Annotated in this window: 53 protein-coding genes and 1 riboswitch (2 of these 54 running past the window's edge); of the genes, 38 read left to right on the top strand and 15 right to left on the bottom strand. The window is 39.8% G+C overall.

Features of this window, described 5'->3' with window-relative positions; translation table 11 throughout:
* The 6 genes in view from J2S74_RS07080 to J2S74_RS07055 are tightly spaced (at most 57 nt apart) and all read left to right on the top strand, a layout consistent with a single transcriptional unit that may run on beyond the window.
* Nucleotides 1-466: the 3' portion of an NCS2 family permease gene (locus J2S74_RS07080; RefSeq protein WP_307323539.1), read on the top strand. Its footprint begins 845 nt before the window's first position; only the last 466 of its 1,311 coding nucleotides appear in the window; its start codon lies beyond the left edge, outside the window; it ends in the stop codon at nucleotides 464-466.
* Between the two features lie 26 nt (nucleotides 467-492).
* Nucleotides 493-1,671 carry a type III polyketide synthase gene (locus tag J2S74_RS07075; protein WP_307323742.1) on the top strand — a complete coding sequence of 393 codons (1,179 nt, stop codon included), beginning with the start codon at nucleotides 493-495 and terminating at the stop codon, nucleotides 1,669-1,671.
* Entirely contained in the window at nucleotides 1,668-2,183 is a 516-nt protein-coding gene (locus tag J2S74_RS07070; protein ID WP_307323536.1) for an isoprenylcysteine carboxyl methyltransferase family protein, read from the top strand. The genes J2S74_RS07075 and J2S74_RS07070 overlap by 4 nt, the downstream gene beginning before the upstream one ends.
* Nucleotides 2,184-2,240: 57 nt before the next feature.
* Nucleotides 2,241-2,780: a DUF2179 domain-containing protein gene (locus tag J2S74_RS07065; RefSeq protein ID WP_307323533.1), complete on the top strand. Its 540-nt coding sequence runs from the start codon at nucleotides 2,241-2,243 to the stop codon at nucleotides 2,778-2,780.
* A 6-nt stretch (nucleotides 2,781-2,786) separates the two neighbouring features.
* Complete coding sequence (locus J2S74_RS07060; RefSeq protein WP_307323530.1) at nucleotides 2,787-2,993, top strand: NETI motif-containing protein; 207 nt, start codon at nucleotides 2,787-2,789, stop codon at nucleotides 2,991-2,993.
* Between the two features lie 2 nt (nucleotides 2,994-2,995).
* The gene (locus J2S74_RS07055; protein ID WP_307323528.1) at nucleotides 2,996-3,562 is read left to right on the top strand and encodes a nucleotidyltransferase family protein; all 567 of its coding nucleotides are present in this window, start codon (nucleotides 2,996-2,998) and stop codon (nucleotides 3,560-3,562) included.
* 59 nt (nucleotides 3,563-3,621) lie between these two features.
* Here J2S74_RS07055 and J2S74_RS07050 read toward each other — a convergent pair whose 3' ends face one another.
* The 3 genes from J2S74_RS07050 to J2S74_RS07040 form a co-directional block, all read right to left on the bottom strand.
* Nucleotides 3,622-4,284, bottom strand: coding sequence for a spore coat protein (locus J2S74_RS07050; protein ID WP_307323525.1), 663 nt, complete (start codon nucleotides 4,282-4,284; stop codon nucleotides 3,622-3,624).
* A 15-nt stretch (nucleotides 4,285-4,299) separates the two neighbouring features.
* Nucleotides 4,300-4,494 (bottom strand): spore coat protein, encoded by a 195-nt coding sequence (locus tag J2S74_RS07045; RefSeq protein WP_307323522.1) that lies wholly within the window; start codon nucleotides 4,492-4,494, stop codon nucleotides 4,300-4,302.
* Between the two features lie 285 nt (nucleotides 4,495-4,779).
* Nucleotides 4,780-6,249, bottom strand: coding sequence for an amidase family protein (locus tag J2S74_RS07040; protein ID WP_307323519.1), 1,470 nt, complete (start codon nucleotides 6,247-6,249; stop codon nucleotides 4,780-4,782).
* 259 nt (nucleotides 6,250-6,508) lie between these two features.
* Nucleotides 6,509-6,611, top strand: a riboswitch (purine riboswitch).
* Nucleotides 6,612-6,760: 149 nt separating this feature from the next.
* On the opposite strand from J2S74_RS07040, the gene purE reads away from it, so the two are divergent.
* The 12 genes from purE to purD all read left to right on the top strand — a co-directional run bounded on the left by purE (nucleotide 6,761) and on the right by purD (nucleotide 19,905).
* Nucleotides 6,761-7,246: a 5-(carboxyamino)imidazole ribonucleotide mutase gene (gene purE, locus J2S74_RS07035; RefSeq protein WP_307323517.1), complete on the top strand. Its 486-nt coding sequence runs from the start codon at nucleotides 6,761-6,763 to the stop codon at nucleotides 7,244-7,246.
* Complete coding sequence (purK, locus tag J2S74_RS07030; protein ID WP_307323515.1) at nucleotides 7,243-8,373, top strand: 5-(carboxyamino)imidazole ribonucleotide synthase; 1,131 nt, start codon at nucleotides 7,243-7,245, stop codon at nucleotides 8,371-8,373. Before purE ends, purK begins: the two co-directional genes overlap by 4 nt.
* Before the next feature lie 110 nt (nucleotides 8,374-8,483).
* Nucleotides 8,484-9,782 (top strand): adenylosuccinate lyase, encoded by a 1,299-nt coding sequence (gene purB / locus J2S74_RS07025; RefSeq protein ID WP_307323513.1) that lies wholly within the window; start codon nucleotides 8,484-8,486, stop codon nucleotides 9,780-9,782.
* Between the two features lie 99 nt (nucleotides 9,783-9,881).
* Entirely contained in the window at nucleotides 9,882-10,595 is a 714-nt protein-coding gene (gene purC / locus J2S74_RS07020; protein ID WP_307323511.1) for a phosphoribosylaminoimidazolesuccinocarboxamide synthase, read from the top strand.
* Complete coding sequence (purS, locus tag J2S74_RS07015; protein WP_307323507.1) at nucleotides 10,595-10,852, top strand: phosphoribosylformylglycinamidine synthase subunit PurS; 258 nt, start codon at nucleotides 10,595-10,597, stop codon at nucleotides 10,850-10,852. The genes purC and purS overlap by 1 nt, the downstream gene beginning before the upstream one ends.
* Nucleotides 10,849-11,532 (top strand): phosphoribosylformylglycinamidine synthase subunit PurQ, encoded by a 684-nt coding sequence (gene purQ / locus J2S74_RS07010; RefSeq protein WP_307323503.1) that lies wholly within the window; start codon nucleotides 10,849-10,851, stop codon nucleotides 11,530-11,532. Before purS ends, purQ begins: the two co-directional genes overlap by 4 nt.
* Complete coding sequence (gene purL / locus J2S74_RS07005; protein ID WP_307323500.1) at nucleotides 11,516-13,738, top strand: phosphoribosylformylglycinamidine synthase subunit PurL; 2,223 nt, start codon at nucleotides 11,516-11,518, stop codon at nucleotides 13,736-13,738. Before purQ ends, purL begins: the two co-directional genes overlap by 17 nt.
* Entirely contained in the window at nucleotides 13,723-15,135 is a 1,413-nt protein-coding gene (gene purF / locus J2S74_RS07000; RefSeq protein ID WP_307323497.1) for an amidophosphoribosyltransferase, read from the top strand. The genes purL and purF overlap by 16 nt, the downstream gene beginning before the upstream one ends.
* A 15-nt stretch (nucleotides 15,136-15,150) precedes the next feature.
* A complete protein-coding gene (gene purM / locus J2S74_RS06995; protein WP_307323494.1) occupies nucleotides 15,151-16,185 on the top strand; it encodes a phosphoribosylformylglycinamidine cyclo-ligase in 1,035 nt (344 codons plus the stop codon).
* Entirely contained in the window at nucleotides 16,182-16,766 is a 585-nt protein-coding gene (gene purN / locus J2S74_RS06990; protein ID WP_307323738.1) for a phosphoribosylglycinamide formyltransferase, read from the top strand. Before purM ends, purN begins: the two co-directional genes overlap by 4 nt.
* A 266-nt stretch (nucleotides 16,767-17,032) precedes the next feature.
* A complete protein-coding gene (gene purH / locus J2S74_RS06985) occupies nucleotides 17,033-18,568 on the top strand; it encodes a bifunctional phosphoribosylaminoimidazolecarboxamide formyltransferase/IMP cyclohydrolase (protein ID WP_307323491.1) in 1,536 nt (511 codons plus the stop codon).
* Between the two features lie 62 nt (nucleotides 18,569-18,630).
* Nucleotides 18,631-19,905 (top strand): phosphoribosylamine--glycine ligase, encoded by a 1,275-nt coding sequence (gene purD / locus J2S74_RS06980; RefSeq protein WP_307323489.1) that lies wholly within the window; start codon nucleotides 18,631-18,633, stop codon nucleotides 19,903-19,905.
* Between the two features lie 41 nt (nucleotides 19,906-19,946).
* On the opposite strand, the gene J2S74_RS06975 is transcribed toward purD, so the two are convergent.
* On the bottom strand, nucleotides 19,947-20,234 hold the full coding sequence (locus tag J2S74_RS06975; protein WP_307323487.1) for a YgaP family membrane protein: 288 nt from the start codon (nucleotides 20,232-20,234) through the stop codon (nucleotides 19,947-19,949).
* 105 nt (nucleotides 20,235-20,339) lie between these two features.
* Between J2S74_RS06975 and J2S74_RS06970 the strand changes: the two genes are divergently transcribed.
* The 11 genes from J2S74_RS06970 to J2S74_RS06920 all read left to right on the top strand — a co-directional run bounded on the left by J2S74_RS06970 (nucleotide 20,340) and on the right by J2S74_RS06920 (nucleotide 34,237).
* Entirely contained in the window at nucleotides 20,340-22,088 is a 1,749-nt protein-coding gene (locus tag J2S74_RS06970) for an adenine deaminase C-terminal domain-containing protein (protein ID WP_307323484.1), read from the top strand.
* A 39-nt stretch (nucleotides 22,089-22,127) separates the two neighbouring features.
* The gene (locus J2S74_RS06965) at nucleotides 22,128-23,225 is read left to right on the top strand and encodes a DUF3048 domain-containing protein (protein ID WP_307323481.1); all 1,098 of its coding nucleotides are present in this window, start codon (nucleotides 22,128-22,130) and stop codon (nucleotides 23,223-23,225) included.
* A gap of 70 nt (nucleotides 23,226-23,295) precedes the next feature.
* A complete protein-coding gene (locus J2S74_RS06960) occupies nucleotides 23,296-23,604 on the top strand; it encodes a YerC/YecD family TrpR-related protein (RefSeq protein ID WP_307323478.1) in 309 nt (102 codons plus the stop codon).
* Between the two features lie 210 nt (nucleotides 23,605-23,814).
* The gene (gene pcrB / locus J2S74_RS06955; protein ID WP_307323476.1) at nucleotides 23,815-24,501 is read left to right on the top strand and encodes a heptaprenylglyceryl phosphate synthase; all 687 of its coding nucleotides are present in this window, start codon (nucleotides 23,815-23,817) and stop codon (nucleotides 24,499-24,501) included.
* 71 nt (nucleotides 24,502-24,572) lie between these two features.
* Nucleotides 24,573-26,831 (top strand): DNA helicase PcrA, encoded by a 2,259-nt coding sequence (gene pcrA, locus J2S74_RS06950; protein WP_307323474.1) that lies wholly within the window; start codon nucleotides 24,573-24,575, stop codon nucleotides 26,829-26,831.
* 8 nt (nucleotides 26,832-26,839) lie between these two features.
* On the top strand, nucleotides 26,840-28,846 hold the full coding sequence (gene ligA / locus J2S74_RS06945) for an NAD-dependent DNA ligase LigA (protein WP_307323471.1): 2,007 nt from the start codon (nucleotides 26,840-26,842) through the stop codon (nucleotides 28,844-28,846).
* Between the two features lie 44 nt (nucleotides 28,847-28,890).
* Nucleotides 28,891-30,075: a CamS family sex pheromone protein gene (locus J2S74_RS06940; protein ID WP_307323469.1), complete on the top strand. Its 1,185-nt coding sequence runs from the start codon at nucleotides 28,891-28,893 to the stop codon at nucleotides 30,073-30,075.
* A gap of 166 nt (nucleotides 30,076-30,241) precedes the next feature.
* On the top strand, nucleotides 30,242-30,544 hold the full coding sequence (gene gatC, locus J2S74_RS06935) for an Asp-tRNA(Asn)/Glu-tRNA(Gln) amidotransferase subunit GatC (RefSeq protein WP_307323466.1): 303 nt from the start codon (nucleotides 30,242-30,244) through the stop codon (nucleotides 30,542-30,544).
* Nucleotides 30,545-30,546: 2 nt separating this feature from the next.
* Entirely contained in the window at nucleotides 30,547-32,004 is a 1,458-nt protein-coding gene (gene gatA / locus J2S74_RS06930; protein ID WP_307323463.1) for an Asp-tRNA(Asn)/Glu-tRNA(Gln) amidotransferase subunit GatA, read from the top strand.
* A 13-nt stretch (nucleotides 32,005-32,017) separates the two neighbouring features.
* Complete coding sequence (gene gatB / locus J2S74_RS06925) at nucleotides 32,018-33,451, top strand: Asp-tRNA(Asn)/Glu-tRNA(Gln) amidotransferase subunit GatB (RefSeq protein ID WP_307323460.1); 1,434 nt, start codon at nucleotides 32,018-32,020, stop codon at nucleotides 33,449-33,451.
* A 333-nt stretch (nucleotides 33,452-33,784) separates the two neighbouring features.
* Nucleotides 33,785-34,237 (top strand): hypothetical protein, encoded by a 453-nt coding sequence (locus J2S74_RS06920; protein ID WP_307323458.1) that lies wholly within the window; start codon nucleotides 33,785-33,787, stop codon nucleotides 34,235-34,237.
* Between the two features lie 141 nt (nucleotides 34,238-34,378).
* Here the strand turns inward: J2S74_RS06920 and J2S74_RS06915 are convergent, their stop codons facing one another.
* The 3 genes from J2S74_RS06915 to J2S74_RS06905 all read right to left on the bottom strand — a co-directional run bounded on the left by J2S74_RS06915 (nucleotide 34,379) and on the right by J2S74_RS06905 (nucleotide 37,217).
* A complete protein-coding gene (locus tag J2S74_RS06915) occupies nucleotides 34,379-35,521 on the bottom strand; it encodes an amidohydrolase (protein WP_307323455.1) in 1,143 nt (380 codons plus the stop codon).
* Between the two features lie 11 nt (nucleotides 35,522-35,532).
* Entirely contained in the window at nucleotides 35,533-36,393 is an 861-nt protein-coding gene (locus tag J2S74_RS06910; RefSeq protein ID WP_307323452.1) for a dimethylarginine dimethylaminohydrolase family protein, read from the bottom strand.
* Nucleotides 36,394-36,740: 347 nt separating this feature from the next.
* Nucleotides 36,741-37,217, bottom strand: a complete 477-nt coding sequence (locus J2S74_RS06905) for a hypothetical protein (protein ID WP_307323449.1) — start codon at nucleotides 37,215-37,217, stop codon at nucleotides 36,741-36,743.
* A 235-nt stretch (nucleotides 37,218-37,452) separates the two neighbouring features.
* Here J2S74_RS06905 and J2S74_RS06900 point away from each other — a divergent pair, with 235 nt between their 5' ends.
* On the top strand, nucleotides 37,453-38,370 hold the full coding sequence (locus J2S74_RS06900; RefSeq protein WP_307323735.1) for a diacylglycerol kinase: 918 nt from the start codon (nucleotides 37,453-37,455) through the stop codon (nucleotides 38,368-38,370).
* A gap of 57 nt (nucleotides 38,371-38,427) precedes the next feature.
* Here the strand turns inward: J2S74_RS06900 and J2S74_RS06895 are convergent, their stop codons facing one another.
* The 7 genes from J2S74_RS06895 to J2S74_RS06865 form a co-directional block, all read right to left on the bottom strand.
* Nucleotides 38,428-39,342, bottom strand: coding sequence for a hypothetical protein (locus J2S74_RS06895; protein WP_307323446.1), 915 nt, complete (start codon nucleotides 39,340-39,342; stop codon nucleotides 38,428-38,430).
* A gap of 389 nt (nucleotides 39,343-39,731) precedes the next feature.
* Nucleotides 39,732-40,976 (bottom strand): DUF418 domain-containing protein, encoded by a 1,245-nt coding sequence (locus J2S74_RS06890; RefSeq protein WP_307323444.1) that lies wholly within the window; start codon nucleotides 40,974-40,976, stop codon nucleotides 39,732-39,734.
* A 141-nt stretch (nucleotides 40,977-41,117) separates the two neighbouring features.
* Nucleotides 41,118-41,531, bottom strand: coding sequence for a DUF948 domain-containing protein (locus J2S74_RS06885; protein WP_307323441.1), 414 nt, complete (start codon nucleotides 41,529-41,531; stop codon nucleotides 41,118-41,120).
* A gap of 283 nt (nucleotides 41,532-41,814) precedes the next feature.
* Nucleotides 41,815-42,447, bottom strand: a complete 633-nt coding sequence (locus tag J2S74_RS06880; RefSeq protein WP_307323438.1) for a pyridoxamine 5'-phosphate oxidase family protein — start codon at nucleotides 42,445-42,447, stop codon at nucleotides 41,815-41,817.
* A 24-nt stretch (nucleotides 42,448-42,471) separates the two neighbouring features.
* Nucleotides 42,472-43,419, bottom strand: coding sequence for an ArsA family ATPase (locus J2S74_RS06875; RefSeq protein WP_307323435.1), 948 nt, complete (start codon nucleotides 43,417-43,419; stop codon nucleotides 42,472-42,474).
* Nucleotides 43,420-43,443: 24 nt separating this feature from the next.
* Nucleotides 43,444-43,707: a cory-CC-star protein gene (locus J2S74_RS06870; RefSeq protein WP_307323432.1), complete on the bottom strand. Its 264-nt coding sequence runs from the start codon at nucleotides 43,705-43,707 to the stop codon at nucleotides 43,444-43,446.
* A 253-nt stretch (nucleotides 43,708-43,960) separates the two neighbouring features.
* Nucleotides 43,961-45,706, bottom strand: coding sequence for a carbon starvation CstA family protein (locus tag J2S74_RS06865; RefSeq protein ID WP_307323429.1), 1,746 nt, complete (start codon nucleotides 45,704-45,706; stop codon nucleotides 43,961-43,963).
* Nucleotides 45,707-45,998: 292 nt separating this feature from the next.
* Between J2S74_RS06865 and rlmD the strand changes: the two genes are divergently transcribed.
* The 5 genes from rlmD to J2S74_RS06840 all read left to right on the top strand — a co-directional run bounded on the left by rlmD (nucleotide 45,999) and on the right by J2S74_RS06840 (nucleotide 51,585).
* A complete protein-coding gene (gene rlmD, locus J2S74_RS06860) occupies nucleotides 45,999-47,369 on the top strand; it encodes a 23S rRNA (uracil(1939)-C(5))-methyltransferase RlmD (protein ID WP_370875981.1) in 1,371 nt (456 codons plus the stop codon).
* A gap of 18 nt (nucleotides 47,370-47,387) precedes the next feature.
* Nucleotides 47,388-47,834, top strand: a complete 447-nt coding sequence (locus J2S74_RS06855) for a hypothetical protein (RefSeq protein ID WP_307323420.1) — start codon at nucleotides 47,388-47,390, stop codon at nucleotides 47,832-47,834.
* Nucleotides 47,835-48,034: 200 nt separating this feature from the next.
* Complete coding sequence (locus J2S74_RS06850) at nucleotides 48,035-49,084, top strand: serine hydrolase domain-containing protein (RefSeq protein WP_307323417.1); 1,050 nt, start codon at nucleotides 48,035-48,037, stop codon at nucleotides 49,082-49,084.
* Between the two features lie 349 nt (nucleotides 49,085-49,433).
* A complete protein-coding gene (locus tag J2S74_RS06845) occupies nucleotides 49,434-50,861 on the top strand; it encodes an amidohydrolase family protein (protein ID WP_307323414.1) in 1,428 nt (475 codons plus the stop codon).
* A gap of 172 nt (nucleotides 50,862-51,033) precedes the next feature.
* Complete coding sequence (locus tag J2S74_RS06840; RefSeq protein ID WP_307323411.1) at nucleotides 51,034-51,585, top strand: DUF3231 family protein; 552 nt, start codon at nucleotides 51,034-51,036, stop codon at nucleotides 51,583-51,585.
* Between the two features lie 154 nt (nucleotides 51,586-51,739).
* Here J2S74_RS06840 and J2S74_RS06835 read toward each other — a convergent pair whose 3' ends face one another.
* Nucleotides 51,740-53,419, bottom strand: a complete 1,680-nt coding sequence (locus J2S74_RS06835; RefSeq protein ID WP_307323408.1) for a methyl-accepting chemotaxis protein — start codon at nucleotides 53,417-53,419, stop codon at nucleotides 51,740-51,742.
* Nucleotides 53,420-53,935: 516 nt separating this feature from the next.
* Here J2S74_RS06835 and J2S74_RS06830 point away from each other — a divergent pair.
* The 3 genes from J2S74_RS06830 to cax all read left to right on the top strand — a co-directional run.
* Entirely contained in the window at nucleotides 53,936-55,666 is a 1,731-nt protein-coding gene (locus J2S74_RS06830; protein WP_307323405.1) for an ABC transporter ATP-binding protein, read from the top strand.
* Nucleotides 55,659-57,512 (top strand): ABC transporter ATP-binding protein, encoded by a 1,854-nt coding sequence (locus tag J2S74_RS06825; protein WP_307323402.1) that lies wholly within the window; start codon nucleotides 55,659-55,661, stop codon nucleotides 57,510-57,512. Before J2S74_RS06830 ends, J2S74_RS06825 begins: the two co-directional genes overlap by 8 nt.
* A gap of 133 nt (nucleotides 57,513-57,645) precedes the next feature.
* A protein-coding gene (gene cax / locus J2S74_RS06820; RefSeq protein WP_307323397.1) for a calcium/proton exchanger crosses the window boundary here: on the top strand, nucleotides 57,646-57,671 show its 5' end (the start). It continues 1,024 nt past the right edge of the window; only the first 26 of its 1,050 coding nucleotides appear in the window; the start codon lies at nucleotides 57,646-57,648; the stop codon falls past the right edge of the window.

The raw sequence follows: 57,671 nt of genomic DNA, 5'->3' as shown, positions 1-57,671 counted from the left end.
ACGTGCACAAAAGGCATTATTAGCCGATTCATCTGCATCAGTCGTTGGTGCTGTTCTTGGTACATCAACAACAACAGCATACATTGAATCGTCTTCTGGTATTGCCGCAGGTGCTAGAACGGGGTTTGCGTCGATTGTAACAGGAGTTCTTTTCTTAATTGCACTATGGTTCTCTCCATTGTTAGCAGTAGTTACATCCGCTGTTACTGCACCAGCTCTAATCGTAGTTGGTATTTTAATGGCTGGAGCTTTAGGGAATATTGATTGGAAAAAGTTTGAAATTGCAGTTCCGGCATTTTTAACAGTAATTGCAATGCCGTTAACCTATAGCATTGCAACAGGTATTGCACTTGGGTTTGTAATGTATCCTATTACCATGCTTGCTAAAGGAAGAGGAAAAGAAGTACATCCAATAATGTACGGACTATTCTTTGTATTTATCCTTTACTTCGTTTTTCATGATTAGAAAAGAGACTCCCATCATCATAATTGATGATGGGGGTTTTTGTTTTGGATGAAATAAACTATATTTGGCAAAATAATGTAAAAAGAAATGCAAGGAGGGCGAATTTTATGCCAAGTATTGTTTCTGTAAGTACTGCCATCCCGCCTTATAAAATAAGCAACTCGGAAACGGAGGAGGTAGTAAAGGAGTTGTTCAAAGATTCCTTTGCTGATATTGAACGATTATTAACCATTTTCAATAATGGACAAATCCATAAACGGCATTTTGTAGTACCAAAAGAATGGTTTAAAGACTCCCACTCTTTTGAGGAAAAAAATAATTTATACATACAACATTCAGTTGAGTTAGGGGTAGAGGCAATCGAAAGTTGTTTAAGTGATAAAAAGTTTCTTAACAAAATAATATATGTGGATGATATTGATGCAATTTTTTTCGTTTCAAGCTCGGGGATAGCAACTCCAACGATTGACGCATGGATTATGAATGAACTCTCTTTCTCCCAACATACAAAACGTATCCCTTTGTGGGGGCTTGGCTGTGCTGGTGGAGGAGCGGGAATGAGCAGGGCCTATGAATACTGTTTAGCATACCCAAATGCAAAGGTTCTTTTATTGTGTGTGGAGCTTTGTAGTCTGACGTTTCAGAAGGACGATACGAGAAAAAGCAATTTAGTGGGTACATCATTATTTGCTGATGGTGTTTCCTGTGCCCTTATCGTTGGTGATGAGGTGGTGAAAGGGGAAAAGTTAAGTAAAAAACCTGTACCTAGCATATTAGGGACTCAGTCTACTTTAATGAAGAACTCATTGGATGTGATGGGGTGGCACGTAAATGATCATGGACTTCAAGTGATTTTCTCTAAGGATATCCCTACCATTGTTCAGCAATGGTTAAAGCCTAATATAGAAACCTTTTTGTTAGAAAAAAATATAGAGCTGCAACAGATTGGTCATTTTGTGGCACACCCAGGTGGTAAAAAGGTGTTAGATAGCTATGAAAAAGCATTAGGATACGATAGGGGAATGACAGAAACTGCTAGGACAATCCTTAAAAATTTTGGAAATATGTCATCAGCGACGATACTTTATGTATTAAAGGAATTTATGACCCAAGGACCTGAACAAGGAGACTTAGGGTTAATGACCGCATTAGGGCCGGGGTTTAGCTCTGAATTATTACTACTCGAATGGAGGGATAGTGAATGACGATATATTGGATAGTACTTGCTGTTGTTATGTTTCAGCGGGGAATGGAGCTGTTTATTGCACGGAGGAATGAAATATGGATGAAAGGTCGAGGAGCCAAGGAATTCGGTGAGGAACATTATCTTTTGGTAGTTTTGTTACACGGGAGTTTTTTTGTTTTCTTAACAGCAGAAGTTTGGTATCGTGAAGCTGAGCTTATACCATGGTGGCTCGTGCTAGGTATTGCTTTTTTCACTGTCCAAATTATTCGATTCTGGGTTTTAGTTTCCTTAGGAAGGTATTGGAATACGAAAATAATTGTTTTACCAGGTGAAAAAATAGTGAAAAAAGGACCTTACAAATGGGTTAGTCACCCTAATTATTGGGTGGTAGCAATGGAGTTATTGATCCTTCCCCTATTGTTTGGTGCTTATATGACAGCAATACTTTTCACATTATTAAATGCTGCATTTTTGTTATTAATAAGAATTCCTCAAGAGGACGAGGCATTAAGACTTTTAAATCAAGAGTAATCATGGGATTATGGGAGTTGGAGAAAAACGAGAGTTTAAAATAGGGGGATTGGTTTTATGCTCAATACTATTCTTGAAAATGCTGTGGGTATGATCGTTATTATCTTAGTGATCAATATCATTTATGTTACTTTGTTTACTATTAGAATGATCTTCACTCTTAAGGGACAGCGTTATTTTGCTGCAACCGTAAGTATTATAGAGGTAATTATTTATATTGTGGGATTAGGGTTAGTGTTGGACAATCTTGGACAAATACATAATTTAATTGCCTATGCTATCGGCTACGCTATTGGTGTTCTAGTAGGTATGAAGCTAGAGGAGAAATTAGCTTTAGGTTATATTACAGTTAATGTAATTACAAAAGAATATGAGCCGGACATCCCTAATGCTCTACGTGATAAAGGATACGGAGTAACTAACTGGGTCGCCTATGGAAGAGAGGGAGAACGATTGATGATGGAAATCTTAACATCTAGAAAGTCAGAAGCAGCCCTTTATAAAACAGTGAAGGATCTAGACCCCCACGCCTTTATTATTTCTCATGAAACGAAGGCATTTTTTGGTGGATTCTGGGTGAAAGGAGTGCGAAGATAATTTTATATGGGAAAACAATCTAAAAAGAAACGGTTTACCGTCGAAGAAGGGGAATCCATTAATGACTGCCTTAATAGGATGAAAAAAGAGGGCTATCTACCCGTAAGGCGAATGGAGGAACCGGTTTTAAAAGAAGTGAAGAAAAATGGAAAAATAGAGGTAGAAGTGGCAAGGCAGCAAATTGTTTTTGAAGGGAAACGTGAGGAGACTTAAAGATGGGGATTATAGAAAATGAAAAAGACATTATTCAACTAGTTGAAAATGATCCTTGGGTAATGAAGGTTTTGCTCACGGTTAGAAGGCTGGAGTTACCAGATTGGTGGGTTTGCGCAGGTTTTGTCAGGTCGAAGATTTGGGATATCTTACATGGCTATGAAACAAGAACTCCTATGGAAGATGTAGATGTTATTTACTTCGATCCGTCTAATGTAAATGAGCAGGAGGAAAAGAAACTAGAACAACAGTTGGGTGAGCTTAATCCTAATATTCCTTGGTCAGTGAAAAATCAGGCTAGAATGCATCATATTAACGGCCTTCCTCCATATCGTTCTTCAGAAGAAGGTATTTCTAAATTTCCTGAAACTGTAACGGCATTAGGATTGAAGGTAAACGTTAATGAAGAGGTGGTTTTAACGGCACCCCATGGGATAGAGGATGTTCTCCGTATGGAAGTTCATCCGACACCACTTTTTAAAGAAGGAAAGCTGAAGGATGTATACATAAAAAGAGTTACAACAAAAAAATGGAAAGAAGCTTGGCCAATGGTTAAAATTTCATATTAGGGAACTACGGATGATTACCGTAGTTCCCTTCTTTGTATTAAATCGGAAAGGTAGTGTTGTTACTCTTCAGATGGTTTTTCCTCATGTCCTTCAGGCAATAAAAATAGCTTTTCATCCAGCTCATCGGCCATCTCATAATACTGTTTGTCAGTATCTACTGATTGCTCATAGGTAGGGTCCGTGTCCTCTATGGTTATATTAATATCAGGTGTTCCTTGGGATTGCTGATTGTTTGCTCCAGCAGTAGTCTGTTGTGTTTGCTGGTTGTTGAACCCTGATGCAGTCGGTTGTGCCCCTGTAGTATTTGTTCCTGCTGCTTGAGACGGTGTCACCGTTGCTCCTTGCATGAATTGTTCCTCAAGCCCCGGAGACTGCTGGTATGATTGTTGCATATTTTGAGATTGGGTGAAGGTTGGCTGTTGCCCAAAAACTGGTGATTGTTGCTGTTGGCTATATTGGATGACTGATTGGGCAGTCATTTGATCCACCTGTATTTGTTCATTTAAGCTATACGGATGGTAATAGCCTTGGGAAATCATATAGTCAGCAACCTTTTGCTGAAAGATAACAGCCTGCTGAAGCTGTTGATTCAACGTTTTTCGTACATCATCTGATGTGGCTTCGGTTAAAGCGTAAGCGCAGTTTTTTACTCCTTCTTTTGCGGACAATAACAAGTCAGTTGCGATAGCCTGGTCAGACATTTGGTTAGCCAGTTGATTCATAAATAAACCCTCCAATTATTGATTCACTAATTTCTGCAACATTTGAATATTGTTCTCACAAGCTTGAATGTCTTGTTGTAAAAGGGTTTTTAATTGAGAATCCTTTGCCATGTTCTGCATCACTTGCGACTTATTAAGACAGTTCGTCTTAAATACAAGCATCTCATGAAGTTCTGCTTTTTCATGCACGGCTAAACCTTGATTAACCATTCAACCACACCTCCGATATATAATGACCTTCTTTTGTGAGTGAAAGTAAAGGCCATTAATTATTGTGCGGATTTAAGCTGGAATTATGGTAGGTGTATGTTGGTAAGAACGGTAATAATATTGACAGGCTGTATTGGTTGTTCCTGGATGGAGTGGTGGAAAGGGAAGGAGAGAGTGGTTTGGGTAACTACGACTAGGTTACTGAACTCAAGCTAGGAGCCACAAAAAAAGCGGACTACATAAAAAATCACCATGATATATAATCACGGTGATTCAATAGCAAATTTAAACCTTAGGCGCAACACGGTGCTTTGTTCCTTGTTCATACGCGTAGGCTAATTTCAATAATGTTGCCTCGGAATAAGCGGAACCCGTAAAGGTAATTCCAACTGGCTCTCCTTCTCCAGTATAGCCGCAAGGAACGGTTACGGATGGATAGCCTGCTTTTGCAGGAATAGCTGCACCGAAGTTGTTCGGGAAAAGGATGGCATCTAGCCCATTCTCCACTAACGCTGCATCAATTCCACCTTCCTTTGATAAGTATTGATCTTGCTCTAAGCTTTCTAAATATTTTCCTTCTGTTAAGGTTCCGCTGGTGTTTTCTGCTTCCACTAATAGTGTTTGTCCATACTTTAACATCCCTTTAGGTTGACGGTAGTTAAAGGCAATCACATCAGCTAAGGAGCGAATTTCACCCTTTCCGCTAGTATATTCCTTCAAATAGGCGTTTAAGCCTACCTTAAATTCATGTACCAGCACATCATATGTCCATTTTTCCTTTGTGGAAGGTATCACCACATCCACTACCTCTGCCCCTAGTTCTTGTAGCTTCTCGATGGCATCGTTTAATAGGAAAACTTTATCTCCTTTTAAATATTCAAAATATGTTTCCCTTGCAATGCCTATTTTTGCTCCCTTAAGGCCATCCGGATCCAATACGGAAGTAAAATCAAATTCCTTATATGCGGCATTCGTTCCCGTTACAGTATCTTGGGGATCTAAACCTGTCAACGCATTAAGTAACAAAGCTGCATCCTTTACTGTTCGAGCCATTGGTCCAGCGGTATCTTGTGTGTGGGAAATGGGAATAATGCCAGTTCTGCTGACCAATCCTACAGTTGGTTTAACTCCAACTAATGAGTTCTGGCTTGCAGGACTTAAAATAGAGCCTGATGTTTCTGTACCAACGGCAACAACAGCTAAATTGGCTGCAATAGAGCTTCCAGAGCCCGAACTGGAGCCGCCACAATCAAATGGATCTCCATATGGATTTTTTACCTGACCTCCCCTTGAACTATATCCGCTAGGCATTCCTTGCGTCATGAAGTTGGCCCATTCGGTCATATTTGTTTTTCCGAGAATAACTGCTCCTGCTTCTCGTAATTTCTCAACAATGAATGCATCCTTAATGGCATAAGAATCAGCCAATGCTAATGATCCGGCGCTTGTGTGCATTTTGTCTTTCGTAGCAATATTATCTTTAATTAATACAGGTATCCCGTGTAGAGGTCCCCTTGCTCCAGCTTGAAACCTTTCTTTATCCAATGCATCAGCAATTTGTAATGCGTCTGGATTTACTTCTAAGATGGAATTCACTCCACCCTCCTTTTTATCCACATTGGCAATTCTGTTTAAATAAAGTAGTGTAAGCTCTCGAGATGTAAGCTCCCCACTGGAAAATTTTTCTTGAATATCATCTATAGAGGCTTCTAATAACCAATTTTCTAGAAGTTCTTTTAATTTAGGATTTTTCATTTTTTTCTTCCTTTCAATTTGGACATACATACTGTTAGAATTCTATTTTACTTTAATTATCAAACAAGTACAAAAATTAATCGAATTATTGTATTAGAAGAAATAATTGGAAATGTATGCTCTGAAAAAACAAATGTGAACAAATGAAAGAAAATCTCTCGTAACTTTTCATCAAAACACGAACATTAATAGTCGCCTTTAATTTAATGTTCGAATTTTGGTTGACTTTTGATTTAGCCTCTTGTTATGATAGAACTATCAAAAAGAAGAAAAAATACCTCATATAATCCTCGGGAATATGGCCCGAAAGTTTCTACCCGGTGACCGTAAATCATCGGACTATGAGGGTGACTACGTGTTAGCATACAACCAACAATATTGTTTTTCAAAAATAATATTTGGTTGTCTATGGCTATGGATAACTCACGTGTTCCTTTGTCCCCTCAAAATTGACAAAAGAACACGTTTTTTTATGGAATTTTCTAAAGAAATTATATAAGGAGGCGTCGTGATGGCCGTTAAAGTTGGTGTCATTATGGGTTCAACGTCTGATTGGGAAACAATGAAAAATACAGCAGAAACCCTTGATGAATTAGGAGTACCTTACGAGAAAAAAGTCGTTTCTGCACATCGGACTCCAGATTATATGTTTGAATATGCTGAAACAGCAGTAGAAAGAGGGTTGGAAGTGATCATCGCAGGAGCAGGGGGAGCAGCACACCTTCCTGGAATGGTAGCTGCAAAAACAACGTTACCTGTTATTGGGGTGCCCGTCCAATCGAAGGCACTAAATGGCATGGATTCCTTATTGTCCATCGTTCAAATGCCAGCGGGAGTTCCAGTCGCAACTGTAGCCATTGGAAAAGCTGGTGCCGTAAACGCAGCGTTATTGGCTGCACAACAGCTTGCAGTTCATGATCCTGCATTAAGACAACGACTAGAAGATAGAAGACAATCAAAACAAAAAGAAGTATTAGAAAACGGAGATTTACTATGAGAGGCCATTGGATCGAGCCAGGTAAAACCATTGGTATTTTAGGTGGAGGACAATTGGGGAGAATGATGGCACTTTCTGCTCGAGAAATGGGGTATGGAGTTGCTGTTTTAGAGCCAACACCTAATTCACCTTGTGGTCAGTTAGCGGATATACAGGTAGAAGCTGCTTACGATGACCTCCAAGGTGCGGAGAGGCTTAGTGAGGTATGTGATGTCCTTACTTATGAATTTGAGAACATCAATTCTGATACAGCAAATTGGCTAGAAAAGCAAATGTATTTACCGCAAGGCAGTGATCTCCTTGCTATAACACAAGACAGAATACAAGAGAAACGTGCTATTTCTTCCTTCCATGTTCCAGTAGTACCGTACCGTTCAGTAAAAACGGTGGATGAATTAACGGAAGCTGTTAAAGATTTAGGCCTTCCGGCCGTTTTGAAAACTACTAGGGGCGGATATGATGGGAAAGGTCAACGGGTTATCCGAGAAGCTAGTAAACTGCAAGATGTTTGGGAAGAAATGAAGGAGGAAGGGCCTTTTGTTTTAGAGGCTTGGATCCAATTTGATATGGAAGTGTCTGTCATTGTTACACGAAGTGTTTTTGGAGAACTTTCTAACTTTCCAATTGCAGAAAATATTCACCATAATAATATTCTTCACCAAACGATTGTCCCAGCAAGAGTTTCGAAGGAGGTGGAAGAGGAGGCTGTCCGTTTAGCGAAGCAGCTGGCAGAATCCTTTAATCTCGTCGGTACACTTGCGGTGGAAATGTTCGTTGTAGGTAATGAATTATACGTAAATGAGTTAGCGCCAAGACCACATAATTCAGGACACTACACGATCAATGCATGTGAGACCTCTCAATTTAATCAGCACATCCGTGCTGTGTGCGGTTGGCCCCTTGGAAGTACGGAATTACTTAAACCTGTTGTAATGGTCAATATTTTAGGGGAACATATGCCAAAGGTGATAGAACATATAAGAGACTTAAAGGGTGCCCACTTGCACTTATATGGGAAAGCAGAGGCAAAACAAGGACGAAAGATGGGGCATGTCAACGTCTTAGCCAATTCAGTAGAAAAAGCCTTAGAGGAAATAAACAAATCACCCATTTGGAAGACCGACTGAACATATATAGAAAATAGCGTATCCAAACCATATTATTTCTCAAAAAACACATTCTTTAAAAAAACTAGGACAATATTAAAACATGGTAGCAAACGTAGGAGGAAAAAAACATGATCGAACGTTATACAAGACCTGAAATGGGCACCATTTGGACAGAAGAAAATCGATTTCAAGCGTGGTTAGAGGTGGAAATTCAAGCTTGTGAAGCATGGGCAGAGCTTGGGGAAATTCCTAAAGAAGATGTACAAAAAATCCGCGAAAATGCAAGCTTTAATGTAGACAGAATTAAGGAAATTGAAGAAGAAACTCGTCATGACGTTGTAGCTTTCACCCGTGCTGTTTCAGAAACTCTAGGAGAAGAAAGAAAGTGGGTTCACTACGGATTAACATCAACTGACGTGGTGGATACAGCGTTATCTTACCTTCTACGCCAAGCAAATGAAATCTTAGAAAAAGATATTCTTAACTTTATTGAGATCCTAAAGGAAAAGGCAAAGGAACATAAGATGACAGTAATGATGGGAAGAACCCACGGTGTTCACGCTGAGCCAACCACTTTCGGTTTGAAATTAGCCCTTTGGTACGAGGAAATGAACCGAAATTTAGAACGTTTCCGTCATGCTGCAGAATCTGTTCGTGTAGGAAAAATCTCTGGTGCCGTTGGAACGTACGCCAATATCGAACCTTTCGTAGAAAAATATGTTTGTGAAGGATTAGGGTTAGAAGCTGCAAAAATTTCTACACAAACGCTACAAAGGGACCGACATGCTCATTATGTAGCTACCCTTTCTTTAATAGCTTCTTCCATTGAAAAAATGGCAGTAGAGATTCGTGGACTTCAAAAAAGTGAAACTCGTGAAGTGGAAGAATTTTTTGCAAAGGGTCAAAAGGGATCTTCTGCTATGCCACACAAACGTAATCCAATTGGCTCAGAAAATATGACAGGTCTTGCAAGAGTATTGCGTGGTCATGTTGTTACTGCCTATGAAAACATTGCATTATGGCATGAAAGGGATATTTCACACTCCTCAGCGGAAAGAATTATCCTTCCTGATGCAACAATCTTGCTAAACTATATGCTTAATCGCTTCGGAAACATCGTGAAAAATTTAACGGTATTCCCAGAAAACATGAAGCGAAATATGGACAGAACGTACGGGTTAATTTACTCCCAACGAGTACTATTAACGTTAATTGATAAAGGTATGGTAAGGGAAGAAGCATATGATTTAGTTCAACCAAAGGCAATGGAAGCTTGGGAAAAAGCAGTTCCATTTCGCAGCCTAGTAGAAGAGGACGAACAAATTATGAAGCACTTATCAAAAGAGGAACTGGACGATTGCTTCGACTACAACCACCATTTAAAGCATGTGGATACTATTTTTGACCGCTTAGGTTTAAACAGTTAATTAACGAGATTTAGGGGTGTCTCATGAAAGGGAGTTTTGAGACACTACCCTAACTGCATTATGATAATTCCCAAAATTATGACGAATGGAGGGAGCACCTTGATTAAAGGAGCTTGTCTTTACGAAGGAAAAGCAAAGCGTATTTATGCTACAGAAGAGCCTGAAGTTCTTTGGGTAGAATACAAGGATGATGCCACTGCATTTAACGGTGAAAAGAAGGATGTATTGGAAGGGAAAGGTCGTCTAAATAATGAAATTAGTTCACTTATTTTCACCCAGTTAAAGGAAGAAGGGATTGAAAGTCACTTTATTGAAAGATTATCGAGCAATGAGCAGCTTGTAAAAAAGGTGTCTATCGTTCCAATTGAAGTAGTGGTACGAAATGTGGCTGCTGGTAGTCTAGTAAAGCGACTAGGGTTTGAACGTGGCACTGTTTTCGCACCTCCAATTGTAGAGTTTTATTATAAAGATGATGATTTAGGGGACCCATTAATGACAGAAGAGCATATCCGAGTGATGGAGATTGCAAGTGTTGAAGAAGTGGAGCAGCTTAAATCGATGGCATTAAAGGTAAACGAACATCTTAAACGATTGTTTAAAAACATTGGTATCCAATTAGTAGATTTTAAGCTTGAGTTTGGTAGAGACCATACAGGTGCCATTCTTTTAGCAGATGAAATATCTCCCGATACGTGCCGATTGTGGGACGAAAAAACGGGGGAATCCTTTGATAAAGATTTATTTAGATTTCAACTTGGTAACTTGCAAGATGGCTATGAAACTATTCTTACTCGACTAGGGGGACATAAATAATGTTATATGAAGTGAAAGTATTTATCTCGTTAAAAGAAGCGGTATTAGATCCTGCAGGAGCAGCGGTAAAGAGTTCATTACACCACCTTGGATTTGCTGGTGTGGAAGATGTTCGTATCGGTAAAGTAATGACATTACAAATAGAGAGCACGGAAGACAAAATTGAAGCTGCAGTCACTGAAATGTGTGAAAAGCTTCTTGCAAACCCAGTAATTGAAGACTATCGTTTCGAAATTGAGGAGGTAGTTTCTCAATGAAATTTGCCGTAATCGTGTTTCCAGGATCCAACTGTGACCTAGACATGTACCATGCAGTGAAGGATGAGCTTGGCGTTGACGCTGAATACGTTTGGCACGATGAAACAAGCTTAGAAGGCTTCGACGGTGTTTTATTACCGGGAGGATTCTCCTATGGTGACTATTTGCGTACAGGAGCTATTGCCCGTTTTTCTCCAATCATGGAGTCTGTAATCAAAGCAGCTAACGAAGGAAAGCCTGTACTAGGTGTTTGTAACGGATTTCAAATTTTACTAGAGGCAGGACTCTTGCCAGGAGCAATGCGTCGTAACAAAGATCTTAAATTCATTTGCCGTCCCGTTCAACTTGTTGTGGAAAATGGCGGCACCATGTTTACAAAGGAATATGAAAAGGGACAAGAGATCACGATTCCAGTTGCCCACGGTGAAGGTAACTATTACTGTGATGAGGTAACATTAGAAACATTAAAGGCGAACAATCAAATTTTATTTTCTTACAAAGATGATATTAATGGATCAGTGAATAGTATTGCTGGTATTACGAACGAAGCAGGGAATGTATTAGGGATGATGCCACATCCGGAAAGAGCGGTAGATTCCTTACTAGGTTCAAATGACGGTCTTACTTTATTTAAATCGATTTTAAGCCATTGGAGGGAACGCAATGCAATTACTTCATGAACCATCTCCACAAATGATTAAAGACGAGAAAATCTATGCTGAAATGGGCCTTTCAGATTCTGAATTTAAAATGGTAGAAAACATTTTAGGTCGCCTACCTAATTACACGGAAATCGGACTTTTCTCCGTTATGTGGTCTGAGCACTGTAGCTACAAAAACTCAAAAGTAGTGTTAAAGAAATTCCCAACTAATGGTGAAAAGGTACTCCAAGGACCTGGAGAGGGTGCAGGGATCATCGATATTGGAGACGAGCAAGCGGTTGTTTTCAAAATCGAAAGTCATAACCATCCGTCAGCTATTGAGCCGTATCAAGGGGCTGCAACAGGTGTAGGTGGAATCATTCGTGACGTTTTCTCCATGGGAGCGCGTCCAGTAGCCCTATTAAACTCCCTTCGTTTTGGTGAGTTGAAAAATCCTCGGGTTAAATACTTATTTGAGGAAGTTGTTGCAGGTATTGCCGGCTATGGTAACTGTATCGGTATCCCGACAGTTGGTGGAGAAGTACAATTCGACCCATGCTATGAAGGAAACCCATTAGTTAACGCCATGTGTGTTGGATTAATTGATCATAAGGATATTCAAAAGGGGCAAGCGAAGGGTGTAGGAAACTCCGTAATTTATGTAGGAGCAAGCACCGGTCGTGACGGTATCCACGGTGCCACTTTCGCATCTGAGGAGCTAAGCGAAGCATCTGAAGCGAAGCGTCCAGCGGTACAGGTTGGAGATCCGTTTATGGAAAAACTATTACTTGAGGCTTGTCTAGAAGCAATTAAAAATGATGCCCTTGTTGGGATTCAAGATATGGGTGCTGCAGGTCTTACCTCTTCCTCTGCGGAGATGGCAAGTAAAGCGGGCTCAGGGATTGAAATGGATTTAGATAAAGTACCTCAGCGTGAAAAGGGGATGACGGCATATGAAATGATGCTGTCAGAATCGCAAGAAAGAATGCTTCTTGTCGTACAAAAAGGCCGCGAGCAGGAAATGATCGAGGTTTTTGAGCGATGGGGCTTAGAAGCAGTAATCGTGGGCCGTGTAACAGACGACAAAAAGCTTCGTTTACTTCATAAAGGGGAAGTGGTGGCAGACGTACCTGTTGATGCGTTAGCAGAGGATGCTCCTGTATACCATAAGCCATCAGCGGAGCCTGCTTACTTCCGTCAATTCCAAAAGGAAGCAGCATTCCAACCAGAAGTAACGAATGTAAGTGAAACCTTGAAGGAGCTTTTAGCGCAACCGACAGTCGCTAGTAAAGAGTGGGTTTATGACCAATACGATTATATGGTAAGAACAAATACAGTTGTTGCCCCTGGATCTGACGCAGCCGTTTTACGTATTCGTGGTACAGAAAAAGCTCTTGCCATGACAACTGACTGTAACTCTCGCTACATTTATTTAGATCCAGAAGTTGGTGGGCAAATTGCCATTGCAGAAGCAGCAAGAAACCTTGTTTGTTCTGGTGCGAAGCCCCTTGGTGTAACAGACTGCTTAAACTACGGTAGCCCTGAAAAACCAGAGATCTTCTGGCAGTTAGAAAAATCTACAGATGGTTTAAGTGAAGCTTGTCGGGTATTAGATACACCGGTTATCGGTGGTAACGTATCTTTATATAACGAAACAAACGGTGTAGCTGTTTATCCAACGCCAGTAATCGGTATGGTTGGACTTGTAGAACATGTGGATCACATTACAAAGCAGCAGTTCCAGAACGATGGAGATTTAATCTATGTGATTGGTGAAGCGGCAAATGACTTTGGTGGAAGTGAGCTTCAGAAGCTTCAACAAGGTTCCATTTCTGGGAAAGCTCCTGCTCTTGATCTACAAGTGGAAAAAGCTCGCCAAGACCAAGTATTAGCCGCCATCCAAGCAGGGACAGTAGCGTCAGCCCATGATTTGGCAGAGGGTGGATTCCTTGTTGCATTGGCTGAGTCTACTTTCGGTACTGAGTTTGGTGCAAAGGTTAAGCTCAATGGAGAAAACGTTGTGAAGGAAAGCTTTGCCGAAACGCCATCTCGATATATTATTACTGTTTCTAAAGAGAAAAAGGATCAGTTTGAGGCGATCGTTCCTGAGGCTGTTCAAATCGGAGAAGTAACGACAAACGCAACCCTAACGGTCCTAGATAAAGCTGGAAACATTGTCCTGAACGAGGAAGTAAAACAACTTGAAGACACATGGAGAGGTGCCATTTCATGCTTGCTGAAATAAAAGGGTTAAACGAAGAATGTGGAGTATTCGGAATCTGGGGTCATAAAGACCCCGCTCCTATCGCATATTACGGTCTTCATAGTCTTCAACATCGAGGGCAGGAAGGTGCCGGAATTGTCGTTAGTGATGGGGAAAAGCTAAAGGCCCATAAAGGAATGGGTCTTGTAAATGATGTATTTGGAAAAGGCGAAATTAACGATATGTATGGAAAGGGCGCCATCGGCCATGTTCGTTACACAACAGCAGGTGGAAGTAACTTATTAAATGTACAGCCGTTAGTATTCAATTCCCAGAGAGGTAGTCTAGCACTTGCTCATAACGGAAACTTAGTGAATGCTACGTCATTAAAGCACCAATTAGAAAGACAGGGAAGTATTTTTCAAACAACATCGGATACGGAGGTTGTTGCCCATCTTATAAAGCGTAGTGGATTTGAAGATATTGTTGACCAAATTAAAAATGCGTTAACGATGGTCAAGGGTGCCTATGCCTTTATGTTTATGGTTGAGGATAAACTTATTGCAGCCCTCGACCCAAATGGCCTTCGCCCCTTATCTATTGGTCGCCTAGGGGATGCCTATGTTCTATCTTCAGAGACATGCGCATTTGACATTATCGGTGCTACGTACGAGCGTGAGGTAGAGCCAGGAGAATTAGTAATCATTGATGATGAAGGTCTTCGAAGTGAACGTTTTTCTTCTTCTCCAAAGCGTGCAATCTGTTCCATGGAATACGTGTATTTTGCACGCCCTGATAGTAATGTGGACCAAATTAACGTACACCAAGCGAGAAAAAGTCTTGGGAAACAGCTTGCATTAGAAGCTCCAGTAGAAGCAGATATAGTCACAGGTGTACCGGATTCAAGTATTTCCGCTGCCATTGGTTATGCAGAGCAAACGGGTATCCCATATGAGCTCGGTTTAATAAAGAACCGTTATGTTGGCAGGACCTTCATCCAACCTTCTCAAGAATTACGTGAACAAGGGGTAAAAATGAAGCTTTCTGCAGTACGTGGAGTGGTAGAAGGTAAACGTGTTGTCATGATCGATGATTCCATCGTTCGTGGAACAACGAGCCGAAGAATTGTGAAATTACTTCGTGAAGTAGGAGCGAAAGAGGTCCATGTAAGAATAAGTGCACCTCCTATTACTAACCCTTGTTTCTATGGAATAGATACATCCACTAAGGGAGAATTAATTTCTGCTGTAAAAACAGTGGAAGAAATCCGTGAGGAAATTGGTGCAGATACATTAGAATTCTTAAGTGTAGAGGGATTACAGGAAGGGATTGGACGACCTGTACATTTAGAGAATCGTGGACAGTGTCTCGCTTGTTTTACAGGTCAATATCCAACGGAAATTTATCCAGAAACAGACCATCCACACGAGAAGTGCTAAGGAGAGGATTAAACAATGTCAAAAGCTTATGAATCAGCCGGTGTAAATATCGAGGCAGGCTACGAAGGGGTTCGTCGTATAAAGAAGCATGTGGAATCCACAAGACGCCCAGAAGTTCTCGGGGGCCTTGGAAGCTTCGGAGGATTGTTTGACCTTTCTTCCTTTTCCTATAAAGAGCCTGTTTTGGTGTCAGGCACAGATGGTGTTGGAACAAAATTATTAATCGCGCAAGAAATGGATAAGCATGATACCATTGGAATAGATGCAGTAGCCATGTGTGTCAATGATATCGTTGTGCAAGGAGCCTCTCCTCTCTTTTTTCTAGATTATTTAGCCCTTGGGGTAAATGACCCTGAGGTGGTGGAGCAGGTTGTTTCCGGTATTGCAGAAGGCTGCCGTCAATCGGGTGCTGCTTTAATCGGTGGGGAAACGGCTGAAATGCCTGGTCTTTATAAGCCGGAGGAATATGACGTTGCCGGTTTCGTTGTAGGGATTGCAGAAAAGAGTCAGCTTTTCGACCCGAACAACGTTACGGAAGGTGATGTATTGATCGGTGTTCCTTCCAGTGGAGTTCACAGTAATGGGTTTTCTCTTGTTCGAAAAATCATCAATGAACAAGGCTTAACGTGGGGTGACTCCTTTGATGGAACGGAAAAATCAGTTGGAGAGGTCTTCATCGAGCCAACACGCATTTATGTAAAGACGTTGCAACCGTTTTTTGCCACAGGAAAGGTCGTTGCTGCAGCACATATCACGGGTGGTGGATTAATCGAGAATATTCCTCGCATGCTACCTGACGGTTTAGGGGCGAAAATCAATGTGGATGCGTGGGAACTTCCGACTGTTTTCCAATGGTTAGTGGAGAAGGGGAATCTTACTCAGACGGATTTATATGAGACGTTTAATGCTGGGATTGGTTTGGTATTAACGGTGAAGGATTCAGATGTGGAAGATGTTCTCGGGACTCTTCGGGATAACGGAGATGTACCGGTTGTGATCGGTGAAGTGGTTAGAGGATCTGGAGTGACGTTTAAAGGAGAGAAGGCATAATGAAATTGGCTGTTTTTGCTTCAGGAAACGGGAGTAACTTCGAGGCGGTCATGGAGGCTGTGAATCGTGGGGATATCCAGGGAGAGGTAAAACTGCTTGTTTGTGATAAGCCTAATGCCTATGCCATGGAGCGAGCGAAGGGCCATGGTGTCCCTGCCTTCTTGTTCCAACCGAAGGATTTTGTCACAAAGGAAGCGTATGAGTTTGCGATTTTGGATAAGCTTCAGAACTATAATGTGGAATTAATTATTTTAGCAGGTTATATGCGGTTGATAGGCCCCACGCTATTGAATGCCTTTGAACATAAGATTATCAATATTCATCCTTCTCTGTTGCCGTCTTTCCCAGGGCTTGATGCCATTGGTCAAGCCTTTGATGCCAAAGTAAGGGTAAGCGGTGTAACGGTTCATTTTGTGGATGCTGGCATGGACACTGGCCCGATCATCGACCAGGAGGCCATTCGTATTGAAGATGGAGATACACGCGAGGACGTACAAAGAAAAATTCAACAAGTAGAGCATCGTCTGTATCCAAAGACCATACAACGAGTCATTGAGAAAATAGGCTCTGTAAAACACTAGAGTTGATTTAGATTATTTTAAATTATGAACTTATTACAAGGTAGACCTCCATGGAAATGATAATTGCCACCATGGAAAATGAAAATTATAGTCTGCATTGGAATGAGCGAAGGTCCACGACACTCCTGCGGAAGAACGAGCAAGCCAAGACCACACAGGGCGAAGCTCGTGGGGGCTTGGTAGGTCGTCCGCGGAAAGGGAGTGGACCGTAGCGAATGACAACCAGATTCGAATTTTCAGGGTAGACAAATAAGGAGAGTGTAACGGTGAAAAAACGAGCGTTAGTAAGTGTTTCGGACAAAACAGGAATCATTGAGTTTGTACAGAAGCTGGAGGATTTAGGAATTGAAATCATTTCTACCGGCGGTACGAAAAAGACTTTAGCTGAAGCTGGTGTAAAGGTTATTGGCATAGAAGATGTAACAGAATTTCCAGAAATGATGGACGGTCGTGTGAAAACATTACACCCAAATATTCACGGAGGGCTACTAGCGAGACGTGATTTACCTGCCCATATGGCTGCGGCAAAGGAGCATGGCATAGAAATGATTGATTATGTCATTGTTAACTTATATCCGTTCCAAGCGACAATTGAAAATCCTGACTCTACATTTGCTGATGCCATTGAGAATATTGATATTGGTGGACCTTCTATGATCCGTTCAGCAGCGAAAAATCATGCATCCGTTGCGATAGTTGTAGATGCAGCTGATTATGGTGTTGTTATTGAAGAGTTGGAAGAGAATGGGGAATTGTCTGAAGAAAGAAAACGTAAGCTTGCAGCGAAAGCGTTTCGTCATACGGCGGCTTACGATGCTTTAATTGGTGAGTATTTAACGAAGCAGGTGGGTGATGAAGCACCTGAGAAATTAACAGTCACTTATAACTTAAAACAAACGTTACGTTATGGGGAGAATCCTCATCAAAATGCTAGCTTCTATGAGAAACCATTAGGAAACCCTGCTTCCATCGCCCGTGCGAACCAGCTTCATGGTAAGGAGCTTTCTTATAATAACATTAACGACGCCGACGCTGCTTTAGCTGTCATTCGTGATTTTAAAGAGCCTGCAGTAACAGCTATCAAGCATATGAACCCATGTGGTGTAGGTATAGGGGAGTCTGTTTATGACGCGTTTATGAAGGCTTATGAGGCAGATCCAGTATCTATATTTGGTGGAATTGTAGCGTCTAACCGCGAGATAGACGGTCCTACTGCGGAAAAAATGAAGGATATTTTCTTAGAAATCGTTATTGCTCCAGCATTTACTGAAGAGGCATTAGAGATTTTAACGGTGAAAAAGAATTTACGCCTTTTAACAGTTGATTTAAGCAACAATAAACCGCGAGAGCACTTTATTACTAGTGTTTCCGGTGGAGCTTTAATGCAGGAAGTAGATACATTGAGCTTTGAAGATGTATCTGTAACAAATCCAACGAAACGTGAGCCTTCTGAGGAAGAATGGAAGCAGCTGAAAATGGCATGGAAGGTTGTTAAGCACGTTAAATCAAATGCCATCGTGCTTGCAAGGGAAGATCAAACCATTGGTATAGGTGCTGGACAAATGAATCGTGTAGGCTCAGCAAAGATTGCTATCGAGCAAGCTGGTGAAAAAGCAAAAGGGTCTGTAATGGCATCGGACGCTTTCTTCCCAATGAGTGATACGGTAGAAGCTGCAGCCAAGGCTGGAATTACAGCAATCATCCAACCAGGCGGATCAGTGAAGGACCAAGATTCTATAGACATGGCCGATAAATACGGAATTGCCATGGTGTTTACAGGGGTTAGACACTTTAAACATTGATAAATAAAAGGTGCTTTTTGCCCTTTGTCTATCAATACAAAAACTTTGGAGGAGCGAGCAAATTGAAAGTTTTAGTTATCGGAAGTGGTGGACGAGAACATGCATTATGCTGGAAGCTTCAGCAATCAGTAAAGGTATCGGAAGTGTTTGCAGCTCCAGGCAGTGACGCCATGAAAGAGGATGGTGTGACAGCGGTTGGGATTCCTCAAGAGGACCACGGGGCTTTGATACAATTTGCTAAAGAAAACGAAATCGAGTTAACAGTGGTTGGACCTGAGGCACCCCTTGTTAGTGGAATCGTGGATGACTTTCAAGAAGCAGGCTTAACTGTTTTTGGTCCATCAAAAGCTGCGGCTACCCTAGAAGGCAGTAAGCAATTTGCAAAGGAAATAATGAAGAAGTATGAGGTCCCTACGGCTCAGTACGAAGCTTTTACAGATCTAGACGCTGCAAAAGCTTACGTTCATAAGCAGGGGGCTCCCATTGTCGTGAAGGCAGACGGTCTAGCTGCCGGTAAAGGGGTTATCGTTGCAGAAACAATAGAAGAAGCCATCTATGCATTAGATGATATTATGGGCAACCGTGCTTTTGGTGAAGCAGGAGCAAGTGTTGTAATTGAGGAATGCTTACGAGGAGAGGAACTGTCACTCATGGCATTTGTTCATGGTGAGACTGTTATTCCAATGGTTCCTGCTCAAGATCATAAACGTGCTTTTGACGGAGATGAAGGCCCTAATACAGGAGGAATGGGTGCTTATTCTCCAGTTCCACATATCCCGGAAGACTTAGTGAAGGAAGCGGAAGAGACGATCCTTCGACCAATGGCTAGAGCGATGGTTGCTGAAGGTGTTCCATTTACAGGAATTCTTTATGCAGGACTAATGATGACAGAAGGTGGACCTAAAGTAATTGAGTTTAATGCTCGATTTGGCGACCCTGAAACACAGGTTGTTTTACCACGACTGGAATCGGACCTAGTGGATGTTATTGAATCAGTAATGGCTGGAATCGAGATGAGATTATCTTGGGCAGAAAAGGCATGTGCCGGTGTGGTGCTTGCTTCAGAAGGGTATCCAGGTGATTATGAAAAGGGTACACCTATTGCTTCTCTTCCAAAATTGTCGAAAAGTCAAAAGTGGTTCCATGCAGGCACAAAGGGTACTCAAAATGGTTGGAGAACCAATGGGGGAAGAGTTATCTTACTATCTTCTTTAGGTGAAAATCTAGATGATGCACTTCAAAAAACGTATGATGTCCTTCATCAACAGGAATGGCCAGGATTATTTTATCGAACGGACATTGGCCACCGAGCAATAAAGCTATCTGAGGAAAATTAAAAATACTAAAGCTGCCCTTCTACGGAGGCAGCTTTTAGTATTTAGGTTGGATCTACTGTTACTTCTACAGCAGTATCATCATCGTCATATTCCTCGTCTTCATATTCATAATCCTCGTCCTCATAGTAATATTCCGATTCTTCAAATAGGTATGTTAAAGGACAAAAACGGGTGATCCCCTCTGCTACCTTCATTGCACCCAGTATTGTACATATTAAAGGCATAGAATCGTATGGACGGCGAACAAGCTTTGATGTGGCCCATGCCACAATAGTTAATCCGCATGTAATGCGAATTACAGCGTTAATTAAACCAATATTTTGTCTCATACTTTACCTCCAAAATTTAACGAATTTGTAATAAAATCTTTAACGATTTAAAGTGAATATATGGTACCATTAGAGATAACACTTCAAGAAATTGGGTGATAAGAGATGGTGAAAGGTTTTTCACATTATTGGACAAAGAAAGAAATTCGACGACAATTAGAAGTTATCCGAGGAAAATTATCACCAACTAAGGTCATTACAAATGCCAAATGGTTAAATAGTGTCCGGAAATGTTGGATGGAGGGTAACATTTGGATATATAACGACCGCATTATTTATGTTGGGGATCAACTACCGCAATATACATCTGAAAATATGGAGATATTTGATGCATCAAACCATTATGCAGTTCCTGGATATATTGAACATCATGCTCACCCATTTCAGTTATATCATCCCCTTACATTGGCGCAGTATGCATCAGAACTTGGTACGACTACGCTAATAAATGATAATTTATTTCTTTTTTTACATTTAAACAAAAAGAAAGCGCTTACTTTGATAGGGGACTTACAAAAGACACCTGCAACGCTGCTTTGGTGGGCCAGGTATGATGCCCAAACAGAATTGAACAATGAAGATGATATATTTGCCTATTCCAATATGAAGGCGTGGCTGGATCACCCTTATGTGGTTCAAGGAGGGGAGTTAACTGATTGGTTAAGTGTCCTAAACGGTGATGATTCTATTCTTCACTGGATGCAGGAAACAAAGGATGTTCGAAAACCAATTGAAGGGCATTTTCCTGGGGCAGGGGAGAAAACGCTTACACAAATGGCGTTGTTAGGTGTAGATGGAGATCATGAGTCCATGACAGGGGATGATGTACTAAAGCGTTTAGATCTCGGAATGGCAGCCTCTATTCGATATTCCTCTATCCGACCAGACTTGCCAAAAATTCTTTCAGAGCTGCATGAAACGGGTTTTGATCAATATAATCGATTATTAATGACTACAGATGGGTCACCACCGAGTTTTATGGAGCATGGAATGATGGACCATTTAATAAAGCTTGCTGTGGAAAATGGGGTACCGTTTATCGAGGCAGTAGGTATGTGTACATTTAACGTTGCAAAGCATTACCATATGGATGATATTTTAGGAATGATAGCTCCGGGAAGATTGGCAAATATTAACTTTTTATCCTCCTTAGAGGAACCTTTACCAACAGCCGTTTTAGCGAAAGGCGAATGGGTGAGAAGAGGAAATAAAGGCTGTTTTCCAAAAGGCGAATTTCCTTGGGAGAACTATGGTTTGAAACCTCTCCATATTGATTGGAACCTTACAATGGAAGATTTTCACTTTTCATTGCCAGTGGGATTGGAGATGGTCAATGAGGTTATTGTAAAGCCTTATCGCATTACCCAAGATTTAACAGCAGTAAAGTTAAGTGATAATCGGGACGAGTGCTTCTTTATGTTTATTGACCGTTTTGGAAAATGGACAGTAAGTACTGCTATTAAGGGATTTGCTAAAGATATTTATGGATTTGCAAGTTCATTCTCCAACACAGGGGATATTATTTTAATTGGTAAGAGCAAACAAGGTATCTTACAGGCCTTTGAGGAATTAAAAAAACAAGAGGGGGGAATCGTGCTTCTTGATGAAGAAGGTGTAGTAGTCTCTATTCCACTAGCACTCGGCGGAATCATGTCACTAGACTCTATGAAGGAATTATCAATCCAAGAAAAAAGACTAAAGGAAGCCTTAGGAGAAAGAGGTTATAGCTTTTCTGATCCAATCTATAGCCTATTATTCTTCTCTGCCACACATCTTCCTTACATTCGACTAACACAAAAAGGAATTTTTGACGTAAAAAAGAAAAAAGTACTCTTTCCTTCGATTATGCGTTAAACTATAAAAGTGTAAAGGATTTAGGAAAGGTTGGTCTAAATGAAACCCGCAAGAAGCAAGTTTATTTTATTATTAAGTAGTTTTTTACTTTTATTCTTTATCCTTGCGGCTTGTAAGTCAGATGAGGAAGTGAGCAGTGATGAAGAACCTGCTGATGATCCTATAGAAGTAGAAAAAGATTCAGAGGAAGAAGAGGAAGAAGAGGAAGTTGAGTTATTTACTTATCCTTTAACTGGAATAGAAACGGAAGAAGTACTAGAGGATAAACGAGTATTTGGAGTTATGATTGAAAATTCCATTGATGCGAGACCTCAATCAGGACTGTACCAAGCTGATATAGTTTATGAAATTCTTTCAGAAGGAACCATTACGAGGCTTTTAGCCCTTTATCATAGTCAGCAACCGGATCGGATAGGTCCCGTTAGAAGTGCTCGAGCCTATTATGTTCACTTAAACAAAGGGTTCGATGCCATCTATGTATCAGCAGGAGGAAGTCCAGGAGGTAGACAACTGGCAGAGAGTGATTATGTAGATGATATTTCCGGATTAGCATATGATGGAAGATACTTTTCCCGTTCATCAGACCGGTCTGCTCCCCATAATATGTATACTACCTATGACGACTTAGTTGCTGCAGCAGAACATCGTGGCTATGACTTAAATAGAAAGCCCCCTGAGCTTTACTTTGTAAACGAATTATCCTTTGCAGCAGGAGATACAGCAACAAGCTTCGAGGTGAAATATGGTTCAATGATTAACAATGTACGGTTTGAATATGATGATGCTTCAAAGAAGTACCTAAGATATAATGGTGGACAACCTACAGAAGATCAAGAAACGAGGAAGCCTGTTGCTCCGAGGAATGTTTTTATTATAGAGGCAAGTCACCGGGTAATTCCGAAAGGAGAAGACCATATTGATGCTGGGTCTAATCGCCGTGAAATTGATATTGAGTCAGGGGGAAGGGCCTACTTAATACAAGAAGGTATCGTGCAAGAAGTGGAGTGGAAGAATGATAGCGGAATTATTCTTCCATATAAAGATGGAGAATTACTGCCATTTTTACCAGGACAAACTTGGATCAACATTGTTCCGTCAGGAAATGGTGGACTAGAGTCCTATGTAGAGTTCTTTTAACCTGATTTAAAGAGAATATTTTCCTTATGATATTTTTAGGCAGATAGTGTAAGAAAGGGTGACCAATTGAATGCAAATTGACAAGTTGCGAGGAAAAGAGTTAGATCAATTATTTAATTCCATATTAAGCTTAAAAGATTTAGAAGAATGCTATCAGTTTTTTGACGACCTCTGTACAATGAATGAAATTCAATCGCTGGCTCAGCGTTTAGAGGTTGCTCGAATGCTAATGGAAGGCTATACGTATCAACGAATTGAAAAGGATACTGGTGCAAGTACAGCTACCATATCACGAGTAAAACGTTGTATTAATTACGGTAACGACGGTTATAAAATGACATTGGATCGCGTTCGGGAAGAGAAAGCCAGCAGCAAATAAAAGCAGGAAAACCGCACCTTTCTTAAAAGGAAGAGCGGTTTTTTTATTAGCTTGGAGAAGTGAAAGGCGTTCGCCTGCAGCGTATTCAAGCCATATTATATTCATCCAATATCTAAGAAAAAAACTACAGTAGATGAGCAATACATATTTTTTTGATATACTTATGTGCAGAGTAAATGAAGGTAAAAAAGGTTGGAGGCGACAACCACCATGTTAGAATATAAAGAGTGGAAGCACGCATTTAAATTAGACCCTAATAAAGAGATTTCAGACGAAGCATTGGAGAGCATTTGTGAGTCCGGAACGGATGCTATCATTGTTGGTGGCAGTGATGGAGTTACAGAAGAAAATACATTAGATTTACTTATGAGAATTCGCCGGTACTCTGTTGCATGTGCATTGGAAGTATCTAATCTCTATTCTATCATTCCAGGATATGATTATTATTTAATTCCATCTGTATTAAATACTAATAATGCTACTTGGGTAAACGGCTTACACCATCGTGCCCTTAAGGAATTTGGATCCATCATGAATTGGGATGAAGTATTAACGGAGGGCTATTGTGTTTTAAATAAAGAATCTAAGGTAGCCCAATTAACAGAAGCACATACAAATTTAGACGAAGAGGATATCGTGGCTTATGCGAGAATGGTGGACAAGCTCTTCCCCATGCCAATTTTTTATCTAGAATATAGTGGAACCTTTGGTGTTCCTAGTATTGTAAAAAAAGTGAAACAGGTGTTAGACAATGCACAGCTTTTCTACGGCGGTGGCATTGAATCTTTGGAGCAAGCAAAGGAAATGGCAGCATACGCGGATACCATTGTGGTAGGTAACATTATTTACTCAGACTTAAAGCAAGCATTAAAAACAGTAGATGCCGTTAGGAACTAAGTGTACAAATAAATGGCAATGAGTTAAAATGTAACAAAATAGAACTTGTGTTCGGATTGTGGGTGGTATAAATGGAAGGTATGAAAGAGCAATTATTACAAGGGTTGAATCCTGAGCAAGGCCAGGCAGTAAAGCATGGTGATGGACCGTTATTAATAATGGCAGGAGCAGGAAGTGGAAAGACACGAGTGCTGACGCATCGTATTGCTTACCTAATTGGGGAGAAGGGAGTTCCCCCTTGGTCCATTTTAGCCATTACCTTTACGAATAAAGCGGCTAGAGAAATGAAGGATCGTGTGGCAAGAATTGTTGGAGATACGGCAAATGATATTTGGATCTCAACATTCCACTCCATGTGTGTTCGTATACTTCGTAGAGATATTGATCGAATTGGGGTCAGCAGAAACTTCACCATATTAGATGCTGGGGACCAACTAACGGTAATTAAACGACTTATGAAAGAGTTAAATATTGATGTGAAACGATACGAGCCTAGAGCTATTTTAGGGACGATCAGCTCTGCAAAAAACGAGTTAAAAACGCCAAAGGACTATGAAAAAACAGCTGCAGGCCCGTATGAGCAAACGGTGTTTAAGGTCTACGAGGCCTATAGAAAAGAATTAAAGAGAAATCAAGCATTAGACTTCGATGATTTAATTATGACAACCATTCGACTTTTTAAAGAAGTTCCAGAGGTGTTGGAATATTACCAACGTCGTTTTCGCTATGTCATGGTAGATGAGTATCAAGACACAAACCGCGCACAATATGTATTAGTAAAAATGATGGCTGACCGTCATCAAAATATTTGTGTTGTAGGGGATTCTGACCAGTCTATTTACCGTTGGCGAGGAGCGGATATTCAAAATATCCTATCCTTTGAAAAGGATTATCCAGAAGTTGCTGTTATTATGTTAGAGCAAAATTATCGTTCTACGAAAAACATTTTAAAGGCAGCAAACGTCGTGATTGAAAACAACATGAATCGTAAGCCGAAGAACCTATGGACGGAAAATTACGAAGGAAGTAAGCTCACTTATTATGAAGCGGACAATGAGCATGATGAAGCTAGATATGTTATTGGGAAAATAAAAGAAATCACCGACTCCGGGCGCTATAAGCCATCAGATATTTCCATCCTCTATCGTACAAACGCGCAATCCCGTGTGATTGAGGAAATGTTTGTAAAATCGAATCTTCCATATACTATTGTTGGAGGAACGAAATTCTATGACCGTAAAGAGATCAAGGACTTATTAGCTTATTTACGTTTAGTTTCCAACCCTGATGATGACATCAGCTTCCGTAGAATTATTAATGTTCCCCGCCGTGGAATCGGAGCAACAACGTTAGAGAAGATTGAAGCCTATGCGAACGGTCAGGACATTTCTATTTTCCAAGCATTACAGGAAGTAAAGAAAATAGGCTTAAGTGCCCGCTTTGAAAAAACATTAGCAGAGTTTGCAAGCCAGATTAATAATTGGGTACAAATGCAAGACTACCTGCCGGTTACGGAGCTAGTCGAAGAGTTGCTGGAGAAAACGGGATACCGTGAAATGCTAAAAAATGAAAAAAGCTTAGAAGCGGAAGGTCGATTAGAAAATATTAATGAATTTTTATCCGTTACTCAGGAATTTGAGAAGAATAACGAGGACAAGTCTCTCGTTGCTTTTTTAACAGATTTAGCATTAATCGCTGATATTGATAAGGTGGACGAGGATGGAGAGCAGCAGGATCAAGTGCTCCTTATGACACTCCATTCGGCAAAGGGATTAGAGTTCCCTATCGTATTCCTCATCGGTTTAGAGGAAGGGGTATTCCCACATAACCGTTCCCTCATGGAAGAAGCGGAGATGGAAGAAGAACGGCGTCTAGCTTACGTTGGTATTACTCGTGCTGAACAAGAGTTATATTTAACAAGGGCGAAGATGAGAACGTTATTTGGAAGAACGAATATGAACCCCCCATCAAGATTCTTAGGGGAAATTCCAGAAGATTTATTAGACTGTGTTAACGAAGAGGCGCAAACACCACCATGGATGCGAACAGGTTCAAGAAGCACCTCCCAAGGCTTCAGTACAAAACCTAGTGGTTTCGGTGCGACAACGGCTCCTCCTAGAAGACAGGTGCAACAGCGTACGAAAACGACCATGACGGGTGGAGATTCCTTTCATTGGGCAGTTGGTGATAGAGCTTCCCACAAAAAATGGGGTGTAGGAACAGTAGTTAGTATGAAAGGTGAAGGGGAAAATGTGGAGTTAGACATCGCATTTCCTAACGTTGGTGTTAAACGCTTGTTTGCAAAATTTGCACCGATAACGAAGGAATAGGTGGGTAGATGATGGCGGCCGATATTAAGAATAAAATTGATCAGCTCACAGAAAAATTAAATGACTATGCTTACCATTACTATGTATTAGATCAACCGAAGGTTTCTGATGCGGAATATGATCAACTTTTGCACGAGTTAATGGATTTGGAAGAGAAACATCCTGAATGGAAACGGGCAGACTCCCCTAGTGAAAGGGTTGGGGGAGCTCCCCTTGAACATTTCAGTAAAGTCCAGCATGATGTTCCAATGCTAAGTCTTTCTAATGCCTTTAATGAAGAGGACTTACGGGACTTTGACCGTAGAGTCCGCCAAGGGTTAGGGCATGAGCCTTCCTATAGCTGTGAGCTGAAGATTGACGGGTTAGCTGTAACCTTAAAATACGTGGGAGGCCAATTTGTTCAAGGGGCCACTCGTGGGGACGGAACAACTGGAGAAGATATTACGAATAATTTAAAAACGATTCCGTCGATTCCCCTACGGTTAAAGGAGCCTGTAACGATCGAGGTAAGGGGAGAGGCATTTATGCCGAAACGCTCCTTTATTCGTTTAAATGAAGAAAAAGAGAAAAATGGAGAGGTGTTGTTTGCCAATCCAAGAAATGCTGCGGCAGGTTCCTTAAGGCAATTAGATCCTAAAATTGCCGCCAAAAGAAGCTTAGATATCTTCATTTATTCTGTTGGACAAATTCAGGATCGTACCCTTACCTCCCATCACGAAGCCCTAAGATTTGTGAAGGAACTCGGTTTTAAAACGAACGAGGAACACAAACATTGCAAGACTATTGAAGAAGTAATTGAGTATTGTAATGGGTGGCTAGGAAGACGTACAGACCTTCCTTATGATATTGATGGTATTGTCATCAAGGTCGATGCTTTAGAGGATCAAGAAGCTTTAGGATTTACGGCAAAAAGCCCCCGCTGGGCAACTGCTTTTAAGTTTCCAGCGGAAGAAGTGACCACTACACTATTGGATATCGAATTAAGTGTAGGGCGAACAGGGGTCATTACACCTACGGCTATTCTAGAGCCTGTTTCCGTTGCAGGAACAACGGTGCAAAGGGCATCCCTTCATAACGAAGACCTCATTCGTGAAAAGGATATTAAGCTTGGGGACAAAGTGATTATTAAAAAAGCTGGGGATATCATCCCAGAAGTGGTAAATGTTCTAGTGGAGCAACGCACTGGAGAAGAGCGTGAATTTGTTATGCCAACAGAATGCCCAGAATGCGGCAGTGAGCTTGTTCGAATCGAGGGAGAGGTAGCCTTACGTTGTGTGAATCCGAAATGTCCTGCGCAAATTCGTGAAGGACTGATTCATTTTGTGTCAAGAAACGCCATGAATATAGATGGATTAGGTGAGAGAGTAATTACTCAGCTTTTTCAGCATGAACTTATTCAAGATGTTGCAGATCTTTATAAACTGGAACGGGAAGAGCTTTTGAAGCTAGAGCGAATGGGAGAAAAGTCAGTTGATAATCTTCTAAAGGCAATTGATAATAGTAAGGATAATTCCCTTGAAAGGCTCTTGTTTGGCCTTGGGATACGACATGTTGGAGCAAAAGCAGCAAAAACATTAGCCCAGCATTTTGAAACGGTAGATCGTTTGATGACGGCCTCTCATGAGGAATTAGAAGAGATAAACGAAGTGGGGCAAAAAATGGCTGATGCCGTTGTTACTTATTTTGAACAGCCTGAGGTAAGGGAGCTAATGAAGGAATTAAAGGATCTTGAGGTAAATACAACTTATAAGGGTCCTAAGCCAATATCTGACGATGAAAATAATTCATTTTTTGCTGGTAAAACAGTGGTTCTTACTGGTACGATGGAAAAGATGGCACGGGGTGAGGCGAAAGCGGAAATTGAAGCCCGTGGAGGCAGTGTTACAGGAAGTGTAAGTTCAAAAACGGATTTATTAATCGCTGGAGAAAAAGCGGGTTCCAAGCTAAAAAAAGCTCAGGGTTTAAATATAGAGATATGGGATGAGGAACGCTTTTTACAAGAGTTAGAAAAATAAACGTACCCCTGTAGCCGGCTAGGAAAGGTGAGGAGTGTGGAATAATGAAATTAAAAATCAGCCTTATCGTCGGTTCCTTTTTATTGTTATTATCTGGTTGTATACCCGTCTTGGATCGAGGGGAAGAAGAAGATATTATCATTGTTGAGGAAACGGAAGATTCGGAGGAACAGCATTATGTTATTACCCCAACTATTGATACTCCGGAAAATTTTTATCGAAATGTATTAAATGAAGGACGGTATAATAGAAGTCCGGCTAGGGGAAATGTGGCTGATGCCATGAACAATCGAATAGACATAAACCAATTTGAATTGGGTCTAATGGAAATTGCTACAGCACACTTCCCACAAAGTGATTATTATTTTCAAGAAGGGCAATTTCTCACTGGTGACACAATTAACAGCTGGCTCCGTAGATATGATTCATCGGAAACCCGTTATATGTATGGTTTAAATCCGCCACTTGGAGAAGGGGAAACAGATGAAGAAAGAATGAGAAGCAACCCCCTGATCCTATCGAATGTGATGGAGCACAACTATTGGTACGGAAGTGAGGAAGAAGGTGTAAATTTAGGTGGGGTTGTGATTGGTCTTGCCTTACGCTCTGTCTATTACTTCCGAACAGAGGATGAGGAAGGCCGTTATCACTTTCATGAGGAGCCTTTGGATTTAGAGATGGTGGAAAGGGAAGGAAGGGCCATGGCCCAAGAGGTAGTAAGTCGTTTAAGGAATGATGAACGTATTGGTGATACCCCAATTACCATAGCATTGTTCCAAGAACAACGACGTGGTTCTATTGTACCGGGGTCTTTTATTGCAATGGCTGAGTTAGGAGAAGGGCAGACGACGATACAAAATTGGGAACCAATTAATGAACAATTTGTCTTCTTTCCATCAAATCAAGGAAGAAATACAGATCCTAACTTATCCAACACATTCAGCCAATTTAGGACGGATGTGGAAGAGTTCTTTGGACGGACTATTGGTATTGTTGGGAAAGGGCGTTATAAAAACGACTCCCTTGATGAATTGACCATTGAGTTTAATATGCAGTCACACGGAAAGGCAGAAATTATCGCATTAACTCAATTTGTCAGCGGGCGCTTGAATAGTATGTTTGATCAAATTCAGGCCCCAATTTATGTTTATTTTAATTCCATTAATGGACCAGAGAGTTTAATTGTCCGGCATCCAGACCGTGAACCATATATTCATATATACAAATAATACAAAGCAAAAAAGAAAAACTACTTCTATCATAAGCAAACATAGAAGTAGTTTTTTGTTGTTCCTGCTATTTCCCCAATTGCTTGAATGAGTTTTCTTTGGTATCATCATACTATTGTAATGCAGTGTACAAAAGTACGCCTGAGACAGATAGTGAGGTGAAAATATGAAACGTATATCAGAAGAGCAAGTAAAGCATGTGGCAAACTTAGCAAGGCTAGAATTTACAGATTCAGAAATTGAGATGTTTACAAAACAGTTAGACGATATCATTCATTATGCAGAACAATTAAATGAACTTGATACGACGGATGTTCCACCAACGTCCCATGTATTGGATGTGAAAAATGTCCTTAGGGAAGATGAGGTAAGACCATCCAAGGATAGGGAAGAAGTTCTGAAAAATGCACCAGACCATGCAGATGGACAATTTAAGGTTCCATCGGTTTTAGAGTCAGGGGGGAAATGAAAATGAGTTTATTCGATCATCGTATAGCAGATATTCATGAATTATTACATAAAAAAGAATTGACAGTTACAGATTTAGTAAATGAGTCATACAGCAGAATTAATCAAGTGGAAAGTAAGGTAGATGCTTTTCTGTCCCTAACTGAGGAAGCAGCCCGTAAAAAGGCAAAAGCTTTAGATGAAAAAATAAGCAGTAGCAGTAGATTAGAAGGTCCCTTATATGGTCTGCCGGTGGGGATCAAAGATAATATTGTGACGAAGGGAATTCGGACAACCTGTGCTAGTAAGCTTCTAGAAAACTTTGAACCGATTCACAATGCTACAGTAGTAGAACGTTTGAATGAAGCCAACACTGTTACGATTGGAAAATTAAATATGGATGAGTTTGCAATGGGATCGTCTAATGAAAACTCAGGGTTTAAGGTTACTAGAAACCCATGGGATATAGACCGAGTTCCAGGTGGATCTAGCGGTGGTTCCGCAGCCTCTGTTGCAGCTGGAGAAGTCTTATTTTCCTTAGGGTCTGATACTGGTGGTTCCATTCGTGAACCGGCAGCTTTTTGTGGAGTTGTGGGAATGAAGCCTACCTATGGAAGAGTTTCCCGATTTGGTCTAGTTGCCTTTGCTTCGTCGTTAGATCAAATTGGACCAATTACAAGAACCGTTGAAGATAATGCTTATGTCCTAGAAGCTATTGCTGGTCATGATCAGCGGGATTCTACAAGTGCAAATGTGGAAGTGGACAAGTTTTCAGAAGCTTTAACAGGAGATATTAAGGGCTTAAGAATTGCTGTTCCTAAGGAGTACATGGCAGAAGGTGTTAGTGATGAAGTAAGAGAGCAGGTTCTTCAATCGTTAAAGACGTTAGAGAGTTTAGGAGCTACTTGGGAAGAAGTATCTTTGCCACATTCAAAATACGCCACAGCAGCCTATTATTTGATTGCTTCATCAGAGGCATCAGCAAACTTAGCTCGTTTTGATGGCATTCGCTATGGTGTTCGTGTGGAAGAAGGCAATCTTATTGAAACATATAAGAAATCCCGAAGCCAAGGGTTTGGGGAGGAAGTAAAGCGTCGTATTATGCTAGGAACCTTTGCCTTAAGCTCAGGTTACTACGATGCGTACTATAAAAAAGCACAGCAGGTAAGAACGTTAATTAAACGTGATTTCGAAGAGGTGTTTAAGGATTACGATGTCATTATTGGTCCAACGGCACCAACAACTGCTTTTAAAATTGGGGAGAAGATCAATGATCCTTTAACCATGTATGCTACCGATATCTTAACTATTCCAGTGAACCTTGCCGGTGTACCAGCTATTAGTGTACCAAGTGGACTGGCCGAGGGTCTTCCAGTTGGACTGCAGATTATCGGTAAATTTTTCGATGAATCAACCGTTTACCGTGTAGCACATGCCTTTGAACAGGCAACTAATTTTAACGAATTGAAACCGGAACTGTAAGGGGGGGAATGACATGAGTTATGAAACAATCATTGGGCTAGAAGTCCACGTGGAATTAAAAACAAAATCAAAAATTTTCTGTAGCTGTTCAACAGAATTTGGAGCACCACCAAATACCCATACATGTCCTGTTTGCCTTGGCCACCCAGGGGTTCTCCCAGTTCTGAATAAACAAGCATTAGAATTTGCCATGCGAGCAGCGATGGCGTTGAACTGTGAAGTGGCAGATGTAACTAAATTCGATCGTAAAAACTATTTTTACCCAGATAATCCGAAAGCGTATCAAATCTCTCAATTTGATAAACCGGTTGGAGAACATGGATGGATTGAAATCGATGTAAATGGAGAGAAGAAAAAAATAGGTATTACTCGTATTCATTTAGAAGAGGACGCTGGAAAACTGACTCATGTGGATGGAGCAGGACATTCCTTAGTGGACTTTAACCGAGTTGGGACACCGTTAGTGGAAATCGTTTCCGAACCTGACTTACGTACTCCTGAGGAAGCATATGCCTATTTGGAAAAATTGAAGGCTATCATGCAATACATCGAGGTATCTGATTGTAAAATGGAGGAAGGCTCCCTCCGTTGCGATGCTAATATCTCATTAAGGCCTGTGGGACAAAAGGAGTTTGGAACTAAAACAGAGCTTAAGAACTTGAATTCCTTTGCCTATGTTCAAAAAGGGCTAGCTTTTGAAGAGGTACGTCAGGCAGAGGTATTGAATTCTGGTGGAGAAATTCTCCAAGAAACACGTCGGTGGGATGAAAATAACAATGAGACATTGTTAATGCGTGTAAAAGAGGGCTCTGACGATTATCGCTATTTTCCTGATCCTGACTTAGTAGACTTTTATATCGATGAGGCATGGAAGGAAAAGGTGCGAGGGCAAATTCCTGAGCTTCCGGATGCAAGAAGGACACGTTATGTGGAAGAGCTTGATCTTCCAGAATATGATGCGGGTGTATTGACCCAGGAAAAATCCATGAGTGATTTCTTTGAAGCTTGTTTACAAGCTGGTGGACCAGCCAAGCCCGTTTCCAACTGGTTAATGGGGGAAGTAAGCCGTTATTTAAATGCAAACGAAAAAGAAATTGAAGATATACCCATGACTGCAGAAGCATTAGTGAAAATGATTCAGCTTATTGAGAAGGGGACTATTTCTTCCAAGATTGCCAAAACTGTTTTTGGTGAGCTAATTGAAAAGGGCGGCGATCCTGAGAAGATTGTTGAAGCTAAAGGTCTCGTTCAGATCTCTGATGAAGGAGAAATCCGCAAAATGGTGAATGAAGTATTGGACGGAAATGAACAGTCCATTGCTGATTATAAAGAGGGTAAGAAAAAGGCCGTTGGGTTCCTTGTTGGACAAGTGATGAAGGCTTCCAAAGGAAAGGCAAACCCTCAACTTGTTAATAAAATGCTTGTGGAAGAGCTGGATAAACGATAAAAGAAAGATTTAATAAAAAGGCGGACATCTTGAATGTCTGTCTTTTTTATTTTGGGAGCGTTGGTATGGAGTAATATGTATATGGTTTGGGTTTATTTACCATACTATCATTGTAAGTGGTTTATGTGAACCCTAGTTGGAAAACTAATGAAAATTTGAAGTAAATAACAAGTTAACTTGTATGAAATTTTTAAAGTTGAGGATAAGTTTTGAAGAGAGGTTTTACTTATCCCCATGTGGATAATTTACCGACATATTAAATGGAAAGTAACCCAACTTGTCCCCATGTGGATAACTTTCTGACAAGTTAAATTTTGTAGAGGTGGTGGAAATTTGAAAGACTTTTGGGGAAATGTTGGTATTTATCTTTACTTATTAGGACTAATTATTGCAACCATATCTGGTATCATTATAATGATTTCCATGTTTTTTGATAGCCAAATCTTAATATTTTCCTGGTATTCTGTACTTCTGTTTGCAACAGGAACCTTTTTGTGGATTATTCCTGTTCAGATAATTAATGGATTAAAGCTCATTCCAATTCAGCGAAGAATGAAAAGAATACTCTTTCCTTACATACTTACAATAATACAAATCTCCGCTTTTGTTCTTTATGTAATAGGCTTAAACAACCTAATCAAAGGTCTAACTTTTACAAACTTTGGGTTAATTGCCTTCGTTATTGTTATATTACTATATACCAAACTTTTAAAGGACAAAATAGCAAGATACAATGAGGAATTTCTCCGTAGGCAACAAGAAAATGAACTAGATAAGGTAAAATAAGGCTCTGGGTATGTCCAGGTGGAAATTGTGGATGCATCCTCTTCTGTTAGGTTATAAACTTGCATTTTGTTAATCAAATTGATTTTCTCCTCTCCGTACGCGAAAACCACTCGTAGTGGGCTTTTAAATATTGAGACACCCTCATTGTGTATATACGGTTTCCCCATTAACAATTGTCTCTACTACATGAGTGTAGGAATCGAAGGGGTGTCTTGTCCAAAGAACTAGATCTGCGTCTTTCCCCTTTTCTAAGCTACCTACACGGTTTTCTACACCAATATGACGGGCAGCTTGGCTCGTCAATGCTTTTATAGCAGAGGCTTCCTTTAAACCAAATTTAACAGCATTTGCTGCTGCCGTTGTTAAGTATTCAATTCCGATAACAGGGTGATCTGTGGTGATAGAGAAAGGTACTCCATATTTCTCTAGTTCCACAAGGGTATGGTATCCTTTATCGGCCAATTCTACTTTGGAGCGGGTGGACATTGTTGGCCCTACGGAAACTTGGACTCCAGATTCTGCAATTCTTTCTGCTATATGGTGACCTTCCGTACAGTGTTCGATAGTTACCTCGATATCAAATTCTCTAGCGAGTCTTAAAGAGGTTAATATATCATCTGCACGGTGAGCATGGGTTCGGAATGGGATCTCCCGTTTTAAAACGGGAAGCAGCTGCTCCAATCGTAGGTCACGTTCCTTTACTTCCCCCGACTCTTTTTTTGCCATATAATCTTGGGCTTTCATGAACGTTTGACGCATAATCGCTGCAATCCCCATTCGAGTAATAGGAGAGACCTTTTTTTCACCATAAACACGTTTTGGATTTTCCCCATATGCCCCTTTCATCCCAGATGGGGAGCGGAGCAGCATATCATCTACAATATGGCCGTGGGTTTTAAGAACGACCATTTGTCCACCAATTACATTGGCACTTCCAGGCATTACCTGTACCGTTGTAATTCCGCTTGCCCTTGCATCGTGGAATCCCTTTTCAATAGGATTTATCCCGTCCAATGCCCGGATGTGTGGTGTCGTGGGATCGGATGTTTCATTAAAATCACGTCCTTCAACGCCGACACCAGATTCATGGACACCAAGATGAGTATGAACATCAATTAACCCAGGCGTGATAAATAACCCCTGACAGTCAATAACCTCCGCCTCCGTTGGCATATCAATCCCATTACCAACGGCGATAACTTTATTTCTATCGATTATTACCGTTCCCTTTTCGAATGTTTGTCCATTACCGTCAATAACAGTAGCGTTTATAAATGCCTTCATACAAAACCTCACTACCCTTTATCCCTCAACAAAGGCATAGTACAACACCTAAACGACCCGCCAGATTTAATAATTTCGGTTATATCTACCTCAATAACTTCATAACCGCGGATACGAAGCTGTTGATTTACTTCTCGATTTACAGGCAGGCTGAAGATTTTTTTGTCACCGATCGATAAGACATTTGTTCCTAATGTAAATTGCTCTTCACCATTTACTTCAATTAAATCAAAATGATTTGCCAAAATATTGATTTCTTTCTTCGTAAAGGCTTCTGGGAAGTAAAGTGCTTCATTTGGAGAAATTATGTTAAACACACAGTCTAGATGTAGGTATTTCTCTGTAAATGGGATGGTAATTACTTCGTATTCATGAAGAAGCCTTTGTAAGTGATCAATAGCCTGTTGGTTAGTACGGTTACTTAAACCTACATAAATTTTATTTTTATTAATAAGGACATCTCCGCCTTCAATCATGTCACCGACTAAATTGTAGTAGGATATTTCCTGCTCTTCCAACCACGCCTTAAGGATACCCTCTTCTCCAATGCGGACATCATGTGCCATTTCAGCTACGAAAGTTGTTTGACCTAGAGTAAAACCAATATCACGGGTAAAAACTTGTTCGGGATATTTATCATTTGTAGGGAGGAGGATAACCTCCACACCATGATCTTCCAGCGTTTTAACAAAATTCTTATGTTGCTCCATCGCTAATTCAATATGGAGACCTTCGTCTTTAAAATGCTTTTGAGTTTCATTAATTTCTGACCGTATTGTCATATGTTTTGGTTCACATAATACCACTCTTCGAAGTCGGTCGTATTCACTTAAGCAGTAAGTCTCTTGCTTTTGCTTTGAAAATAAAGCCATGAGAAAACCTCCAATATTTACAGTTTGATATAGTTTTTCCTGTAGTATGGAGGTTATGAGTATTGGAACAAATTAACTATATTATAAATAAAAAAGTCTGTTAAAGGTAAATGTTGATATTATAACACTGTTGATTTGAGCGGAAGATACGAGACTCCAGCGGGAAAAGCAACAACGCTCTTCCATGCGACGAGTAATCGCAGGAGCAGCTGAAGACCCCGCAGGGACGAGGAGGCTGAAGCGTTGCCCGCGGAAAGCGAGTATCTGAAGCGAAAATCAACATCAAAGTTTAACAGAGCCAATAAAAAAGAACAATGGCGGTAGTCATTGTTCTGAATATGAAAGATTTACAGGGCTTCGTTTCCCTGTTCTTTTTGCCTCTGCTTCTTTAGTTTTTCCCAGTTAATCTGTAGTAAAAGAGTGATGTGGTAATAGACAGCAGCTGCAGCTATTCCAACAATAATATTCGTTATGGATTCTTCAATGGAAAAGAAGAATTGTCCACTAGCAATGGAAGAAATGGCAGCGTATATCATCATTATGATGATACCAGCAATACCATACAAACTAAAGGAGCGAAAGTAATTTTGTACAGTAGTGGCTAATTTATCTTTATGCTTTTTCAGGAGTGAGTCCACCAGGTAGGATGCAGGAATTCCTCCTAAGATAAATACAGGTGCTGTATAAAAGCAGTATATTCCTAATAAAAGTCCAAAGCTTAGTTCTCCAGCGCTTTGAAATGTATATTGAAAACCGGCAGCAAGGGCACTGAAAATGACAACGGATAAAACAGATATGAAAAATCTGTGAAAGAATTTCGACATTTCTGTGAACCTCCTTTTAACTTTATCTTAAAGGATACGGAATTAAGATGAAATGATTTTGCTCACAGTAGCAAATTTTAATAAAAAGGAAAAAGGGAATAATAAGTACTTGTGGCCCTTATGGGTATCAAGCTTTTCCAAAATAATAATAACATTTTCGTTCTTTTTCCGTGGCAGGAATGATATACTGTCCATGTAAACTGAAGCTAGAAAGAGCTTGGGGGAAAGGGTAATGATAAAACGGGCGAGATTAATATATAATCCTTCTTCAGGGAGGGAACAGGTCAAGAAGCAGCTTCCATATATTCTTGAGCAATTAGAGAAGGTTGGCTATGAAGCTTCAACCCATGCCACTACAGGGAAGGATTGCGCAAAAAAAGCTTCTAAATTGGCCTGTGAAAGGGAGTTTGACTTAATTATAGCTGCGGGTGGGGACGGTACTATCAATGAAGTCATTAATGGAATGGCAGAACAACATAATCGCCCCACACTTGGAATTATTCCTGCAGGAACAACGAATGATTTTGCCCGTGCTTTAAATATACCTAGAGATATTCAAGAAGCGTGTAAGGTCCTTTGTAATGGACGTATGAAATATATTGATGTGGGAAAAGTGGGGTCGCAATATTTTATTAATATTGCAGCTGCTGGCACGTTAACAGAGCTTACCTATGAGGTTCCAAGTAAATTAAAGACAATGATTGGGCAAATGGCTTATTATGTAAAGGGATTTGAGAAGTTACCACGAATTCGTCCGAGTGAAGTTACTATTGAGTATGATGGGAAGCTGTTTGAGGGAGAAATAATGCTATTTCTAGTTTCCAATACTAACTCCGTTGGCGGGTTTGAGAAGCTAGCGCCCAATGCACATATTAACGATGGTCTATTTGACTTAGTGATACTAAAGAAGACTAATTTAGCGGATGTAGTTAGGATAGTGAGTGCGGCTCTCCGAGGAGAGCACATTCATGATGAACGGATTATTTATGTACAGGCTAGCAGAATAAAAATTCATACAAAGGATGAATTACAGCTAAACTTAGATGGTGAATATGGTGGGAATCTCCCAGGGGAATTTGTAAACCTCCATAAGCATGTACAAATGCTTGTACCAAATAAAGAGGTGCAATGCCTGCTAGAAACAAGGAAATAATAAGATGAGGAGGACTAAAAAGTTTAAAACATAACCTTTTTAGTCCTCCTCTATTTATTATGTAGAAGTAACTTCTAAGCGCTCGTAATTTTTCAGTGTATATAATGTTTTCACAGTAAGGGCACCTTGCCATTCCTTTTTCGCTTTATTTTCCCAGACATCCCGATATTGCCCCCATTCCCAAAATGGAACCCATGATCCATCCTCCTGTTGATGCTCGATCTCATAATCTAAATTCAAGGATATAACATCTTCGAGCACGTTATAGAGTGGGGAGTTAGGTGTAGGTGCTAACCACAATGGCTTTGCACAATAACCCCCCCATTTGGAAGGATCTAAAGTGACTATATCACGGGCCCACTCCCTTAAAACATCAACAATCATTGTTTTTCCTGGGTCTGGAATTTCCTCTGCTAAACGTAAATAGCATAATGCCTCATGAAATTCTATAGGTGTACTTCGATTTTCTAGGTGTTGAAATACATGATCGTGAAACGTAGGAAGAAGGTCCTCTGGGATGATTTGGGGATATGTATGGTAATAGCCAACGATTTCAGCCCCGGGATTCACTTCAAATTGAGACTCATGCTCATTAAAATGCCACCAGTCTGCATGGGGAAAGTTATTCATATGAGGCATTTTTAAGGGCCAGTTATGGTAGTAATTATATGTATCGGTAAAATATTTCATTGCTTTCTTTACGAATGGATGCTGCCAGCTTGCCTGAACTTCCCTTGCGTATTGCATGGCTACGGAGGTTGCAATTGGACTTGATTCAACCGATTGAATGTCTGGTTCGATCCCTTTACCAACGCCCCCATCTTTATTTTGATATTTCATCAATTCGTTTAACACGGCACTCTTTTCCCCATTGAAAAAGTGATATTCCAATACCCGACGATCTAGAGGGCGTGCATTTGTGAAAATAAAGTTAACAGCCCGTTCAAATTGTTCCTGAGAGAGTCTCTTCATAAGATTTGCTCCTCCATCTAATATTATTGTTGGATGCTTATCTATCGAAATTAGGAGTCAAAAATATATAAAATTGGAAAATGTCTCATTCTATTTTACCATATTAAATGCAAAAAAATGGAACAATATATCTTATTTTTGAAAAATTTATAATATTTTTCCATTAAATATAAGGTCTATTTTCGTAACCTTGTTGCTTTTTTATGAGCTTAGAGAAGCGAAAGGTGGAGACTCCAGCGACTAGCAGTACATCATGAATTGCCTGCGGAACCAGGACGGTGACATTACGCCTGTAACGTATCCAAGCTAACACAAGATATAGGCACTATTCCTTGCGAAAAAAGAACTACCTCTTTAGTGGTTATAGTGAAGAGGCAGTTTATAGGACATTATTTTGGCCGTTTCAAGGCTTGAACCTTAAGATATGTTCCAGAACGCCAGAGCCATTCCATTGGACCATAATGGTGGTGTTTAAGCCACTTGCTGCTAATGGCCATTTGTAATGCGAAAAAGGTAATAGCTAGAATGGTACCTGGCAGGGTACCTAGCTTTCCAAATAAACCTAAACCATAGCCGTAAAAAATAGTAGTCATGACGATAGATTGTAATAGATAATTGGTTAATGCCATTCTCCCGACTAAAGCAAAGCCTCTAAATATTTTTATAGAGTCAAGCTTAGAAAATAGTAAGGTAAATCCTGTAATATAACCAATGCCTAATATAGGACCACCAATGAAATACCCGTAATAATAAAGTGCGTTATTAGTGGTAAATACCATCGCTCCTTTGAGTATGATTCCAATAGTTAACATGATTACAGTTAGCTTAATAAGCTGTGGACGGTGTTCCTTTAGATTGTGCAGCCATCGTTTCTTCGCTATATAGCCCCCTAGCAAAAACAATATTAAGGCTTGGAGAACCAGCATAATAAATGTCAAAGCACTCATGAAGCTTGCAAATATTTCCCGTTCCAATGGATCCATTTCTATCCCTAAATCCGCTTTAGCATAGGGATTTGCAGTAAAACGGTGGGTAACAACTTCTGTGTAGGTGCCAGTTGAAAAAACATCTTGTTCTATTTCTACAAATGGCTGCAGGTCTATCTCTGAATCGGGATCCTCTGGGAGGATCCCCATAGAATGAATAAGTGCAGTTAATACAATTGCCCAAATCAACAAGGTTTTTGGCTGTCGTTTGATAAAGAGCATAAATAGAAAACCAGTAATGGCATAGGTAAGAAGGATGTCCCCATCCCATATAAAATACTTATGGATAAATCCAATGATCAATAGTAAGACTAATCTCCGGAAAAAGAGCTTATTAAAGGAGTGAGTCTTAGATAAAGAGCGTTCATACATAATAATAGCGCCGAATCCGAAAAGAATCGAAAAGATAGGGTAGAAGCTTCCTTGAAATAACCATTCAATGATGATGTTAGTAGTTTGGTTAGGAAAGGATTGGACCGGGATGCTAAATTTAAACCCAACCGTACCATATTGAAAGGCGAGCATGTTTACAATTAAGATGCCAAATAATGCGAAACCACGAAGGCTGTCAATATGGTTCAACCGCTCACTTGCATCCAGAGGAGTTAACCTCCCTAGTGACTCTCTCTTGTTATTCTGTTCGTCCATTTGGAATTCCCCTTCATTCATCATCTTTCTTTTAATCGTAACTGATATGGAAAATCAAGTAAATAAAAACAATTAAAGGACATAGACCGGGTCTGTGAACAAATGTTCATGAACCCGGTCTGTGACAAAATTGTGAACTGTTTATTGTTTTTTCCTTGTTAAGTAATAAATAAACGCTGCGCCTCGAAGTATTCCTTCTAAATTATTGCGGTCTAGAATTTCTGTTCCATCTGCTGTCCTTTGTGCCTTTGCTCCGGTTATTCGAACAAGGGAGGATGTCATATGTTGGGCCGACTTTCCTGCATCATTAACCGTGTCGAATAGAGGGTCCAGTTTTTTTAACTTATCATTAACATTTAACAGGGTTTCGTTTGTTGTGTTCAGTACTATTGCTGTTTCACTAGTAATGTCTTCAATACCCTTCTGTGTAGTTGTAATGGTATCCGCTGCAGCCCCAAGAGTTTTTTCTAAATTTTTTATAACTGGAATCATAATGAACACGAGAATCGCAAATCCGATTGCTAAAATAAATACACCAATACCTAACCAATCCATACATATCACCTCGTACTTGTAAAATTATTCAAAGCTCGTCATAATCTGAAATTATAATTTTAGGCGTTTCAACAGCTTATTGAGACGCGAAATCCTTGTTTGCCCCCACTTTCGCGATTCAAACCCTACTTTTGTCAATTTATCTTCCGATTATTTGGGCTGCAGTCGTCCTTTACTTCATAACTTCTGGTAACATAATTAATTCTTCCTATAAAAACATCTTCCCCCTTAGGATGACCAAAAAAGAAAAGCTGACACCTCTCATCAGCTTACTTTTACAACATTAATATAGGTCATTCTTATAACTGTTTTGCAGGTGTTTTTCCATTGCTTCAACTGATTGATCCTTCATATTGGCATGATCCCTAAGCATTTTTGCAGGGTTAGGAAGGAGATCCTTTGCCGGCCATGTTGAAGGTTTCCAAAGTTCGGAACGTTTAAAGGCTTTTGCACAGTGAATGAAACATTCTGTTATAGTAACAGCAATTGCTACAGCTGGTATTTGTCCTTGAACTTCCATTTTTTCTAACCACTTTATATCCGTAATTAACACGGCTTCTCCGTTAATCCGTAACGTTTCTTCCAAACCAGGTATAAAAAATTGTAGCCCCACATGGGAAGTCTCTAAAATATTTTTCATAGAATCTGCTCGCTTGTTTCCTTTACGTTCAGGGATGAGTATAGTTTTTTCGTCAATGACATAAACAAAGCCAGGAGCATCACCACGTGGAGAAACATCACATTGTCCTTCTCTGTTCGATGTGGCGACAACAAGGAAAGGGGCGCGGTTAAGAAATTGAATACACTGTTCATCTAAAGAAGTAATCACTTTATTTTTCGCTAAATCGCTAGGTTCCCCAAGAAGAGATAGTAACTCTGCTTCTGATTGTATAATATGATGAAAATGATTCCCCATTGATAAGTTCCCCCTTTATATAAATTAGCTAATTTCTTTTTTCCACCGTCCTGCGACTGTTTCTAAGTGGTGGAGTGTAGAAATATCTTCTTCTAGTAATTCCATTCTTATTTGAGGTATGTTATGGAACATCTGCTCAATTTCCTGTAAGTAGGAGAATTGTTGTTCCTTTCTCTTTTGAAAAAATGTACCATCCACCTCATCGGGTAATACTTTATTTACGATAATACCGAGAACAGGAATGTTATGCTTGTTCAATGTATCAATACCCCTTTTTGCCTCTTGGATAGGGAGTCTCTCTGGGTTTAAGACAAAAAGGAATCCTGTCATTTTAGAGTCTAATAAAATATCACGGACTCTTTTAAATTTATCTCTTCGCTTCTGCAGTGTTTGGTAAATAGGATCTTCCACAGGTTCCCCATCATTAAGGAGCTGTGTGTAATGTTCATTCGTTTTACGACGGCGTTCAAGCATACCATCCATCCACACCCCCATCATTTCTGGCAGGGAAACAAGTCTTAGTGTGTGTCCAGTTGGGGCAGTATCAAAAATAATTAAGTCAAACTGTTGTAATTCTTCTAAAATAAGGGAGGTGATACGGTCAAAAAGGGCTGCTTCATCGGCACCCGGGCTCGTTTTTGCCATATCTATTTGCCTGTGAACCTCTTCGATCATCGTTGCACGAACTTGTCCCTGTAAATTTTCTTTTACTTGCTTTATGTATCGTTCGCTTTCCTTTTCAGGATCAATTTCCATTACGTATAGGCTGTCACGAACCTTTTTAGGTTCTCCTTTAAGTCTTGTATGGAATAAATCGCTTAAGTTGTGGGCCGGATCTGTAGACACAAGGAGAACTTTCTTACCTAATTGACTAGCAGCCATGGCAATGGCAGATGCAGAGGTAGATTTTCCTACACCACCCTTTCCTCCAACAAAAATCACTTTTTTATCTAATAAATTTAAGTTTGTCATCTATTTATGAACCTCCTCGACACTTTAACAACAGCGAAACCCGGTTAATGGGGACTTGTCCATGCCCATTCGTGTATGCCAATCGTGAAACTTCTCTAGCATATGGGGGTAAAGCTCTAATGTGTAATAGAAAGCTGGATTTGGAATTCCTAGCATATCCGAATAAAGGAGCAGCATGAACAGGTCATCTTCCTCTTGAAGCTCCCGTATTATTTCCGTTCGATGCCCGGTCCGCAGAATTTCATCGTATAATTGGATAATTCTTTTTAGACGTTCCTGGAAGGACATATTGACCACTCCTTACATGTACTTTGATAAATTGGATTCTATTTAACTATTCTTCTTTCGTATGGTATTTACCTGTTTTTATATGGCTGTTTTCTGAAAGAGGTTGTTTTTAGAAGAATAGAATATGACTTGGATACGCTACAGGTGGACGCCTTCCGCTTCTCCAAGTTTTTCAAAATGAAACAAAGTTCGAAAAAAGCCTTTCAAAAAGAGAGTGGCTTCTCCTGAAAGAGAAGCCACCTACTTTGAAATATTACACTGCTTTATTTTTAGGTACATTTGGCTTATTATTTCGTAATGCAGCGATTGCTTCTAGCAAAATCCAAGCAGCGAAACCAAATATGATAGATCCTAAAACGAATAGCAACAAGTTAGGGTTAGCTCCAGCGAAAGGCGACCAATCTAACAGAAGCTGTCTACCCATAGCAAACAAGGTCATTGCCAGTAAGAACACCATTGGTATTAGCGTTGGTAAATAGTTTCTTCCTTGGCGCTTTAACCATATTGTAATTAGTAGTAATGTTATAGCTGCTAACAATTGATTGGATGTACCGAATAACGGCCATAGAACATATCCACCTGAACCAAATCCGTTTGGACCTTCCGGTAATAGGACGAGTGCAGCACTAGAACCGACAGCGATAGTTGTAGCAACATGTGTCTTCGTAAGGGACATAACCTTATATTCCTTACCAAGCTCTGAAATAATGTAACGCATTAAACGAATAGATGTATCTAATGTTGTAGCAGCGAAGCTTACAACAATAACGGCTACGATAGTAGTAGCAATGTCAGCAGGAATAAAGATTCCTGTTGCTAGTTGTCCTGCTCCTTGAACAAAGTTTCCTAATCCACCACCATTAGCAGCAGCAAAGCCACTATATGCTTCCAAGAAGCCTTCGCGGGAAGTAAACAACGTACCAACTGCAATGATGGAAGCTAAAGCCAGTAGCCCTTCACCGACTGCTCCGCCGTAACCAACCATTCGTGCTTGAGGCTCCCTATCTAGCTGCTTACTTGTCGTACCCGAAGCAACAAGACCGTGGAATCCAGATATGGCACCACAGGCAATGGTAATAAATAGGATAGGTATCCAAGGTACGTCTGTTGCGGCACTGTTCATAGCTGGTGCAGTAATGGTTGGGTTAGAGAAGAATAACCCTAGGTATAAAATAAGTAAACCGACTACTAATTGGTGGGAGTTGATGTAATCACGTGGCTGTAGTAACTTCCACACCGGTAAAGTAGAAGCAATATATACATATACCATTAAAATAATTATCCATACGAAGAAGGAGAAAGCCACACCATTTAAACCGAAGGCAACAATGTTTTCCTCTCCCCCAAACCAGCTTTTTAAATCAATTTGTAATGCAGGAACTTTAGAAGCTAATACAGCTGCAGCATACATGGTTCCCAACGCTGCTAAGGAAGGCCATAGCATTCCTCCTTTTTTCCTGTATACAACATAACCAATCCAAATGGCCAGAGGAATTTGGATGAATACAGATAATACTGCCGATGGGAAATTGATGAAAAGGTTGGCGATAACCCAAGCGAATACAGCATTAACCATAAGAACAAGAATCAAGATAATGAATAAGAATAGAATCTTTGCCCGTTGACCAATAATCTTATTGGCTAATGTTCCAACCGATTGCCCTTTATTTCTGACAGATAAAACAAGGGCACCGAAGTCATGGACACCGGCAGCAAATACAGTTCCTAATAATACCCAGATAACAGCTGGTACCCATCCCCAATAGATAGCAATGGCAGGACCTACAATTGGTGCGGCACCGGCAACTGACGTAAAATGATGTCCCCACAATACCCATTTATTTGTAGGAACAAAGTCTTTACCGTCATTAAATTCATTGGCTGGAGTCACGAAGTTTGGGTCTAGTCTGTAAATCTTCTCTGCAATAAACTTAGAATAATAACGATAACCTAGAAAAAACACAAACATACCTATTAAAGCTAATAGAATACCACTCATTCTTTTCCCTCCAATCATATTTATTCAGTTTCATTATTGCACTTTGTCCTTTTAAAGAAAAAAAGGAAAATAGGCCAATTTATCCCATTTTTAAAGCGCTTTCATTTATTTTCTCGACCTTTCTCCCTATTTCTTATTTTTTCAAAAAAATCAGATTTGAGGAAAACTTTTGTATTAAATGTTCATTTATTGGAACTCAATTTATTCAATGCTTCAAAGTTTTTTTTATTAAGATCGATTATGGTACAATCATGTTTAGAAAAAATGTGGTCAGAAAGGGAATCGTACAATGATGGCAGAAAAAGCACCTGTATATAAAAACCAATTAATAGAGCTTACATTTGAGGACTTAACTCATGATGGGGCTGGGGTAGCTAAATTACAAGGATATCCAATCTTTGTACAGCGGGCTCTCCCTGGTGAAACTGGAGATGTGAAGATTACAAAGGTTAAAAAAAATTATGCCTTTGGCCGACTTTTGAATATAACGGAAGAAAGTAAAGATCGAGTAGAGGCACCATGCCCAATATTTAAACAATGTGGTGGCTGTCAGCTTCAGCACTTAAGCTATCCTGGCCAGCTAAAGCATAAGGAAAAGCATGTTCGAGATGTCCTTGAAAGAATTGGAGGCTTAACAAATGTAACTGTGCATCCCACATTAGGAATGGAGGATCCTTGGAATTACAGAAATAAGGCCCAGGTTCCTTTTGGGGAAGAAGAAGGAGGACTTATTGCAGGATTCTATGCGGAAAGAAGCCACAAAATCATTGATATGGAACGTTGTATGATTCAACATGAAGCAAATGACGACGTAGTTCAGCTTATTAAAAGCATTGCCCAAAAGTATGGAATAAGGGGCTACGATGACAAAGCTCATAAAGGAACCCTTCGCCATGTTGTTACTAGATACGGAAAAGTAACGAATGAACTTATGGTTGTCTTAGTGACAAAGGGGAAAGAACTCCCAAATAAGAAAAATGTCATTCAAGAGATTTGTGATACCCTTCCAAATGTAAAATCAATTGTTCAAAATATAAATCCGAAGCGGACAAACGTTATTTTTGGCGATGAAACAGTCGTCCTTTGGGGTGAAGAAGTTATCTACGATTATATAGGTGATATCAAATTTGCCATTTCTGCAAGATCTTTTTATCAAGTGAATCCTGAACAAACAAAGGTTCTATACGATAAAGCGTTGGAGTACTGCAAACTGACAGGAAAGGAAACCGTAATCGATGCCTATTGCGGTATTGGAACAATCAGTTTATTTCTTGCTCAGAAAGCTAAGCATGTTTATGGAGTAGAAATTGTGCCTGAAGCCATCGTAGATGCAAAAAAGAATGCCCAGATAAATGGAATGGATAATGTGGATTTTGCTGTAGGGGAAGCGGAAAAGGTAATCCCTTGGTGGTATGCACAAGGTATTCATGCCGATGTAATGGTAGTAGATCCACCGAGAAAGGGATGTGATGAATCCCTTTTGGAAACAATTGTAAAAATGAAACCTTGCAGATTAGTATACGTATCCTGCAACCCTTCTACATTGGCAAGGGATTTGAAGTATCTTGAACAGCAAGGATTTACCACAAAGCAAGTTCAGCCAGTGGACATGTTCCCCATGACAGCCCACGTAGAATGTGTCGCGGAAGTAATTTTATCATAGGAAATTGAGGAGATTATAATGAGACCGAAAAAAGCAATAACTATTGCCCTCGCAGCAGTTCTTTTCTTTGTCTATTTTATATTTATATATGAACGCGATTTTGAAAGACCGGAAGATGTACGGGATGACATCTGGTATACAACCTATGAATATATGGAGGAAATCCTCGTCTACTCCTCTCCATACGAACCCATGAGTGAGGAGCAGTTTCAAAAATACGAAAATTTTGTTACGAGCTATAGCTCTGATCCTAATAGTGAATTGACAGAGAATGAAAACGAAATACTGTATCATTTCAGGGGACTAGCTTACTATGCACAACAGTTTCGTATCCTTTACCAGGAATGTGGAGAATGCCATACTCCAGAATCAGATGAGTATTTAGATAAAATGTGGGAAAGTGAATTAGAGTTAATCCGCATCTATGATATAGATGCCGTTGAGTTTTATAATAACGCCATTTAAATACAAGTTACATGAAGAATGTCCTGAATTTGCAAAAGGACATTCTTTTTATTTTTGTAAAGCAGCCTCACTGAAGCTTGTAAAATGTTTTTCGTAAATCCCTCATTTTTATTGGATGAGTTAAATATCATTAACTAAAGCATTCTTTAAAATTCTGAATAAAATATAGTCACATTTTAATAAATTATGGAGGGAAGCCAGTGTTAAGTAGATCCGAAATATACGAAATCGTTAATAACTTACATGACCGTCTTCCTTTATCTGGAGTTGTATATGTGAAAGAAAGAAATAATATTATGTTCGAATCCGGGTATGGGTTTGCCAATAGGGCTGATGATATAAGAAATAATGTAGACACTAGATTCAGTATAGCAACAGGAAGTAAGTTATTTACGGCCATCGCAATTTGTCAATTAGTTGAAAGGGGCTTGTTTCATTTCCAAACACGCCTGAAGGATTGTTTAAATTTTACATTCCCAAACTTTGATGAAAATATAACCATTCACCATTTATTGACCCACACCTCGGGTATTCATGACTATTTTGATGAAGATACAATGGAAGATTTTGAGGAACTTTGGGAAGAGCGTCCCATGTATAATTTTAAAACTCTAAAGGACTTTTTACCTTTGTTTCAAAAAAACTATATGAGATGTAAGCCGGGGGAGCGATTTCATTATAATAATGCAGGCTATATTCTATTAGGTTTAATAATAGAGGAGCAAACAGGGCTTTCCTTTACTGATTATATTGAGAAGAATATCTTTAAAAAATGTAGAATGAATAGCTCCGGATACTTTTTCCTCAATCAATTGCCAACTAATACAGCTATAGGATACATTTACGACGAAAAGTCTGCCTCGTGGAGAACAAACATCTACTCTATTCCTATACGGGGAGGAGCGGATAGTGGCGTATTCATAACAGCCCCTGATATGGTTAAGTTTTGGGAATATCTATTTAAGTATAAATTATTAAGCAAAGAGTTTACGAAAAAACTTTTAACCGCCTATGTTCAATTAAATGAAAACGAGTATTATGGATATGGTCTTTGGATCACGAAAATATTTAATTCCATATTTAATTATCATGTAAAGGGCCATGCTCCGGGAATAAGCTTTCACTCCGCAGTTTACCCAGCATTAGGACTGAAGATTGTCGTTACCTCTAACCAACAGGAAGGACCCCAGCTTGTCATTCAAGAAATTGAAGATAGCCTTATTGAACCACCTAAATTCCCAACTATATAACATAATGAAACATAAAGTCGGCCTCAGTTTTGAAGTCGGCTTTTTTTGGAGCTTGTTTGCGGGAGGGGAGGTGTCGAATTATGTGGTTTTTTGTGGAATCACACATATAGGGTGAAAAATCGCACATAGGAGCTGCAAAATCGCACATAGTGGCAGAGTTTTCGCACATAGAGCACCGATAATCGCACATACAACAATATTCAGCCCCTTCTATTGTCATGACTATCTAATTAGATAACCAAGTTAATCATTTGGAAAATGATTTACCCAAGTGGTAACTGAAAAATGTTCTTTAAGTTAAAATATAGTAAAATTGAAAAAAGACAAACTCAAGGAATGGGGTTGCATAATGAAGGTAGACATTCTCATAACAAATGGATTTGTAGTAACAATGGAAGGAAAAGGGGTAGGCATGATTGAAGACGGTGCTGTCGCCATTAAAGGAAATAAAATTGAAGCTGTTGGCAGTACCCACGATCTCCTAAGGGATTACACTGCAGACAGATTAATTGATGCGAAAAATAAATTAGTTATGCCAGGGTTCATTGATGCACATATACATACGGGACTGTCGATTATTCGTGGTGTAGCTCAAGATATGACAAACTGGATGCAGAAGGGCATCTGGCCATTTTCCAAGCATGTTACAACAGAGGATAATGTGAAAGGGTCTATGGTAAATATTATTGAGGGAATTCAAGCTGGTACAACAACCTTCGGCGATTACGATAAGCATATGACAGAGATCGTTCATAACTATATTAAGGTTGGTGCCCGTGCCAGGGTTGCTGAGCTTGTAAATGAGATTCCAGATAATATAGGTGATCTGCCAGTTGGGGAATTGTATCCATTCCACTCCTCCATCGGGGAAGAGAAGCTAAAACGTAACCTAGAGCTCATGGACAAATACCACGGTAAGGAAAATGGAAGAATTACTAGTATTTTAGGCCCCCATGGTCCTGATATGATGAGTCTAGAGCTCCTTCATGAAATGAAAGGATTGGCGGAAAAATACGATACGAAGCTCCATATGCATGTAGCTCAAGGTGATCGAGAAATTGATCAAATAGAAAAACGTTATGGGAAGCGAAGCATTGACTTTCTTGAGGAAAATGGATTTTTAAACGATCGTTTAATTGCTGTTCATTTAACGGAAGCAACAGATGAAGAAACGGAACGAGTGGCGAAAAGTGGCGCTGGAATGATTTATTGTGCAGGAAGCATTGGTATTATAGATGGAATTGTAACTCCAATGCTGAAGTTCATTGAAAGTGGTGGAACGGCCTGTTTAGGGTCAGACCAAGCACCAGGAAACAACTGTAACAACATGTTTAATGAAATGAAGTTTGCTGCCATTTTAAATAAAGTAAAATATACCAATCCAGTGGTGTTCAACGCAACGTTAGCATTGAGGTCTGCCACTATTGAAGCTGCTAAAGTATTGGGATTAGAGGACGAAGTAGGGTCGTTACGTCCTGGTAAAAAAGCAGACATTATCCTTATTAACTTAGAGGAACCAACATTTATGCCAGTACTGACTAGTCCTGTCCGTAATATTATTCCAAATTTAGTGTACTCTGCACGTGGCCATGAAGTAGAGACATCGATTATTGATGGTAAAGTAATAATGGAAAATCGCAAAATCCTGACTATTGATCAACAACAAGTCATAAAAGAGGCTCAAACAGCTGCAAATGGAATTGCAGAACGGGCTAGGGAGGATATATTGGAAGCAGAAAGTGATATTTTGACAATGATGAGAGAAGGTATGCTGTAAGTTCGAGTGCTGTTATTATTTGCATATTCTACTTTTAATGGAAAGCAGTTAAATCAAATGATTTGGCTGTTTTCTACTTTAAATAATGTTTTCTTTTCTAGAAGTTTGATTAAATTTTTAACATTTTTTATAAGTAAAAGGGCAAAATAATAGTTGTTTAGGAGGTGCTAGGATGTCCAATCCGTTTGAGGCTATTTGGAATACACTTAAAATAGCGGTTGATAATGTAGACGAATCGAAGGCACCGCTGCATGTTATGGAAGTAGGTGACTGTTGGAAGTATACAACAATGGTTGAAGAGTTTATTCGTTATGAGGAAATTGGGTTAAATACCTCTACGGATGACGAAATTAAAGAGATGCTTACGGACATCATTCGTCTGTGTGAATCCCATGTAAGAAAAATGACTCAATTTATGAGAGAAGAGGGTATACCATTGCCTGATGTTACATCAGCAAAACCAACATCAAATCCAAATGATATTCCTTTAGGGGTAAAGCTGACGGATGATGAAATAGCCAATGGTATAGCATTTAAATTAGTCCAATGTATACTTACCTGTGCGGAAGGACAAGCAAATGCTGTACGAAATGATGTAGGTATAATGTGGCTCCAATTTTATTCTGAATGGGTTACAGCAGGGACAACATTAAAAACGCTTATGCGTAAACGGGGCTGGTTGAAGGTACCACCATATTATTATCCTCCTGGGTCCCCAAATTAATAGTAAAAACCAACTCCAGTTAATGAAGTTGGTTTTTGGTTGTTTAAAGAAACTATATTTTTTCTGAATATGGATAACTGTGGCTGGATAATCGTCTAGCTTCAGTGCCTACTCGCTCGTGAGCAAGGCGCTTGCGATTTTGTTCTTAGCAGCCTTAAAGTTTAAAATTATTCATTTCATCTTTAAGCTCCATGGCAACTTCACTTAAAGAGTCTGCTGAATTTGCCACTTCTTCCATGGAAGCTAGTTGTTCTTCCGTTGTTGCAGCAATGGTTTGTACATCAGATGCCGTCTTGTTGGACATATCCCTCACTTCCTCAACAGAGGCTGCTACTTCCTGAGAGTTAGCGGATAACTGTTCAGAAATAGCCGATACATCATGAATTTGTTCCGCCACTTTCTGAATAGCTGCATGGATATCCTGAAAGGCTTGTCCAGATTCTTCAAAGAGCTTTGAACCTTCATTTACATCTTTAGAAACTGTCAGCATCGATTCCACAGAAGAATCTGTAGCTTCCTGAATTAACATGACGAGGTCAGCAATTTCTTTCGCTGAAGCTTCTGATTGCTCCGCTAGTTTACGAACTTCATCAGCAACAACGGCGAATCCCCTACCATGTTCTCCAGCACGGGCTGCTTCAATGGCTGCATTAAGGGCTAATAAATTCGTCTGGTTAGCAATTTCCGTTATTGTCTTCACAATAAGACCAATCTGCTTGGATTGATCCCCTAGTTTTTGAATGGTTTCATTTGTTGTATCCACTGAGCCGTGAATGGATGCCATTTGTGCCAATGCATTTGTAATGGACTGATTCCCTTTTTCTGCTAACTTAGAAGACTGAAGGGCGGAATCTGCCACTACAGATGATGAATCGGCAATTTGCTGTATTCCTAAAGAAATTTCCTGCATGGATTCGGAACTAGTATTAGCATTATTTAAGGTCTGATCTGCACCATTTGCTAATCCTTCCATTGTGCTTGCCACTTGAGTGGTTGCCGTTGAAGTTTCCGAAGCGCTTGATGATAACTGCTCTGAAGAAGAGGCAACATGCTCGGAAATGGAGTTAATTTTAACAACCATTCCCCTTAGGTTTTTCACCATATCATTCATAGAGTTTGTCAGGACGGCAATTTCATCCTTGGTTTTAACCTTTAACGGTTCACCGCTTAAGTCTCCGGTGGAAAGTCTTTTTAAACGCTTAACTACAAGTAAAATAGGGTTTACTATTTGTCTAGGAATAGCAATGGATAGGAAAGTAGCAATAATAATTCCAACTCCAGTTAATCCTAGCATAATGAGAATTAATTGTTCCCCTTGATTAATAACACGATAAGCTTGAGTTCTCATTTGATTTTGTTGATCGCTGGCTAACGTATTGTATCTGCTTGTTAAGTCAATTACCATTGGGTTAATATCTGTTTCAAAAACACGATTAGCCCTAAAGAAACCACCTCTTTGTGCCTGTTCAATAACGTTTTCCCTAACCTCTGCCTCCCAAGCACGGCTATCCTCAATGAGTTGAATCACCTCAGAACTGTTTTCTGCTGCTAACAAAGCTTCTTCCAATTCATGGCTCTCATTCGTTAAAGTCTCAAAACCTATTAAATATTCATCATCTTGATACATTAAATAAGCTCTTAATAGGGAGGTTCTCTCGGCGATATTGTAATTTAATTCCTGGGTAGTAATAAAGGTATCCAGTTCTTCTTCTAATATGTATTCTATATCATCATTAAAATCCATAAGGACGTAAGCGCTATAACCAGTGATTCCAGCAAGTATAGCCAATAGAATACCGAAACTTAAAAATAATTTCAATTTTAAACTTTTCATACCTTCCTCCTTAATATTTATAGTTTAGATTCCACAGATAATGAAGACTTTCATGTTATGTATGATGACTAATTTATGCAGAGTGAGTAGGTGAGGTGGTGTATTAAGTCTAATTATATTTAATAATTCGACAATATAAAATAGGTCCAATTAATATATTGATGAAATCTGTCAAATTCCTGCGGAACTTATTAAACAAGTAAATTTATATGAAGGAAGAGAAAATATTGAAATAAATTAATAATTTCTGGTAAAAGCATTTTTCTCTATAAAAATCATCATTTTATGATATTGTAGAAAGAGAAATTATTTCGGCGGACGAAATTGTAACCATTTAAACTCAATTGTTAGAATATTTCGCATCTGACTTGGAGTGAAAGGCGGCGACTCCAGCGTTGCCCGTGGGCTGCCTTTAGGCGTAATGGATCCGCCTGTAACGGATTCGAGTAATAATCTTTTAGAAAACAGTTTTGTTATAACTTCATCATAGAGAAAACCATTATTGGAGGATGAATCATGAGAAAAGTACTTTCATTTCTTGGACCGTATCGTTTTGCTGTATATATGGCTCTATTTTTTACTTTTGTAGAATTAGGAGTAGAACTCTTTCAGCCCTTTTTATTGGCTAGAATTATTGATGATGGAATCGTAGCGGGGGACATGTCTGTTGTAGTCCTTTGGGGTAGTGTAATGGTAGGGATGTCTTTAATTGCCTTTGCTGCAGGAATTCTTAATTCCTTTTATGCTGCCCATGCTAGTCAGAGCACTGGATATGATATGAGGAGTGCCCTTTTTAATAAGGTACAATCCTTCTCCTTTGCAAACTTCAGTCAGTTTCCCACCTCTTCCCTAATTACAAGGATGACTAACGATGTAACCTTACTACAAAATGCTATGTTTATGGCACTAAGGATTATGCTTCGGGCTCCTTTACTCGTTATTGGTTCCGTTATCATGGCTCTCATTGTTAATGTGAAGCTAGCACTCATTCTAGTGGTAGCTGTTCCCCTTCTAATTACATTCCTTATCTTTATGATGAGTAAGGCGGGGAGAATTTTCCGATCTGTACAAGAAAAGCTTGATGGTGTAAACGGTGTTATGCAAGAAAATTTAGCAGGGATACGCCTAATTAAAGCATTCATTAGAAGAAAACATGAATCAAAGAGATTTTCTGAAGCCAGTGGTCAATTAAGAGATAGAACGGTGAAAGCATTAAGACTCGTTGAACTCTCCATGCCAGTTATTCTTCTTATTATGAATATTAGTATTATGGCGGTTCTATGGTTTGGTAGCTTCGAGGTACAAACTGGTGGAGCTACAGTAGGGGAAGTGGTAGCCATTGTTAACTATACTACAAGAATGACGATGGCCTTATCTGTTTTTTCCATGATCGTTATGTTTTTCTCAAGGGCAAAGGCATCTTCTGCTCGTATTGTTGATGTTTTAGAGACGGAAGTGGATTTAGTAGATACGGAGGAAAGTAATGCAGCAACTCGTATTACCGATGGAAAAATTGTATTTAATTCCGTATCCTTTAAATATCCTGACACAGATACGTATGTCCTTCGGAACGTTTCCTTCGAGGCGAAGGCAGGGGAAAGGGTGGCAATCCTAGGGGCAACTGGATCTGGGAAGTCTACGCTGTTCCAGCTTATTCCTCGCTTATACGATGTAGATGAAGGAAAGATAACCATCGATGGAAAGGACATTCGGGACATGAAGCTAAATGTTCTTAGGAAGCAAATTGGCTTTGTACCTCAAGAGGCAATGCTATTTACGGGAACAATTCGAGAGAATATTGCATGGGGGAAAGAAACGGCAACAATGGAGGAAATTGAGCTAGCCACAAAGCATGCCCAGCTCTATGAAACCATTAAAGATCTTCCAAATGGTTATGAGACAAGATTAGGCCAGAAAGGTGTTAATCTGTCAGGAGGACAAAAGCAGCGCCTTTCCATTGCGAGGGCATTAGTAAGAAACCCTAAGATATTATTACTAGATGACAGCACAAGTGCTTTAGACGTGAAAACGGAACAGAAGCTGTTGAAGTCATTAAAGGAATATTCCTGTACGACACTCATGATTACGCAAAAAATGAGTACGACAATGAAGGCAGATACGATTTTATTACTAGAGGACGGAGAGCTCTTAGCAAAAGGGAGTCATGACGAGTTGATGAGAAGTTCCACCCTTTACCAAAAAATATATCAGTCACAATTCGGGGATGGAGGGACACACCATGCTTAACAAAATAAAAGAGCCTTTTCAGCACCGAAGAATTAAAATAGACAGCACCACTAGTAAATCAAATGATAATGAATATACCACAAGGAAAAAGCCGAGGGTTGAAAATTGGTGGGGCACCCTAAAGAGAATTTGGAAGTATTTATCGGAAAGTAAAGGTTTAATTACCCTTGTACTTTTCTTAGTAATACTTAGCTCCTCCATGGCTTTGTTAGGGCCTTTCCTTGTTGGGTGGGGAATTGATGCATTCATTGAGACCCAAAATACTAGCGGAATAGGGTATTTGTTGGCAGGTTTAGCTGCCGTTTATGTTCTTCATTCCCTTTCTGTATGGCAGCAAGCTTTTTGGATGATTCGTATTGCGCAGAAAACCGTCTATCAAATGCGAACGCAACTTTTCCGGCATCTTCAAAAACTACCTATTCCGTTTTTTGATAAAAGGCAGCATGGGGAATTGATGAGCCGGGTCACAAACGATATGGAAAATGTAAGTAATGTATTGAACAGTTCTGTTATTCAAATTTTTACTAGTGTACTAACATTAATAGGTACATTAACAGTAATGCTTTGGCTAAGCCCATTATTAACGTTCATTACTTTACTTATTGTTCCGGCAATGGTTTTCGGAATGAAATGGATCACGAAAAGGACCGGAGTACTCTTTAAAGAGCAGCAAAAAAACTTAGGAAGATTGAATGGGCATATTCAAGAGACCATGTCCGGTCAGCGGATTGTTAAGACCTTTTCCCAAGAAGATAAAGTAATTGGAGAATTTAAAGAAAGAAATGAACGATTAAAGATTTCCGGTTTTTGGGCCCAAACCTTTTCTGGGTTTATTCCAAAGTTAATGAACGTTTTAAACAACTTAAGCTTCGCTGTTATCGCGGGTGTCGGTGGTATTTTAGCATTTAACGATGTGATTACAATTGGTACTATTGTAATTTTTGCAGAATATGCTCGCCAGTTTACGAGACCTTTAAATGACTTGGCTAACCAATTTAATACTTTACTCTCTGCTGTTGCCGGTGCGGAACGTGTTTTTGATATTATGGATGAAGAAGAGGAAATGAAGGATGAAGGAAATGCCGTAGAGTTAGAGAAGATTACAGGGGATGTGAGGTTTAGTGATGTATCCTTCTCCTATGAGGAGGATGGGGATACAGTAAATAACGTTAGCTTCCATGCTTCTCCTGGAGAAACGGTGGCCTTTGTAGGACCAACTGGTGCTGGAAAAACAACAATGATCAATTTGCTATCCCGTTTTTATGATGCAGACAGTGGAAGTATACTCATCGACGGTCATGAAATAAAAACCATTAAACGAGAGAGCTTAAGAAAGCATATGGCCTTTGTACTTCAAGATTCCTTCTTATTTCACGGAACCATCAGGGAAAATATTCGATACGGGAGATTAGATGCCACTGACGAAGATGTGGTGGAAGCGGCTAAATTGGCTAATGCCCATTCCTTCATCATGAAGTCAGCAGATGGATATGATACGTTTATTGATGCAGATGGTGGTGGCATTAGTCAGGGACAAAAGCAATTATTATCCATTGCTAGGGCGATTCTAGCTAATCCAACAATATTGATTTTAGACGAGGCGACGAGCAGTATTGATACTGTAACGGAGATTAGAATTCAAGAGGCATTACAGCGACTGATGAAAGGAAGAACAAGTTTTGTCATCGCCCATCGCCTGAATACGATCCAAAAGGCAGACCAAATTATTATCTTAAAGGATGGAGAAATCATCGAGAGGGGCTCCCACACATCTCTATTAAGACAAGATGGGTTTTATGCGGAACTGTATAATAGTCAATTGAAAAAAGAGGCGATGCTTGGATAACTATAGAGCATACTACGAGGGTGACTGAAAAGGGAAAGAACAAACCTTTTCAGTTGCCCTTTTTTATATGTATGTTTTTACTCATATGGAGGAGTCTAATCCTAATAGAGTATGCGGGATTGGGGGACTGTGTATGAATCGAATTTTTTTCTGGACAAC

It is taken from the genome of Evansella vedderi, assembly GCF_030813435.1.
GTDB classification, from domain to species: Bacteria; Bacillota; Bacilli; order Bacillales; family Salisediminibacteriaceae; genus Evansella; species Evansella vedderi.
Note: the sequence above shows the minus strand (reverse complement) of the source record. Positions and strands in the feature narration are given on the sequence as shown.

Excerpts from the sequence above, each read along its gene's own strand:
- J2S74_RS07075 (WP_307323742.1), top strand. The coding sequence starts at position 493 with ATGATGGGGGTTTTTGTTTTGGATGAAATAAACTATATTTGGCAAAAT.
- J2S74_RS07070 (WP_307323536.1), top strand. The coding sequence starts at position 1,668 with ATGACGATATATTGGATAGTACTTGCTGTTGTTATGTTTCAGCGGGGA.
- J2S74_RS07065 (WP_307323533.1), top strand. The coding sequence starts at position 2,241 with ATGCTCAATACTATTCTTGAAAATGCTGTGGGTATGATCGTTATTATC.
- J2S74_RS07060 (WP_307323530.1), top strand. The coding sequence starts at position 2,787 with ATGGGAAAACAATCTAAAAAGAAACGGTTTACCGTCGAAGAAGGGGAA.
- J2S74_RS07055 (WP_307323528.1), top strand. The coding sequence starts at position 2,996 with ATGGGGATTATAGAAAATGAAAAAGACATTATTCAACTAGTTGAAAAT.
- J2S74_RS07050 (WP_307323525.1), bottom strand. The coding sequence starts at position 4,284 with ATGAATCAACTGGCTAACCAAATGTCTGACCAGGCTATCGCAACTGAC.
- J2S74_RS07045 (WP_307323522.1), bottom strand. The coding sequence starts at position 4,494 with ATGGTTAATCAAGGTTTAGCCGTGCATGAAAAAGCAGAACTTCATGAG.
- J2S74_RS07040 (WP_307323519.1), bottom strand. The coding sequence starts at position 6,249 with ATGAAAAATCCTAAATTAAAAGAACTTCTAGAAAATTGGTTATTAGAA.
- purE (WP_307323517.1), top strand. The coding sequence starts at position 6,761 with ATGGCCGTTAAAGTTGGTGTCATTATGGGTTCAACGTCTGATTGGGAA.
- purK (WP_307323515.1), top strand. The coding sequence starts at position 7,243 with ATGAGAGGCCATTGGATCGAGCCAGGTAAAACCATTGGTATTTTAGGT.
- purB (WP_307323513.1), top strand. The coding sequence starts at position 8,484 with ATGATCGAACGTTATACAAGACCTGAAATGGGCACCATTTGGACAGAA.
- purS (WP_307323507.1), top strand. The coding sequence starts at position 10,595 with ATGTTATATGAAGTGAAAGTATTTATCTCGTTAAAAGAAGCGGTATTA.
- purQ (WP_307323503.1), top strand. The coding sequence starts at position 10,849 with ATGAAATTTGCCGTAATCGTGTTTCCAGGATCCAACTGTGACCTAGAC.
- purL (WP_307323500.1), top strand. The coding sequence starts at position 11,516 with ATGCAATTACTTCATGAACCATCTCCACAAATGATTAAAGACGAGAAA.
- purF (WP_307323497.1), top strand. The coding sequence starts at position 13,723 with ATGCTTGCTGAAATAAAAGGGTTAAACGAAGAATGTGGAGTATTCGGA.
- purM (WP_307323494.1), top strand. The coding sequence starts at position 15,151 with ATGTCAAAAGCTTATGAATCAGCCGGTGTAAATATCGAGGCAGGCTAC.
- J2S74_RS06975 (WP_307323487.1), bottom strand. The coding sequence starts at position 20,234 with ATGAGACAAAATATTGGTTTAATTAACGCTGTAATTCGCATTACATGC.
- J2S74_RS06970 (WP_307323484.1), top strand. The coding sequence starts at position 20,340 with ATGGTGAAAGGTTTTTCACATTATTGGACAAAGAAAGAAATTCGACGA.
- J2S74_RS06965 (WP_307323481.1), top strand. The coding sequence starts at position 22,128 with ATGAAACCCGCAAGAAGCAAGTTTATTTTATTATTAAGTAGTTTTTTA.
- J2S74_RS06960 (WP_307323478.1), top strand. The coding sequence starts at position 23,296 with ATGCAAATTGACAAGTTGCGAGGAAAAGAGTTAGATCAATTATTTAAT.
- pcrB (WP_307323476.1), top strand. The coding sequence starts at position 23,815 with ATGTTAGAATATAAAGAGTGGAAGCACGCATTTAAATTAGACCCTAAT.
- pcrA (WP_307323474.1), top strand. The coding sequence starts at position 24,573 with ATGGAAGGTATGAAAGAGCAATTATTACAAGGGTTGAATCCTGAGCAA.
- ligA (WP_307323471.1), top strand. The coding sequence starts at position 26,840 with ATGATGGCGGCCGATATTAAGAATAAAATTGATCAGCTCACAGAAAAA.
- J2S74_RS06940 (WP_307323469.1), top strand. The coding sequence starts at position 28,891 with ATGAAATTAAAAATCAGCCTTATCGTCGGTTCCTTTTTATTGTTATTA.
- gatC (WP_307323466.1), top strand. The coding sequence starts at position 30,242 with ATGAAACGTATATCAGAAGAGCAAGTAAAGCATGTGGCAAACTTAGCA.
- gatA (WP_307323463.1), top strand. The coding sequence starts at position 30,547 with ATGAGTTTATTCGATCATCGTATAGCAGATATTCATGAATTATTACAT.
- gatB (WP_307323460.1), top strand. The coding sequence starts at position 32,018 with ATGAGTTATGAAACAATCATTGGGCTAGAAGTCCACGTGGAATTAAAA.
- J2S74_RS06915 (WP_307323455.1), bottom strand. The coding sequence starts at position 35,521 with ATGAAGGCATTTATAAACGCTACTGTTATTGACGGTAATGGACAAACA.
- J2S74_RS06910 (WP_307323452.1), bottom strand. The coding sequence starts at position 36,393 with ATGGCTTTATTTTCAAAGCAAAAGCAAGAGACTTACTGCTTAAGTGAA.
- J2S74_RS06905 (WP_307323449.1), bottom strand. The coding sequence starts at position 37,217 with ATGTCGAAATTCTTTCACAGATTTTTCATATCTGTTTTATCCGTTGTC.
- J2S74_RS06895 (WP_307323446.1), bottom strand. The coding sequence starts at position 39,342 with ATGAAGAGACTCTCTCAGGAACAATTTGAACGGGCTGTTAACTTTATT.
- J2S74_RS06890 (WP_307323444.1), bottom strand. The coding sequence starts at position 40,976 with ATGGACGAACAGAATAACAAGAGAGAGTCACTAGGGAGGTTAACTCCT.
- J2S74_RS06885 (WP_307323441.1), bottom strand. The coding sequence starts at position 41,531 with ATGGATTGGTTAGGTATTGGTGTATTTATTTTAGCAATCGGATTTGCG.
- J2S74_RS06880 (WP_307323438.1), bottom strand. The coding sequence starts at position 42,447 with ATGGGGAATCATTTTCATCATATTATACAATCAGAAGCAGAGTTACTA.
- J2S74_RS06875 (WP_307323435.1), bottom strand. The coding sequence starts at position 43,419 with ATGACAAACTTAAATTTATTAGATAAAAAAGTGATTTTTGTTGGAGGA.
- J2S74_RS06870 (WP_307323432.1), bottom strand. The coding sequence starts at position 43,707 with ATGTCCTTCCAGGAACGTCTAAAAAGAATTATCCAATTATACGATGAA.
- J2S74_RS06865 (WP_307323429.1), bottom strand. The coding sequence starts at position 45,706 with ATGAGTGGTATTCTATTAGCTTTAATAGGTATGTTTGTGTTTTTTCTA.
- rlmD (WP_370875981.1), top strand. The coding sequence starts at position 45,999 with ATGGCAGAAAAAGCACCTGTATATAAAAACCAATTAATAGAGCTTACA.
- J2S74_RS06855 (WP_307323420.1), top strand. The coding sequence starts at position 47,388 with ATGAGACCGAAAAAAGCAATAACTATTGCCCTCGCAGCAGTTCTTTTC.
- J2S74_RS06845 (WP_307323414.1), top strand. The coding sequence starts at position 49,434 with ATGAAGGTAGACATTCTCATAACAAATGGATTTGTAGTAACAATGGAA.
- J2S74_RS06840 (WP_307323411.1), top strand. The coding sequence starts at position 51,034 with ATGTCCAATCCGTTTGAGGCTATTTGGAATACACTTAAAATAGCGGTT.
- J2S74_RS06835 (WP_307323408.1), bottom strand. The coding sequence starts at position 53,419 with ATGAAAAGTTTAAAATTGAAATTATTTTTAAGTTTCGGTATTCTATTG.
- J2S74_RS06830 (WP_307323405.1), top strand. The coding sequence starts at position 53,936 with ATGAGAAAAGTACTTTCATTTCTTGGACCGTATCGTTTTGCTGTATAT.
- J2S74_RS06825 (WP_307323402.1), top strand. The coding sequence starts at position 55,659 with ATGCTTAACAAAATAAAAGAGCCTTTTCAGCACCGAAGAATTAAAATA.